This window comes from Nocardia xishanensis NBRC 101358, from assembly GCF_001613365.1.
GTDB lineage: Bacteria > Actinomycetota > Actinomycetes > Mycobacteriales > Mycobacteriaceae > Nocardia > Nocardia xishanensis.
Genome location: NZ_BDCF01000009.1, coordinates 173014 through 230684, shown reverse-complemented (window position 1 = coordinate 230684; position 57671 = coordinate 173014). Strand labels below are relative to the sequence as shown.

Annotated in this window: 51 protein-coding genes (2 of these 51 only partly in view); 18 read left to right on the top strand and 33 right to left on the bottom strand. The window is 67.6% G+C overall.

The annotated features are described in order from the left end of the window. Positions 1–142, bottom strand: partial view of a glutamine--fructose-6-phosphate transaminase (isomerizing) gene (glmS, locus tag NX1_RS10430; protein ID WP_068057071.1) — the start only. 1739 nt of this gene lie to the left of the window's left edge; 142 of the gene's 1881 nt are visible here — the first part of the coding sequence; the start codon lies at positions 140–142; the stop codon falls past the left edge of the window. A gap of 36 nt (positions 143–178) precedes the next feature. Between glmS and NX1_RS10425 the strand changes: the two genes are divergently transcribed. Continuing rightward, entirely contained in the window at positions 179–1036 is an 858-nt protein-coding gene (locus NX1_RS10425) for a dienelactone hydrolase family protein (protein ID WP_068057069.1), read from the top strand. Between the two features lie 60 nt (positions 1037–1096). Here the strand turns inward: NX1_RS10425 and NX1_RS10420 are convergent, their stop codons facing one another. The 5 genes from NX1_RS10420 to NX1_RS10400 all read right to left on the bottom strand — a co-directional run bounded on the left by NX1_RS10420 (position 1097) and on the right by NX1_RS10400 (position 4558). After that, positions 1097–1483, bottom strand: coding sequence for a hypothetical protein (locus NX1_RS10420; RefSeq protein ID WP_068057067.1), 387 nt, complete (start codon positions 1481–1483; stop codon positions 1097–1099). A gap of 44 nt (positions 1484–1527) precedes the next feature. Next, entirely contained in the window at positions 1528–3138 is a 1611-nt protein-coding gene (locus tag NX1_RS10415) for a hypothetical protein (protein ID WP_157119656.1), read from the bottom strand. Between the two features lie 16 nt (positions 3139–3154). Next, positions 3155–3466, bottom strand: coding sequence for a hypothetical protein (locus NX1_RS10410; protein ID WP_068057063.1), 312 nt, complete (start codon positions 3464–3466; stop codon positions 3155–3157). Between the two features lie 477 nt (positions 3467–3943). Then, positions 3944–4252, bottom strand: coding sequence for a DUF6802 family protein (locus NX1_RS10405; protein ID WP_068057061.1), 309 nt, complete (start codon positions 4250–4252; stop codon positions 3944–3946). Positions 4253–4366: 114 nt separating this feature from the next. Continuing rightward, positions 4367–4558, bottom strand: a complete 192-nt coding sequence (locus NX1_RS10400; protein WP_068057059.1) for a PspC domain-containing protein — start codon at positions 4556–4558, stop codon at positions 4367–4369. A 223-nt stretch (positions 4559–4781) separates the two neighbouring features. On the opposite strand from NX1_RS10400, the gene NX1_RS10395 reads away from it, so the two are divergent. After that, positions 4782–6434 carry an ABC-F family ATP-binding cassette domain-containing protein gene (locus tag NX1_RS10395; protein ID WP_068057057.1) on the top strand — a complete coding sequence of 551 codons (1653 nt, stop codon included), beginning with the start codon at positions 4782–4784 and terminating at the stop codon, positions 6432–6434. A gap of 48 nt (positions 6435–6482) precedes the next feature. Here NX1_RS10395 and NX1_RS10390 read toward each other — a convergent pair whose 3' ends face one another. The 6 genes from NX1_RS10390 to NX1_RS10365 form a co-directional block, all read right to left on the bottom strand. Next, positions 6483–7358, bottom strand: coding sequence for a type IV toxin-antitoxin system AbiEi family antitoxin (locus NX1_RS10390; RefSeq protein ID WP_068057055.1), 876 nt, complete (start codon positions 7356–7358; stop codon positions 6483–6485). 129 nt (positions 7359–7487) lie between these two features. After that, positions 7488–8864, bottom strand: a complete 1377-nt coding sequence (gene glmM, locus NX1_RS10385; protein ID WP_068057053.1) for a phosphoglucosamine mutase — start codon at positions 8862–8864, stop codon at positions 7488–7490. 212 nt (positions 8865–9076) lie between these two features. Further along, a complete protein-coding gene (gene rpsI, locus NX1_RS10380) occupies positions 9077–9577 on the bottom strand; it encodes a 30S ribosomal protein S9 (RefSeq protein WP_068057052.1) in 501 nt (166 codons plus the stop codon). Beyond that, positions 9574–10017, bottom strand: coding sequence for a 50S ribosomal protein L13 (gene rplM / locus NX1_RS10375; RefSeq protein WP_067833240.1), 444 nt, complete (start codon positions 10015–10017; stop codon positions 9574–9576). Before rplM ends, rpsI begins: the two co-directional genes overlap by 4 nt. A gap of 176 nt (positions 10018–10193) precedes the next feature. Further along, complete coding sequence (locus tag NX1_RS10370; RefSeq protein ID WP_068057050.1) at positions 10194–11912, bottom strand: hypothetical protein; 1719 nt, start codon at positions 11910–11912, stop codon at positions 10194–10196. Positions 11913–11985: 73 nt separating this feature from the next. Then, on the bottom strand, positions 11986–14544 hold the full coding sequence (locus NX1_RS10365; RefSeq protein ID WP_068057048.1) for an FHA domain-containing protein: 2559 nt from the start codon (positions 14542–14544) through the stop codon (positions 11986–11988). 155 nt (positions 14545–14699) lie between these two features. Between NX1_RS10365 and NX1_RS10360 the strand changes: the two genes are divergently transcribed. Next, positions 14700–16091, top strand: coding sequence for a neutral zinc metallopeptidase (locus NX1_RS10360; protein WP_068057167.1), 1392 nt, complete (start codon positions 14700–14702; stop codon positions 16089–16091). A 36-nt stretch (positions 16092–16127) separates the two neighbouring features. Here NX1_RS10360 and NX1_RS10355 read toward each other — a convergent pair whose 3' ends face one another. Beyond that, on the bottom strand, positions 16128–17444 hold the full coding sequence (locus tag NX1_RS10355; protein WP_068057046.1) for an FHA domain-containing protein: 1317 nt from the start codon (positions 17442–17444) through the stop codon (positions 16128–16130). A gap of 142 nt (positions 17445–17586) precedes the next feature. Between NX1_RS10355 and NX1_RS10350 the strand changes: the two genes are divergently transcribed. From NX1_RS10350 to NX1_RS10320, 7 genes are all read left to right on the top strand, one after another. Continuing rightward, positions 17587–18792 (top strand): DUF7373 family lipoprotein, encoded by a 1206-nt coding sequence (locus tag NX1_RS10350; protein WP_068057044.1) that lies wholly within the window; start codon positions 17587–17589, stop codon positions 18790–18792. Between the two features lie 193 nt (positions 18793–18985). After that, on the top strand, positions 18986–20170 hold the full coding sequence (locus NX1_RS10345; protein WP_245668425.1) for a DUF7373 family lipoprotein: 1185 nt from the start codon (positions 18986–18988) through the stop codon (positions 20168–20170). A 10-nt stretch (positions 20171–20180) separates the two neighbouring features. After that, positions 20181–21395 carry a DUF7373 family lipoprotein gene (locus NX1_RS10340; protein ID WP_068057042.1) on the top strand — a complete coding sequence of 405 codons (1215 nt, stop codon included), beginning with the start codon at positions 20181–20183 and terminating at the stop codon, positions 21393–21395. Next, complete coding sequence (locus NX1_RS10335) at positions 21388–22626, top strand: DUF7373 family lipoprotein (RefSeq protein WP_157119655.1); 1239 nt, start codon at positions 21388–21390, stop codon at positions 22624–22626. The genes NX1_RS10340 and NX1_RS10335 overlap by 8 nt, the downstream gene beginning before the upstream one ends. A gap of 120 nt (positions 22627–22746) precedes the next feature. Continuing rightward, positions 22747–24327, top strand: a complete 1581-nt coding sequence (locus NX1_RS10330) for a serine/threonine-protein kinase (RefSeq protein WP_068057038.1) — start codon at positions 22747–22749, stop codon at positions 24325–24327. 388 nt (positions 24328–24715) lie between these two features. Next, positions 24716–25048: a WXG100 family type VII secretion target gene (locus NX1_RS10325; RefSeq protein WP_068057036.1), complete on the top strand. Its 333-nt coding sequence runs from the start codon at positions 24716–24718 to the stop codon at positions 25046–25048. 35 nt (positions 25049–25083) lie between these two features. Then, positions 25084–25380, top strand: a complete 297-nt coding sequence (locus tag NX1_RS10320) for a WXG100 family type VII secretion target (RefSeq protein WP_068057034.1) — start codon at positions 25084–25086, stop codon at positions 25378–25380. An 84-nt stretch (positions 25381–25464) separates the two neighbouring features. On the opposite strand, the gene NX1_RS10315 is transcribed toward NX1_RS10320, so the two are convergent. Together NX1_RS10315 and eccCa are read right to left on the bottom strand one after the other, a co-directional pair. Then, complete coding sequence (locus NX1_RS10315) at positions 25465–26925, bottom strand: type VII secretion-associated protein (RefSeq protein WP_068057032.1); 1461 nt, start codon at positions 26923–26925, stop codon at positions 25465–25467. Further along, a complete protein-coding gene (eccCa, locus tag NX1_RS10310; RefSeq protein WP_084501307.1) occupies positions 26904–30947 on the bottom strand; it encodes a type VII secretion protein EccCa in 4044 nt (1347 codons plus the stop codon). The genes NX1_RS10315 and eccCa overlap by 22 nt, the downstream gene beginning before the upstream one ends. Positions 30948–31117: 170 nt before the next feature. On the opposite strand from eccCa, the gene eccD reads away from it, so the two are divergent. From eccD to NX1_RS10295, 3 genes are all read left to right on the top strand, one after another. Next, positions 31118–32584 (top strand): type VII secretion integral membrane protein EccD, encoded by a 1467-nt coding sequence (eccD, locus tag NX1_RS10305; protein ID WP_068057028.1) that lies wholly within the window; start codon positions 31118–31120, stop codon positions 32582–32584. Next, a complete protein-coding gene (gene mycP, locus NX1_RS10300; RefSeq protein ID WP_245668424.1) occupies positions 32581–33990 on the top strand; it encodes a type VII secretion-associated serine protease mycosin in 1410 nt (469 codons plus the stop codon). Before eccD ends, mycP begins: the two co-directional genes overlap by 4 nt. Positions 33991–34087: 97 nt before the next feature. Beyond that, on the top strand, positions 34088–34834 hold the full coding sequence (locus NX1_RS10295; protein ID WP_068057027.1) for a potassium channel family protein: 747 nt from the start codon (positions 34088–34090) through the stop codon (positions 34832–34834). Between the two features lie 12 nt (positions 34835–34846). Here NX1_RS10295 and eccB read toward each other — a convergent pair whose 3' ends face one another. Further along, positions 34847–36337, bottom strand: coding sequence for a type VII secretion protein EccB (gene eccB / locus NX1_RS10290; protein WP_068057025.1), 1491 nt, complete (start codon positions 36335–36337; stop codon positions 34847–34849). A gap of 113 nt (positions 36338–36450) precedes the next feature. Here eccB and eccE point away from each other — a divergent pair, with 113 nt between their 5' ends. Further along, positions 36451–38100, top strand: a complete 1650-nt coding sequence (gene eccE / locus NX1_RS10285; RefSeq protein WP_068057023.1) for a type VII secretion protein EccE — start codon at positions 36451–36453, stop codon at positions 38098–38100. A 9-nt stretch (positions 38101–38109) separates the two neighbouring features. Here eccE and NX1_RS10280 read toward each other — a convergent pair whose 3' ends face one another. From NX1_RS10280 to NX1_RS10270, 3 genes are all read right to left on the bottom strand, one after another. Further along, positions 38110–38670, bottom strand: a complete 561-nt coding sequence (locus tag NX1_RS10280; protein ID WP_068057021.1) for an NADPH-dependent FMN reductase — start codon at positions 38668–38670, stop codon at positions 38110–38112. 245 nt (positions 38671–38915) lie between these two features. Beyond that, on the bottom strand, positions 38916–39947 hold the full coding sequence (locus tag NX1_RS10275) for an NAD-dependent epimerase/dehydratase family protein (RefSeq protein ID WP_068057019.1): 1032 nt from the start codon (positions 39945–39947) through the stop codon (positions 38916–38918). A 72-nt stretch (positions 39948–40019) separates the two neighbouring features. After that, entirely contained in the window at positions 40020–40829 is an 810-nt protein-coding gene (locus NX1_RS10270) for an S-methyl-5'-thioadenosine phosphorylase (RefSeq protein ID WP_068057018.1), read from the bottom strand. A 124-nt stretch (positions 40830–40953) separates the two neighbouring features. Here NX1_RS10270 and NX1_RS10265 point away from each other — a divergent pair, with 124 nt between their 5' ends. Both NX1_RS10265 and NX1_RS10260 read left to right on the top strand, forming a co-directional pair. After that, a complete protein-coding gene (locus NX1_RS10265; RefSeq protein ID WP_169812214.1) occupies positions 40954–41901 on the top strand; it encodes an EamA family transporter in 948 nt (315 codons plus the stop codon). A 79-nt stretch (positions 41902–41980) separates the two neighbouring features. Continuing rightward, positions 41981–42316 carry a metal-sensitive transcriptional regulator gene (locus NX1_RS10260; protein ID WP_068057015.1) on the top strand — a complete coding sequence of 112 codons (336 nt, stop codon included), beginning with the start codon at positions 41981–41983 and terminating at the stop codon, positions 42314–42316. 7 nt (positions 42317–42323) lie between these two features. On the opposite strand, the gene NX1_RS10255 is transcribed toward NX1_RS10260, so the two are convergent. The 5 genes from NX1_RS10255 to NX1_RS10235 all read right to left on the bottom strand — a co-directional run bounded on the left by NX1_RS10255 (position 42324) and on the right by NX1_RS10235 (position 47747). Next, on the bottom strand, positions 42324–43259 hold the full coding sequence (locus NX1_RS10255) for a TAXI family TRAP transporter solute-binding subunit (RefSeq protein WP_068057013.1): 936 nt from the start codon (positions 43257–43259) through the stop codon (positions 42324–42326). Then, complete coding sequence (locus tag NX1_RS10250; protein ID WP_068057011.1) at positions 43256–44689, bottom strand: sensor histidine kinase; 1434 nt, start codon at positions 44687–44689, stop codon at positions 43256–43258. The genes NX1_RS10255 and NX1_RS10250 overlap by 4 nt, the downstream gene beginning before the upstream one ends. A gap of 19 nt (positions 44690–44708) precedes the next feature. Beyond that, positions 44709–45368: a response regulator transcription factor gene (locus tag NX1_RS10245; RefSeq protein ID WP_068057160.1), complete on the bottom strand. Its 660-nt coding sequence runs from the start codon at positions 45366–45368 to the stop codon at positions 44709–44711. A gap of 46 nt (positions 45369–45414) precedes the next feature. Further along, positions 45415–46788, bottom strand: coding sequence for an MFS transporter (locus NX1_RS10240; RefSeq protein ID WP_068057010.1), 1374 nt, complete (start codon positions 46786–46788; stop codon positions 45415–45417). Between the two features lie 131 nt (positions 46789–46919). Continuing rightward, positions 46920–47747 (bottom strand): LLM class F420-dependent oxidoreductase, encoded by an 828-nt coding sequence (locus NX1_RS10235; protein ID WP_068057008.1) that lies wholly within the window; start codon positions 47745–47747, stop codon positions 46920–46922. Positions 47748–47919: 172 nt separating this feature from the next. Here NX1_RS10235 and NX1_RS10230 point away from each other — a divergent pair, with 172 nt between their 5' ends. After that, on the top strand, positions 47920–48363 hold the full coding sequence (locus tag NX1_RS10230) for an Hsp20/alpha crystallin family protein (protein WP_068057158.1): 444 nt from the start codon (positions 47920–47922) through the stop codon (positions 48361–48363). A gap of 51 nt (positions 48364–48414) precedes the next feature. On the opposite strand, the gene truA is transcribed toward NX1_RS10230, so the two are convergent. From truA to infA, 8 genes are all read right to left on the bottom strand, one after another. Further along, on the bottom strand, positions 48415–49293 hold the full coding sequence (truA, locus tag NX1_RS10225; protein ID WP_068057157.1) for a tRNA pseudouridine(38-40) synthase TruA: 879 nt from the start codon (positions 49291–49293) through the stop codon (positions 48415–48417). 150 nt (positions 49294–49443) lie between these two features. Next, positions 49444–49971 (bottom strand): 50S ribosomal protein L17, encoded by a 528-nt coding sequence (rplQ, locus tag NX1_RS10220; protein ID WP_068057006.1) that lies wholly within the window; start codon positions 49969–49971, stop codon positions 49444–49446. Positions 49972–50020: 49 nt separating this feature from the next. Continuing rightward, positions 50021–51079, bottom strand: coding sequence for a DNA-directed RNA polymerase subunit alpha (locus NX1_RS10215; protein ID WP_067785162.1), 1059 nt, complete (start codon positions 51077–51079; stop codon positions 50021–50023). Positions 51080–51186: 107 nt separating this feature from the next. Beyond that, entirely contained in the window at positions 51187–51792 is a 606-nt protein-coding gene (rpsD, locus tag NX1_RS10210; RefSeq protein WP_068057005.1) for a 30S ribosomal protein S4, read from the bottom strand. A 22-nt stretch (positions 51793–51814) separates the two neighbouring features. Beyond that, entirely contained in the window at positions 51815–52228 is a 414-nt protein-coding gene (gene rpsK / locus NX1_RS10205; RefSeq protein ID WP_011207365.1) for a 30S ribosomal protein S11, read from the bottom strand. A gap of 9 nt (positions 52229–52237) precedes the next feature. Continuing rightward, positions 52238–52609: a 30S ribosomal protein S13 gene (rpsM, locus tag NX1_RS10200; RefSeq protein ID WP_068057004.1), complete on the bottom strand. Its 372-nt coding sequence runs from the start codon at positions 52607–52609 to the stop codon at positions 52238–52240. Positions 52610–52814: 205 nt separating this feature from the next. After that, on the bottom strand, positions 52815–52928 hold the full coding sequence (rpmJ, locus tag NX1_RS10195) for a 50S ribosomal protein L36 (protein WP_011207363.1): 114 nt from the start codon (positions 52926–52928) through the stop codon (positions 52815–52817). Positions 52929–53077: 149 nt separating this feature from the next. After that, a complete protein-coding gene (gene infA, locus NX1_RS10190) occupies positions 53078–53299 on the bottom strand; it encodes a translation initiation factor IF-1 (protein WP_003418601.1) in 222 nt (73 codons plus the stop codon). A gap of 2729 nt (positions 53300–56028) precedes the next feature. Here infA and NX1_RS38810 point away from each other — a divergent pair. Further along, positions 56029–57360, top strand: coding sequence for a MinD/ParA family ATP-binding protein (locus tag NX1_RS38810; RefSeq protein WP_444980706.1), 1332 nt, complete (start codon positions 56029–56031; stop codon positions 57358–57360). An 89-nt stretch (positions 57361–57449) separates the two neighbouring features. On the opposite strand, the gene NX1_RS37860 is transcribed toward NX1_RS38810, so the two are convergent. Beyond that, positions 57450–57671 carry the 3' portion of a DUF4254 domain-containing protein gene (locus tag NX1_RS37860; protein ID WP_245668422.1) on the bottom strand. Its footprint extends 90 nt past the window's final position, so 222 of the gene's 312 nt are visible here — the last part of the coding sequence; its start codon lies beyond the right edge, outside the window; its stop codon occupies positions 57450–57452.

Genomic DNA, 57671 nt, shown 5'->3' with positions numbered 1-57671 from the left:
TGCGTTCGACCGCGAGAGCGCCCTGTCCGTCCAGGATCGCGACGCCCGCGGAGTCGTACCCGCGATATTCCATGCGGCGCAAGGCGTCAACGACGACGCCGAGCGCGTCCCGGTACCCGACGTAGCCAACGATTCCGCACATGGCTCCCCAGAGTACTTATCGGTTAACGTTCACGTCGTGTCGGCGTCTGTGAAATCGCTACTGAGCACCCTGACCAGCCGCGGCCCGCACCGGGTGCTGCGGGGGAATCTGGCTATCGCGGGCCAGCCCGGGGTCGTCTATACGCCCGAGAACGGACGTGGATTGCCCGCCGTCGCGTTCGGGCACGGCTGGCTCACCGGCGTCGGCAACTATCGCGACCTGCTGCAACACCTGGCGTCCTGGGGTTTCGTCGTCGCCGCGCCCGACACCGAGCGCGGTCCGATTCCGTCACACCTCGGCCTCGCGACCGACTTGCTCACCAGCCTCGACATCTGCACCGGTGTTCGCCTCGGCGACGGCGAGATCAGCGTGCACCCCGACAAGCTCGCCCTGGTCGGGCACGGCATGGGCGCGGGCGCCGCTGTGATCGCCGCGGCGCAGCGCAAGGTCGCCGCGTACGCCGCCCTTTTCCCCGCGCCGACCGCCCCCGCCGCGGAAACGCTCGCCCCCGACCTCGAGATCCCCGCGCTCATCGTGGCGGGCGCGACGGACGTCTCCTCCGTCAGCTCCAACGCGTTGCCACTCACCGCCGCGTGGGGCGGCGAAGCGCTGCTGCGCACTATCGACGGAGCCTCGCACAACGGCATCATCGAGGGCCGCCGCGCACTGGCCGCGCTCGGCGCGGGCAAGCACGAAGCAAAAACCGCCCGCACCACCCGCGCGCTCCTCGTCGGCTACCTCAACTACACCCTGCTCGGCGACAAGACCTACAAGCCGTTCGCCGACCCGGAAGCCGTCATCCCGCACACCCAGCTCGTCGACCCGAACGCGCCGCAGGAAGAGGAAAAGCCGAAGCTCTCCATCGGCACCCTCGCCCACTTGCTGCGCAAGTAAGGCGACACGCCGCCCACTCGAACGCGAGCGGCGCTCCCCGCTTTCAGATGCCCCCAGCCGTCAGATCAACCAACTCTTCCGTCGGTAGTACTCCGACTCGGGATCGTCGTCCTCGTCGATCGGCGTGACGACACCCTTCGACTTGCGCGCCGCGATCGACCTGGCGATCGCCTCGCGCTGCTCCCGCGCCTCGGCCGCGAGCCGTTCCTGCTCGGCCCTGGCCTCGACCTCTTGCCGTTCCCTTTCCTCGGCCTCGGCCTGGGCCTTCGCGATCTCCTCGCCGTGTTCTTCCCAGAACTCGCGCATCGCGGCCGCGGACTGCTCGGCGAGCTCGCGGCTCTTGTCGGCCGTCCTCCGGTTTATCTCGATCAAATCTTCTGAGATCGCTGCGGATATCCGGCGGCACTCGTCAGCGATCCGGTCCATCTCCTCGGCGTAATTCACCATGCCTGCACTCCTAGCCGATCCCAATCATGCTGCGCGAGCCGGAATCACAGCGGTCCCGCCTCCGCCAGCTGCGCACCGCTGTCGAAAGGTTCTTCCGGTTCTTTGGTGTCCTCTTCGATGACCGGCGCCGGAATCGGCTCCGGCTTGTACTCGCCATCCTCTTCCCGCTTGGTACCCGGCGGAACCGGCGTGGACCCACCGGGATTGCCGGTACCGCCCTCCGGATTCTCGGCGGGCTTGCCGTCTCCGGGAGGAGCCTCACCCTCGGCGGGCTTCTGCCCGGTGTCGCTGATGACCGGATTGCCGTTCTCGTCGAACTTCATGTTGTATTCGTGCGAGGTGCCATCGGCATCGGTCGCGACCAGTTTCAGCTGACCATCCGGTCCCATTTCGAATTTCAGATGCTTGCCCGCGAGATCGAACTCGGCCTTCGCCTTGTCGTCCTTGTTCTCCTCGTCGGTCTTCGCGTCGTCTTCCGCCTGCTTGGTGACCTCTTCCAGCTGTTCCAACGCCGTGTCGACGCCGTCTTGAATGACACCGCTCAACGCGCTCAGACCCGAAGTCAAGCCCGTGGCAATGGTGCTCGCCGCCGAAGAGAGCGACGAGGCCAAGCTCGCGAGACCCGCCAACGACGTCGATTGCGTCGAGTCGTCATCGTCGTCGGTCGTCGTGTCATCCGGTGTGGTGCTCGGACCAGGATTGTTGCTGGGTCCGGGGCTCGGACCGGGGCTAGGACCTGGGCTGGGACCCGGGCCGGGATCTCCCGGCGAGGGGTTGGTGGCTTTGGGTGTCCCGGCAGGTCGGGGATACGACTCCTCGGGGATCTTCTTCACCGCGTTGATGATCAGATCGTATGCTTCGGTGACTTTGATATCCGTCTGGTTACAGGCTTCGAGGAATTTCGTTGTTTTCGATGCGTAGTCCGGCTTGAAGACGTTGTCCAGCCAGTGTTGGCACCGCTCCTTGATCATTTCCGCATAAGGAGTACCTCCTATGGTCAAACCGCGGAAGATCAGGTCGTTCGCAGCTGAGTTGATCCCATCTACGAATCCCTCACGCATATCCGGGAAGATCCGTTCGATCCTTCTGACCGCAGTCTCTCCAGACAAGTTGTTGGACAAGCCGATCCCTTGGGCCCCAGAAATGATCGCGTCTATATCCTCCGGCGACTTGCCGCCGATCCTTATCTCTTCGCCATTCTCCAGAATATGGAGCACCTGGTCCGACTTAATCTTGACGGCTGAACGAAGACTCTGCGGTGCCTTTTCGAAGGCCCCGAGGATTTCCTGAGCGATCTTGGCATCTGCGTCTGCCAACCTGAGCTGAGTGGACATCATGCTCAGCGCCGCAGTCGCCGCATCACCCTGCCAAACCTGCGAAATGCTCTGCGATGTCCTCGATTGCGCACCGTATTGTTCTTGCATCGCCTTGACAACCTCTTTCAAGGCGTCGACCGTGTGCGTGAGTTTGTCCTCGTTCAGCCCGTTCTGCTCATAGAACCGCTCGTGCAGCTCTTTATAGCTCTTCAGGTCGCCGGACAATCTGCCGAAGGCACGCGTATAGCGAGGCTCGAAGTGTTCGAAGTACCGCAGCATCTTCGATCCGTGTTCCAGCAGCTGAGCGACAGTGCTGGATACAGGAGCATCGGAAGTCATTCTTCGGTCCCCCAGGTCACTTGTTGTTCAGTTCGCTGGCACGCTGTTCGTCCACGGTGGAGTAGCTGACCACCGCCGCGCCGATCACGTCCGCGGTGGCGCCGCTCGCGTTCGACCAGTCATCGATGCGCTGGCGCAGCTCCTCCAGCCCGGCCTGAATGTCCTTGCCCTTACTCGTGTACTTCGATCCGGCGTCGCCCGGCCCGAACAGGTTGTCGCTGATCTTCTTGATCTGATTCTTGACGACGTCGGTCGACGCCTGAAGCTCATTGCTCAACCTGCCGAGCTCACCGGTCTTGACACCAAGCGTGCTGCTCGTGTTGGTCATCAGTACGGGGCCCCTCCGTAGTCGCTTCGTCCGATCCCCAGATCGGAACCCTAGGTGGCCTAGGCACGCCGAGTATCGCCATACCTTCTTCGACGTGTTTGGCCTGCACTCGGTTCCATCGGATCCACGCGATTCGCCGCAGTCGTACCCAGAAACCTACTGGGCGAGGCGGCGCGGCTCAATCGGGGCCGTTGTGCGTGGACGCAGGTTCCGATGATCCGCACATGATATGCGGATCATCGCAGCCTGCGGCCTGGTTCACCCCTCGATGGGGTCGGCGTTCGGGGACCGTATGGAGGTGAGTGTAGTCGGCGCGCCGGAGTCGCGTGGCGGCGCGCGTTTTCGGGCCTGGTGATGGGATTCGTTCGGCCGAGCCGGGAGGCTCCCGTCGGCACGGAGTCCTGTGAGCCACACGGTGACTCTCGGAAGAGTCTGTGGCAGGCACCTTTTGGTGGTACGCCCGCTGGCGAACGTCGACTACTTCCCGAGCTTGCCCTGATCGGTGCGTACCCATTCGGAGGATCCGTCCGGGTGGCGGTGGAATTCCCAGGCGGCGTAGTCGCCGTCTTTCTCCACGACGGTGACGTGGTCGGCAAAGCCGTCGTGGTCGTAGTCCGTCCAGACCTGCATCGCGTCGTCGCCCTGGGTGGTGATGGAGTCCAGGACGCCGTCGGCGTTGATGTCCTGGGTGGGCTGGTTCAGTTCGACCTCACCGAGGCCACCGAGCGGCGTGGACGCGTCGATGTCGGGTAAATCCAGACCCGGGAACTCGCCGGACGTGATCATGGCTCCTCCTCGGACGGGACTCGTGCGTTGGGACGGAACTCCCGCGAAACGCGGGGAATCACTCCATCCTGTCATCCACGAGTCCCTGGCGCAGCCCCGACCCGGTCGCGGCGGTCACTTTTTCGGAATCACCAGCCAGAGAACGAGGTACAGGATGAACTGCGGGCCGGGCAGCAGGCAGGACAGCACGAACAACAGCCGGACGATGCCCGCGTTCCAGCCGAAGTACTCTGCGATGCCACCGCAGACTCCGGCGATCCACTTGTCGTGGGAGCTGCGGGTGAGGCGGCGGGCGGGTGCGGTCATCGGATTTCCCTCTCTGGTGTCGAACGCTGTGCCATCCACTTTCCGCGTGAACGCGCTCGCGCACATCGGTCCGTTGACCCATCGGCACCCTGAATTCTCGGAGCCCCGGCTCAGGGTGAAACCCCGAGTACGAGCGTGAACGCGGTTCGTCCTGCGGCCGGTGGGGATCTTTCGACGGCGACCCCGTGCGGTGCGCCGACGCGAGCACGGCAGACTTCTTCGAGTGAGCACCACTTTGCATGCGCGCGGCCTCTCCGCAGGACACGGCGAACGCACCCTGTTCGACGAACTGGACCTGACGCTCGCTCCCGGTGACGTGATCGGCTTGGTCGGCGTCAACGGCGCGGGCAAGTCGACGTTGCTGCGCATGCTCGCCGACCGGAAGACGCCCACCGGCGCGATCACCCTCAGCCCGCCGGACGCGACGGTCGGCTACCTGGCGCAGGAGCCGGAGCGGATTCCCGGCGAAACCGTACTCGAGTTCCTCGGCCGCCGGACCGGGGTCACGGCGGCGCAGCACGCCATGGACTCCGCCGCGGAGCGCCTCGCCGAGGGTGGCGCGGACGACTACACACCCGCGTTGGAGCATTGGCTCGCGCTCGGTGGAGCCGACCTCGATCAGCGGGCCGAGGAGGTCGCCGCGGAGCTCGGACTCACCGCAGGCCTCGCGAGCGGGCTGGAAACGCCGATGACCGGTCTCTCCGGCGGTCAAGCGGCGCGGGCCGGTCTGGCATCGGTCTTGTTGTCCCGCTTCGACATTCTGCTGCTCGACGAGCCTACGAACGACCTGGACCTGGACGGACTCGCTCGCCTCGAACAGTTCGTCACCGGTGTACGCGTGCCGCTGATGGTGATCAGTCACGATCGAGAGTTCTTGGCGCGCACCGTCAACCGGATCGTCGAACTGGATCTCGCGCAGCAGCAGGTCGGTATCTACGACGGCGGCTACGAGTCGTACCTCGCCGAACGGGCGATCGCCCGCCAGCACGCCAGGGACGCCTACGAGGAGTACGCCGACACCAAAGCGGGCCTGGAGGCGCGTGCGCAGATGCAGCGCAACTGGCTCGAGCACGGTGTGCGCAACGCCCGCCGCAAGGCGCGCGACCCGAAGAAGCTGGACTCTGACAAGGCGGGCCGCAAGATGCGCGCGGAGTCGACCGAGAAGCAGGCGGCCAAAGCACGTCAGACGCAACGTCGTATCGAGCGGCTGGAGGTGGTCGAGGAGCCGCGTAAGGAGTGGGAGCTGCGGATGTCCATCGCCGCGGCACCGCGCAGCGGGTCGGTGGTCGCCACGGTCTCCGACGCGACGGTCACCCACGGCGACTTCACCCTCGGCCCGGTCACGACCCAGGTCGACTGGGCGGACCGGATCGTGCTGACCGGAGCGAATGGTTCCGGCAAGTCGACGCTGCTCGCGCTGCTGCTCGGCAAGATCCGGCCCGACTCGGGGACCGCGACGCTTGGCTCGGGTGTCGAGATCGGCGAGGTCGATCAGGCGCGCGGACTCTTCCGCGGAACCAACTCGCTCGCGGACACTTTCGGCGCCGAGATGCCGGACTGGCCGGACGCGGAGGCGCGGACGCTGCTGGCCAAGTTCGGGCTGCGCGGGACGCACGTGATGCGCGCCTGCGACACCCTCTCGCCCGGCGAGCGCACCCGCGCCGCGCTTGCGCTGTTGCAAGCGCGCGGAGTGAATCTGCTCGTGCTGGACGAGCCGACGAACCACCTCGACCTGCCCGCGATCGAGCAGCTCGAGCAGGCCGTCGAATCCTTCACCGGCACCATGCTGCTGGTCACGCACGACCGGCGGATGCTGGATTCGGTCCGCGCGAACCGCCGCTGGCATATGGACAACGGACGGCTCACCGAGGACTGATCCGCGACGCGCCTCGAGCGTTCGAAACCGTTGGCAGGCAACCATTCGCTATCGCCCCGCCATCGCGCAGCGAATCGGCTCTACGAAGTTCTCTGGTCGCAGGTACACGTCGGAGGCGGTGGCGTAGTAGACGGTCCAACCGTCCGCCGACAGTTCGGGACGCAGCTCGTCGCGCGCTGTCGGCGCATCGCCCGAATGCCACACCGCATTGTCGTATTCCAGACCGATGCGCCATTCGGGCCAGCCCAGATCGAGCCGACGTGGCCCGTTACCGGTGAGCACGTCCACCTGAGACTCAGGGCGCGGCAATCCGGCGTCGATACAGCGCAGCCGCGTCCGCGACTCCATCGGCGACTCCGCGCGACCGTCCGCCAGCTCGATCAGCTCCGCCGCCTGCACGTAGCCACGACGTCCTCGGTGCCGTTCGCTCTCGGTCAGCAACGCGGTGCGTGAGATCCCCAGGTGCAGCGCCGAATCCAGGGTCGCCAGCGCGTCGAGCCGATCGGTGGTGCGCGCGACGTCGACCGCGGTGCGGACGGCGGTCGTCGTCACGGTGCCTTTGATCAGGTCGAGATCTCCGGGCTCGATCCGGTCACTGTGCACGACCAGGCGCGAGGTCCTCGATCGCTGGGCACCGAGCACATGCGTCACCCGGCTCTCGCCCACCGCGAATCCATGTAGTTCCGCCCCGGTCTCGTAGGCGGCTGTCAGCGACTGAGCGCCGATCGACAGCCGAGCCGCCTCCACCCGCAGTTGCGGCGTCGGCGGTGTCGCGGCTTCGCGATAGACGCCGTGGAACACGCGCACCCAATCGCCACGATCCACGCGGGTGCGCATCTCGGCGCGGCTGTACTCGCACAGGGCCTGCCATGCGGTGAAGGCGCCGAATTGCTTGTCTCGAACTTCCGTCAGTCCCGGTCGCATGAGACCACCATCGGCTACCTCGCCGATGACGCGGTTTCGGTGACCTGCGGAAACCGTCGAGCGGTGGATAACTCGGGTGCTGTGGACAACCGTCGCGGAATCGGGCTCCTACCGCCCGATCAGCGAAACCTAAACCGACGCGACTCGCTTCGCCAGATCGTCCGCGAGCTGCTTGGCCTGCACCAGATCGGTCGCCTCGACCATCACCCGCACCAGCTGCTCGGTGCCGCTGGGACGCAACAGAACCCGTCCCGTATCTCCCAGCACGCGCTCCGCTTCCAGCACCGCCTCCCGCACCTCCGGCGCGGCGGCGACCGCCGCCTTGTCGCCGACCGGCACGTTGACCAGCACCTGGGGCACGGTCCGCAGCACGCTCGCCAGGTCGGCGAGGGTGCGGTGGGTCTGGGCCATCCTGGCCATCAGGCGCAGGCCCGTGAGGATGCCGTCGCCGGTGGTGCCGTACTTCGGCAGCACCACGTGACCGGACTGTTCGCCGCCGAGGCTGTAGCCGCCGCGGCGCAGTTCCTCCAGCACGTAGCGGTCGCCGACGGCGGTGGTACGCAGCGTGATTCCGGCGTCGCGCATCGCGATGTGCAGGCCGAGGTTGCTCATGACGGTGGCGACGAGCGTGTCGCCCACCAGGTCGCCCGCGTCCTTCATGGCGATGGCGAGGATCGCGAGGATCGCGTCGCCGTCGACGATATTGCCTTCGGCGTCGACGGCGAGGCAGCGGTCGGCGTCGCCGTCGTGTGCCAGGCCCAGGTCGGCGCCGTGCTCGCGCACCGCGCGCTGTACCTGCTCCAAGTGGGTCGAGCCGCAGCCCTCGTTGATGTTGAGGCCGTCGGGTTCGGCGTTGATGGCGATCACCGTCGCGCCCGCTTCGCGGTACGCGGCGGGACCGACCTCGGCGGCCGCGCCGTGCGCGCAGTCGACCACCACGGTGAGCCCGCTCAGGTCTTGCGCGGTGGCCTCGACCAGGTGCTCGACATACCGCTCGTGAGTGCCTTCGAGGCTGTACTGGTCCGGGATGACGATCCCGTGATCGCGCGCGCCGGAGGCGTTCAGCACCCGCCCGATGTCGGCGCCGGTCGGGCGCGCCATGGCGTCCTCGGCCACCAGCGCCTCGATCCGGTCCTCGACGGCATCGTCGAGCTTGTGACCGCCTGCGGCGAAGATCTTGATGCCGTTGTCCGGCATCGGGTTGTGCGAGGCGGAGATCATCACGCCGAGACACGCGTCGTAGAGACCGGTCAGGTAGGCGACCGCCGGAGTCGGCAGCACCCCCACCGAGAGCACGTCGACACCCGCCGCGGTCAGCCCGGCGGTCACGGCGGCCTCCAGCATTTCGCCGGATGCCCGCGGGTCGCGGCCGACCACCGCGAGCGCGCGCTTCTTGCCGCGGCCGAGCACCTGCGCCGCCGCTCCCGAAACCCGCAGTGCCAGCTCCGGACTCAGCGATCCATTGGCAAGCCCGCGGACACCGTCCGTGCCGAACAAACGTCCCATACCTCGCCCCTCATCGGTGGTTTCGCGACATGCGAATGGGCCTGCAGGCGTTGGCCTGCGCAACCGTGCGTGGCGCGCGAACGCCGCGACTCAATACAGCGAGAGCAGGCGACCAGCGGTGCTGGAAGCCTGCTCTCGTACAGCTGCAGCGCCGACCATACCGCCCCCGGCCCCCACAGGGTGCCGGATGGCGGGGATCGACGAAGCCAAAATCAGCGCTTCGAGTACTGAGGCGCCTTACGCGCCTTCTTGAGACCGTACTTCTTGCGCTCGGTGGCACGCGGGTCACGGGTCAGGAAGCCCGCCCGCTTCAGGGCGGGACGGTCCTCGGGGGTGACCTCGATCAGCGCGCGGGCGATGGCCAGACGCAGGGCGCCTGCCTGGCCCGACGGGCCGCCGCCGACCAGGCGAGCGTGCACGTCGAAGGACTCGGTGCGCTCGACGGTCACCAGCGGCGACTTGACCAGCTGCTGGTGCACCTTGTTCGGGAAGTAGTCCTCGATGGTGCGGCCGTTGAGCACGAAGTTGCCGGAGCCGGGCAGCAGCCGGACGCGGACGACGGCCTCCTTGCGGCGGCCGACGGTCTGCACCGGACGGTCGATGACGACCGGGGCGTAGGCGGCGGGCTCGGCCTCGTAGCCGTAGTCCTCCTCCACGACCTCGACGGCGGCCTCTTCGGAGAAGTCCTCGTTGTATTCCTCGGGAGCGGTCACTGGGCCACCTGCTTGATCTCGAACGGAACGGGCTGCTGAGCGGCGTGCGGATGGGTCGGGCCCGCGTAGACCTTGAGCTTGCCCGCGATCGCGTTGCCCAGCTTGTTCTTCGGGATCATGCCCTTGACGGCCTTCTCCACGAGACGCTCCGGACGGGTCTCCAACACCTGACCGACAGTGCGCGACTTGAGGCCGCCCGGGTGCCCGGAGTGGTGGTGGATGAGCTTGTCGGTGCGCTTGTTGCCGGAGATGGCAATCTTGTCCGCGTTGATGATGATGACGAAGTCGCCACCATCGAAGTTCGGCGCGTAGGTCGGCTTGTTCTTGCCACGCAGCAGATTCGCTGCCTGGACGGCAAGACGGCCGAGCACTACGTCAGTGGCGTCGATGACGTACCACTTACGGGTCACGTCACCCGCCTTGGGGCTGTACGTAGGCACAGTGCTTCCCTGTCTGTCGTCGGTGTTGCCGGCCAAGCGTGCGGTCGAGGTGAACCCCGGCGGCCGGTTGAGACCCGGGCCTCGGTGTGCGACCTGGTGATCCACGGGGAATCTCCCGGCCGTCCACACGCCAACGCAGAACGATACCAGGAAGGTATCGAGGGACCCGAATCCAGTCAGATCTCGACCGGAGCCCCCGGGTCGATAGCGCCCGGCGGTCCCGGCACTACATATCGGAGCGTGTCCATGTTCGGCGGGGCGCATTCCGACTCCGCCGACGAGGGCACCCGCACCGTGGCGATCCCCTGCCTGCGATCCTCTGGCGCGATGTGCGGCGTCAGCCCGCACGACGCGGGCGCCGGCTCGCCGAGCACCGAGCGGACCGGCTGGGCGGCGCCAGTGAGCTCCACCCTGTCGCCCTCGGAAGGCATCGCCACCACGGCGAGCGCCACCGCGCCTACCACGGCCTGCGCACCGAACAGATTGCCCTTCATCTTGTTCCAGAGCTTGCCCTTGTGCTCTTTGCCGTCCTCGGCGTCCTCGGCGGACGGCTCCTGCCAGGAACCCTTGTGGCCGGCCTGCGGGTACGGCGACGCGGAACCGGGCGGCTGCGAGGCGGGCGCCTGACGACCCAGCACGGTGGTCCGCTGATCGTCGGGCTGCTGACCCGGCGGCCTGGTGAACCGGCTGCCCAGTTCGGCCAGGTTCGGCGGCAGACTGCGCGCCAGATCCTCGCGGGTGACGCGGGTGGTCGGCTCCTCGCTGGGCTGCGGTTCGGCGCTCGGCGGGGCGGTCGGGTAGCCGGGGCCGTAGGTGACCACGGGCGATCCCGGTGAGGACGGCGGACCGAGGTCGGGCCGCTGCGCTGTTTCCGGTGGACGCTGAGCAGGCTCGACGGGACGCTGCGCCGGTTCGACCGGCCGCTGCCCCGCGTCCGCCTGCCACTGCGGCGCCTGCATCTGCTGCTGAGGATGCGCTTGCTGCGGCGGGGCGTAGTCGTTTCGCTGCCCGCCCTCGGCGTGCCTGCCCCCTTGCTCCGGCTCACCCGACTCACTGTCGGTCACCAAGAGGTGCGTGGCCCCGAGCACCAGCGCGTGCATCGGATGATCGGCGACATGCAACCGGTGGCCCAGGTGGTTCTGGAAAGCGAAGCGCAACGCCTCGTTGAAACAGACATTGCCGCTCAGCAGCACCGTCGAGGTGTCAGCTCCGATGGAGCGGGCCGCGGCCATGACCTCGATCACCACGTTGTCGGCCGAGCGCGCGTCGCGCATCGCGTCGCCGGTAACCGGCACGTCGACCGATTCGGTGGGCTGCTCGTCGTCCCCGTGCACCGCGACGACGAGCATCGTGCGGCCGTCGGAGTACACGCCGGTGGCGCCGACACCGCGCGGATTGCGTCCGTCGGGCGCGCGCACCAAACCGAGAGCCCGCACGTAACCCGAGAGCGCGACGCTCTCCGGCAGCGGCTCCACCACCACGTCGAGCGTCTCGACGAGCTCGGCGTACACCTCGACCTTCTCGTCCGGCCAGCCGTCCGGGAAGGGCAGCGCCACCACGTCCGGTTTGCCGCGTAGGTACTTGCCGATGGCGGCGAGCGGGTTGTACATCCTTGCGCGGAAGACCATCTCCGCGGGCCAGGTCGCCCCGGCCACCACGATCTGCGGGTGACCGAGGATGTCGCGGACGTCGGCGATGGCCATCCCGAGATCGGGACGCTGCCGGTCGACGCCCGCGGTGTGCAGCCGTCCCGACGAATCGGCCAGCAAATACGCCGGTGGCGTGTACGTACCTTCCACCTGCACCGGCCGGATCGGAGTACGTCCACCGCCCGCTGCCACGGACACCACATCCCAGCCGAGATGCACTGCCCCTACTCGCACCGTCACAGTCATAAGTGTGCCTGCTGCGTGAGCGACACGCTCGCGATCCCACCCGACCATGGGTCGTGGCGGCTCGAGTAGGTGGTCACGCCGCCGACTTCTTCAGCCGTAGCCGCTGCCAGGTCACGAACGCGAGCAGCGCGGTGATCACCAGCAACAGCGTCACGTCGAGGATCCAGATGCCCGCGGTGTGGTCCCAGAGCTTGTCTTGCTGGGCGTTCGCGAAGATGGTCTTGATGTCGACCGTCGACGCGCCCGCCGCGTAACCCCAGCGCGCGGGGAACAACCAGGACAGCTGTTCCAAGACGACACGGTCGGTGACCGGGATGAGCCCGCCCGCCATCACCAGCTGCACCATGATCATGACGACGAGCATCGGCATGACCTGCTCGTTCGACTTCGCCAGGCTCGAGATCAGCAGACCGAACACCACACAGCACACCGCGGTCAGCGCGATGTCGATGTACAGCTCGAAACTGCCGGACGACAACACCGCACCCGCGCCGGGCGGGTTCTTGCCCGCCAGCGTGATCCCGACGAGCACCGCGGCCTGGAGGAACGCGGTGACGCTGAACACCGCGATCTTGGCCATCAGGTACGCCGAGGGCAGCAGGCCGACCGCGCGCTCGCGATAGAAGATCGTGCGCTCGCCGACCAGGTCGCGCACGGTAAGCGTGGCGCCCATGAAGCAGGCGCCGAGAATGAGCACGACGAGCAATTGCTGAGTCTCGCCGCCGCCGACGCGCACGATCTCGCCGGTGGGCAAGGTCGTCAGTCCGCCGGGCGCGAAACCGTTCTTGCCGGGCACAACCAGCGACAGCACACCCAGAATGAACGGCAGCAGCAAGAGGAAGACCAGATAGCCGCGGTCGGCGAAGATCAGCCGGATCTGTCTGCGCACCAGCGTGGAGAACTGTTTGAACCCGCTCGACTGCGGCGGGCTGCCCGCGGGTCCGTAGCGCGGCGGTGGGGGCGGCGGTGGCGCGAACGCCTGTCTGGATCGGTAGGCCGCGAACGCCTGATCCGGATTGGCCGCCACGTTCGCGAAGATCTCGGCCCAGTCGCTGGTGCCAAGAGCCCCGCCGACACCGGCCGGATGCCCGCAGAAGGCGGTCTTGCCGCCCGGCGCCAGCAGCAGCACCTGATCGCACATGTCGAGGCAGGCCACCGAGTGGGTCACCACGATGACCACGCGACCCGCGTCGGCCAGCTCGCGCAGCATCACCATGACCTGCCGGTCCAGCGCCGGGTCGAGACCCGAGGTCGGCTCGTCCAGGATCAGCAGCGAGGGACCGGTGAGCAGTTCGAGCGCCACCGACGCGCGCTTGCGCTGACCGCCGGAGAGCCGGTCCACCCTGGTATCGGCGTGTTCGGTGAGCGAAAGCTCTTTCAGCACACCGTCGATCACCTGCTGGCGGTCGGCCTTGGTGGTGTCCGGCGGCAGCCGCAGCTCGGCGGCGTAGCCGAGCGCCTGGCGCACCGTGAGCTGCCGGTGCAGCACGTCGTCCTGCGGGACCATGCCGATACGGGAACGCAGCGCCTCGTACTCGGCGTGCAGGTTACGGCCCTCGAAGGTCACCACGCCGCCGGACGGCTGAGTGGTGCCGGCGATCAGCTTCGAGAGCGTCGACTTGCCCGCGCCCGATGGGCCGATGAGCGCGGTGAGCGTGCCGCGGCCCGCCTGCATGTTCACGTCGACGAGCAGTTGCTTGTTGCCCTCGACGGTGAATCCGACGCCGTGCACGTGCAGACCTTGTTCGGCGACCGGCTTCTGCCGATGCACCAGGGTGCCCTGCTGGACGACGAAGTCGACGTTGCCGATGGTGACGATGTCGCGCTCGCGCAGCACCGTTCGCTGCTGGCGGGTGCCGTTGACGAAGGTGCCGTTCGCCGAGCCGAGGTCCTCGATGGTGAGGCCGCCGTCGTCCGCGACGAGGCGGGCGTGCTTGCGGGAGGCCAGCGGATCGTTGACGACGATCTGGTTGTCGGTGGTGCGGCCGATGGTCAGGCCGCTGGACGGGATCCGGTCCGCCCTGGCGATCGGCGAGGTCGACGCCCTCGCGCGCAGCGGCGGCAGCGCGGAAGTGTCGGCCTTGGTGGTCATGTTGAAGTTGGGTTGCTGCGGCGTCGGCTGCGAGGGCGGCTGGTGCGCCCCGACCGGTTGATGCGAGGGCAGCGGCTGATGCGGCGCCGGCGGGTGGTGCGACGGGGCGGGCTGATGCGCGGGCTGCCCGACCGGCGGACGGTTCGGATGCTGGTAATTCGGCCGTTGCCGAACCGCCTGCTGCGGCTGCGACGACGGTTGCGGCGTGTGCGCGGGCCGGACCGGCGCCGCGGCGGGCAGCAGGTGCAGCAGCGGACCGCTGATCGCGTCGCCGAGCCTGACCTGCGTCGGTCGGTCGATGGACACCGGCTGACTCAGCCTGCGCGCGTCCACGAAAACGCCATTGGTACTGCCGTTGTCGGTGAGAACCCAGCCACTCCCCTGCCAGGCCAGTGTCGCGTGCACCCGCGACACCAGCGGGCTGTCGACGAACAGCGTCACCTCGGGCGCACGGCCCATGGTGACTTTCTGATTCGAATCGAAGACCCGTTCAGTTCCATCATGGCGCACGGTGATGGTCTGCGCCCCCGGTAAAGACATGCAGCGGATACTATGCCATCAACCGGACATCGGCGGTGCCCCCGACGCGCCTCTCGCCCCGATCCGGCGACCGACGAGAACGTGCTACCGGCCGACTAGGGGGAGCTTTGCCGAAACTCCAAGCGACCGCTGTCATTACGGTTGTGCTGTGCGCGATGGCCCTGCTCGCGGGGTGTACGCGCACGGTGGACGGCCGTGCGGTCTCGGTCTACGACGATCCGTTCAAGGTGGCCGGACTGCCCACGACGAGCGGCCCGAGCGGACCGCGGGCCGGGGTGCCCGACTCCGACCTCACCGCGGCCAACGGCGACGGCGGCGCGATCGACACCCTGGCGCTCAACGCCATCGACGACATCCAGACCTACTGGCGCGCCGAGTACGGCAAGGAGTTCGACGGCGAATTCCGACCGGTCGAACGGCGCATCTCCTGGAGCGCGAAGGCGCCGCGCAACGAGGCACCCGAGTTCTGCAAGGAGACGACCTACCGGCTGGTGAACGCGGCCTTCTGCCGCTTGGACAACTCCATCGGCTGGGACCGCTCGGTGCTGCTGCCCACCATGGAGGACACCTTCGGCAAGATGGCCGTGGTCATGGTGCTCGCCCACGAATACGGGCACGCCGTGCAGGCGCAGGCCAAGATCGTCGATTCGAAGGACCCGGTGATCGTCAAGGAGCAGCAGGCCGACTGCTTCGCGGGCGCGTTCATTCGTCACGTGGCGGAGGGCAAGTCGAAGCACTTCACCATCAACACCTCCGACGGCCTCAACACGGTGCTCGCCGCCACCGTCGCGATCCGCGACTCCGACCCCGACGATCCGGAGAGCGTGCACGGCTCCGCGTTCGAGCGGGTCACCGCGGTGCAGATCGGATTCACCGACGGCCCCAAGGCGTGCAAGGGCATCGACATCGACGAGATCAACCAGCGGCGCGGCGGTCTGCCGCAGACGCTCGGCGGCAGCACCGGTGAGTATCCGATCGATAAGGAGAGCCTGGTCGAGCTCACCAAGGCGCTCGCGGCGATCCTGCCCGTGAAAGACAGCCCGACCTACAACTACAGCGGCGCGAAGATCGACTGCCGCGACGGAACCACCACCTCGCCTGTCTCCTACTGTCCCGCCGAGAATCTCATCGCCACCGACATCCCCGAGCTCGCCAAACGCGGCACCGCCGACTTCGACGAGGACAACCCGCTGCCGCTCAAAGTGACCGGCGACTACAACGGTTACGTCGTCTTCATCGCCCGCTACACCCTCGCGGTGCAGCAGAGCCACGGCCAGTCGCTGGTCGGCGCCAAGACCGGGCTGCGCGCCGCCTGCCTGGCAGGCGTGGTCACCGGCAAGCTCGCCGACCCGAATCGCCAACGCACCCAAGGCGACATCTCCCTTGCCGCGGGCGATCTCGACGAGGCGGTGTCGGGTCTGCTCACCGACGGCCTCGCGGCCAGCGACGCGCAGGGCAAGACGGTGCCGAGCGGGTTCGCCAGGGTGGACGCCTTCCGCGCGGGCGTACTCAACGGCGAGAACACCTGCATGTCCCGGTACTCCTAGGTCCGGCAAGTGCTCCGGTCGGGGCGCGGCGGCCCGTCAGCCTCCGAACGGCGGCGGCGCGGCGGGCTCGAAGCGCAGCACCCGGTTTCCGAGCATCACCTCGGTGCCGGGTACCAGGATCATCGGCTGGTTGGGATTGAGGCGGATCCAGTCGCGGAACCCGGGCGGCCGCGTGCGGGTGCCGTTGGTCGAGCCGCGGTCCACCACGGCCACATCCCAGTTGATGAGCCGAATCTCCGCGTGCGCGCGCGACATTCCGCCGGAGTTGTCCTCGACCTTCAGCGGAATCAACCCGCGCTGCGCCGCCTCGGAATGCTCGGGATCGCGGCCGAGCACCGCGTCGGCGGCCAGCATGTAGGTCATGCCGTCGTCGAGGATCAGCATGCCGAGCGGCGGGCGTACCACCTCGATCAGCGCCTGGGTCTGATCGACCGGCATGCCGCAGACGGTGCAGAACGCCGCGCGTGGATCGCTGGGATGGGCTCGCGCGCACTTGAATCCCATCACCTTCACGGTGAGCGCGGTCGCCTTGGCGGTGGCCTCCAGGCGGCGCTGCAGATCCGGATCGGGTTGCGGCGCCGGGTTGGTGCCGCCGATCTGGGTGTCGGCCTCGTGCGGGTCGGGCTGGTCGGCCACCGAGTCCAGCATCGAGGTCGACGCCTGCGTCGCCGCGGGTTGCGGTTCGGGGCGCGGCCGCTGACGCGGTTCCGGATCGATACGGGCCGTCGGCAGCGGCGCGACAGGCGTGCGATGGTGCTGCGGCGCACGCTGTTCGGCGGTGTCCGGCCGGGCGGCCTGCGCCGAACGTGAACGAGCGCCGTCCGACCACACGATCGCGCCTCCGGCCTGCGCGATACCTTCGACCAGCCAGCCGATTCCGCGCCGCTCGGGAATTTCCGGAACCCGGCCCTTGTCGTCGTCGATGAACAGCGCGACGCCGAGCGCGGGAACGGACGCGACCCGGTCGACGGTGAACGCCGCGTCGCTGCCCCGATACCGCTCGACCCTGCCGTCTCCGGCGAGCACCGCGGTCACCGCACCGTGCAAGAAGATCGCCACCCCGCCGTTCTCCGCCGTGGAGAGAATGCCGAAATCTATCGGCACACCGGGACTGATCTGCTCCGCGTGTTTCATGAGCCAGCGCGTCGCCTCGCGGGCGACCAGCGCGCCGGGACCGTTCGGCTGTTGCTCGACGGCCGCTCTGACCAGTTCCGCCAGCGATTCCAGCGCGATGACGGCGGGCGCGTCCTCGGTCGGCTTGTCCCGGCCCCGATGCGCGACCACCAGCACCGCGCCCGCGACCCGGGCGACGGCGTGATTCCCCGCGACGACCTCGACCTGCCGATCCTTCACCGGAATCGGCCTCCACCGGTGGTCTGGTTCAAGGTCGTCGCCATGTCCCCCAGCGTATTGCAATCGGTGTCCGATCGGTCGCTCTGCCCGGCGTTCGTCGGGTAACTTCAAGGGCAGGTACGGGAGGAACGAGGGGCCTGTCATGGTTCGGACTTCGCGCATCGCGATCTTGGCGGCGTGTGTGGTGGCGGCCGGTGCGTTGACCGGGTGCAGTGGCGTGGCGGGCACCGCGCTACCTGGCGAACTCGACGTCCGCAAACTGGAAGTGGGCACCTATCCGGTGAACAAGCATGCCTACGACCAGGATTCGGGCGGCGACGGCGCGCTGCTGGAAGGCATGCGCATGTCCGAGGCCGTGGTACCCACCGTGCGCATCGATCCGTCGCTGAACTTCGGGCGCGGCAGCACCGTGCTCACCGACACCGAAGCCGCACTCGACTTCGTCGCCAACGTCTCCAAACCGGTCCTGGACAACCGCAAAATGGTGACCGGTTTCGCCGCGAGCGGTTCCGACAAGGCCGATCCCGCCGGGCAGACCCGCCCCGCCGCCGACGCCACCGCGGTCACCAACGTCGTGTTCCGCTTCCCCGACGAGGCCACCGCCAAGCTCGCCGCCCGCGAACTGGAGGACGCCGACATCGGCGTCTCCGACCAGAACCGCAGGCTCGGGTCCACCAAGTACCCCGACGCCTATCTACATTGGCGCCCAGGCGTTCCCAACGTCGGCGCCTTCCTCGCCCACCGCGAGTTCGTCATCTCGCTGTTCGTGCAGCGTCCCCGCGCCGACAGCACCGACCTGGTGAACTGGGTGGACAAGACGTTCGCCGCCCAGGTGCCCGCGCTGGACAAATTCCAGCCGACCCCGGTCGCCAAACTCGACACCTTGAAGGTCGACCCGGACGGCCTGCTGGCCCGCGTCGCCGTCGCCGACCGCGGCGGACACTCCCCCGACCCGGTCACCTTCGCCATCTACAGCGGCAACCACGGCATCCACTCCGCCGACGACGAAGCCGCCACCCAGCGCCTCATCGAAGAGACGGGCGTCGACAAGATCGCCATCGTGGACGCCAGCTCGGTGACCCGCACCCGCGACAGCGACGCCGCCCAGAAACTCGTCACCGGCCTCATCGACACCGTCGGCGACCAGTTCGATCCCATCGACGCCCCCAGAGACGTCCCGGGCGCGAAGTGCCTGCAGCTCAACAGCAAAGGCGACCCGGAGCGCGAGTACAAGTACCGCTGCTACGTGCCCTACAAGCGCTACGTCGGCGTGGTGACCAGCGACAAGGAGCCCGACGTCCGCCAGAAGGTGGCGGCGCAATACGCGTTGCTGGCCAATAGCTTGTGAGCCACGACCTCGAACCGGCCTTCCCGACCGCAACTCCCACCAGGCTTCAGACCGATCCGGCCGCCTCATAGACCGCGGCTGCTGTGTCGGCCCAACGCTGACGTAGGGCGGGCTGCACAGTAATATCCTGCGAGGTTCGTGAAATGAGGGGGGTATACCTGTGCAGCCCATACCAATTCGTGCTGCCATCACAGTGGCCATCACGGCAGCCTTGGCGTTCACCGCGAGCGCATGCGGCGCTGAAGTGAGCGGACGAGCGGTCCGAGTAGAAGCTGATACATCCGGACTCGACGTCGGCAACTATCGGACAGAGCCGCGCGAAATAGGCAACGCGAAGAGCAGTGAGCAGGCTCGCGCGCGTGAAGCCCAGCGGCTCGCCGACTACGTTGCTCTCCCCTACGAAGCGGACCAATCGTATGTCGAGGACTCCTGGCATCTCCGACCGCACATAGTGCTCAACCGCAAGACCCTCGGCAACCTGGTCATCAATGACACGTTCGACGAGGTCGCGAAGGATCTTGTCACAGGATGGGTCAATGCCTGGTCCACCGGCGGGGCTTCAGAAGACAAGCGGCGAACGATGAACCTGGCGGTGCTGATGTTTCCCGACGCCCAGACCGCGCAGGGGGTCGGCCCGGCGCTGGAGCGTGATGACTTCACCTACAACCGCGACAATCAGCCGGTTTCGATCACCAAGCACCCCAACACTTCCGCCCACTGGCGGCCGACAGTCTCCTCTATTGGTTCCTGGACAGTCCACGACCGCTATGTAATCTTCATCAAAGTCGTGGACGACACCTCATTACCCGACCTCCCTGCTTTGACTTCGCAGGTCGAGCGCATGCTCGACGTTCAGATACCGCTGCTCCAGAAGTTTGCGCCGACGCCGGCGGATCAGCTTGCGCGAATCCCCTTGGATCCGTATGGCATCCTCGGACGCACACTGCCGAGCGATCCGGAATCGCCAAGTCGGCCCGAACCCGATGGCTTCTACACCGGCCGCGGCTCACTTCCATTGTTGGCGAATCCAGACCAGACCACGCTGGGGGAACTGGAGAAGGCGGGTATTGAGCTGATTTCTTTCGGCGATGCGGTCATCTTTCGCAGCAAGTCCAGCAAAGGTGCGGAATCATTGTGGAAATCATGGCGACCATCGACACATTTAGAATCTGATGAAAAGCTTTTGGACGCGCCCGCCGGACTCGGGTCGAATGCCGAATGCGAGGGAAAGTATTACAATTCCCTCGGCATCGAAAGAATGGCCTACAGCTCATGCGTATTCCAGGTCGATAGATATATCATTCTGACCAGGGCGGAACAAGTGCAGGATCTGCACCAGAAGACATCAGCACAGTACGTGCTACTCACCCGAAAATGAGGATTCTCACGTGAAAACCAGATTCGGGCTGATCGCCACATTAGCAGTCGCGTTGATCGTCGGTACAAGTTGCGCGAGCTCCATCGAGGGACATCCACAACCTGGACTCACGCCGGTCGACCTGGATTCACTCACCACCGGAGGCCACGAGAAGGAACCCACCGCGTTCGAGCTCCGCACACTCGACAGCACGAGGAACGTACAATTCATCGAAGCTCGGCGGATATTGAATGTCCTTGTACACCCATTCGATGTGGACAGCGATCTTACTCATCTCGGTTACGTCCGGTTGATGGCCGATTCTTTCAGCATGACAGTCGATGGCGCATTCCCAAAAGAGTATGGCCCAGTCGCAGATAAACTCGGCCTGATTGCGGGTGCTTACTCGAGCCGAACAAACGGCAGCTTGCGCAGTTCCAAGAAGTTGATCATCTCCGTGCTGCGGTTCCCCACCGATACCGCAGCAAAGAATGCGGCCGACGAATTCGACCGAATCACGAGGGAACAGCGCGAACGCCATACCATTCCGATCGACGGATACCCCGATGCACACGCAACCTCGGCGGATGGGCTCACAGCGATATCATTCCAGCCGCACGGTCCCTATGTGGTGATAACGAACGCAGGGTTGCCGGAACCCGGCGAAGCCAGACTGGCCGACATCTTGAAGAAGGCGATCGGCATGCAGATCACCCAGCTCGACAAGCAACAACCGATACCGCTCGATGATCTCCTGGACCTGCCGATTGATCCTGGTGGCATCATGCGACGCGCCGCTCCGAAGGCCAAAGACTACAGCGACCCTTTCATGAGTCTCTTCGAGGAAGATTTCGGAGTCTTCGAACCCTCAGGGTTTCTCCACTTCCTACGAAACCCCATCGAGGTCCGCCAGCAGTTCGAACGAAGCGGTGTCGATCTCGTCGGAAACCGCGCAGGGACGGTGTATAGGTCACGTGACCTCGCTGCCGCAATTCAACTACAGACCGCATTGACGCGACCGGGGAAAGACGACCAAATAATGGATCCCCCTCCTGGCCTGATCGATGCACGGTGCTTGAAACTCGACCTGCCAGACCCGAATCGAAGCTACACGAGTTTATGTGCCGTTGTGTACAACCGCTACGTCGCGGTTGTAATTTCATCAACCCCCCAACTATCGAGGGTCGATCGACCGCTCCAAGAGCGCGCAGCCGCACAATACTCGATTCTAGTGAAGAGTGAGTGACCGAGCCATGCGACCACACCTTCGTGCGTTTGCCGCACTGATCGCTCTGACGCTCACGACGAGCGCTTGCGGAGGTAATGACGGAAACAATTCTGCCGCGGAACCAGACAAGATCGATGTAGCAAAGCTGGACTCCGGGAACTATCCCGTTACACCATCAGATGTCGAGAAAACGAGAACTTCCGATACGGGCGCGATTTTGGAAGCGATCAGAATCGGTAGCGCCATGCCACTCCTCATGGAGATCGACGGTAGATTCATCCATGAACGCAGCAGATCATTCGGCCAAGCGATCATCACTCCAAACGATCCACCGGATGTGTACGCCGCGACCAGAATAGGCCTCGATGAATTCAATTCAGTGGCGCCAGGCGTGGTTGCCGGTTGGCACACCCGCGGTCAACGACGGGAAGAATACGGACTCGGCAGTTCAGCCGGACTGTACGTGATCCGATTCGCCACCCCGGAGCAGGCCAACTCAGCTTTCCAAGCTCTCGCCGATCGGACCAGCGGCGAATCTTTCGGCATCCCGGGCTACCCACAGGCTCGCACCAAAGTTGTCGAGAGGTTCGAATACCACCCCGCCGCGATGAACTCCTGGATCGCTCTTGGGGACATTGTCGTTCATCTGCGCATCGAGGATCCGATCAGCAGCCCATTCGAGCCGGCCCGGGCGGCCGATCTGGTCAAGCGGGCCTTCGATAAGCAGATCGAGATGCTGAAGAGCTACTCGCCAACACCGGTCGACAAGATCGGTTCGCTTCCCATCGATGTGGACGGCTTGCTCAGTCGAACGATGCCACCAACCAAAGAGGAGCTCCCCGCCAAGGGCTCAGACCCGACCGGGGTCTACCCCAAACGCGCCGCGCTTCATCCCGAGTCCCATCCAGATCTGGCCAGGGCGGCCTACGACGACGCCGGTCTCGACTACCTCACGGTCAGCGGAAGGACCTTCGTCTACCGCACTCGAGATCACGACAGCACAACACGGCTGATTGCCGCACTCCGTCCGCTCGTAGCAGTGGATGAGAATTACGTGAAGGTGGACAGTCCTCCCAACATGCCGATTGCCCAGTGCTTCGGCGCCAAACCTGGGAGTTCATCCGCATGGGAACATCCGCCTGTGTGTTGGTTTGCGGTAGATCGCCACGTGGCACAGGTATATGGGCGAAACGTTCAGGACTTACACCAACGCACAGCAGCACAGTACAAGCTCTTGGTCAGCGCCTGACCCGAGGCAAGGCAGACGATGTCTGCCCGAGTGGCGGTCGGCCGCACGAGATCCCACCGCTTGCTAGATTCTTCCAAGGCTCGAAGTTCCGGGCTCTCAACATCCGTCGAGGAGGACCGAATGGCGTTGCGCCCCGGCACAATCGTGGGCGGCTATCGCGTGCTACAACTTCTTGGCAGCGGTGGCATGGGGACGGTGTATCTTGCCCAGAACCCGATACTGCCGCGACGCGACGCTCTGAAGGTCCTCAGTGCCGACCTCTCGACGGATCCAGAGTTCCGAGCACGGTTCGAGAGAGAAGCCAATCTTGCTGCGGGTCTGGACCATCCGAACATCGTCGCGGTCTACAACCGCGGCGAAGAGAGCGGCCAACTGTGGATCGCCATGCAGTACGTCGACGGGACGGACGCCGCCGCGGAAGTACAGAAAGGCCCCTCGGCCATGCCACCCGAGCGGGCATTACGCATCGTTTCCGAAGTCGGCAAAGGCTTGGACTACGCGCATCGGCGCGGGCTTCTACACCGCGACGTGAAGCCGGCGAACTTCCTGCTCTCCGCTGCCGACGAAGGAGAAGAAGAGCGCGTCCTGCTGACCGACTTCGGCGTCGCCAAGTCCGCGGAGGATGGCCAGGACCTCACGGCTACCGGCAATTTCATGGCGACGGTTGCCTATGCACCGCCCGAGCAACTCGTCGGTGACCGGCTCGACCATCGCGCCGATATCTACAGCCTCGCCTGCGCGTTCTACAAGCTGTTGACTGGTCAGAACCCATATCCTTCGACGATGCCCGCAGTGGTCATGATGGGCCATCTGCACGAGCCGCCACCGAAGGTGAGCGCGGCCCGTCCAGGACTACCCGCCGCGCTCGATGCGGTCATCGAGAAGGCCATGGCAAAGGACCCCGCCGATCGATACAACACATGTCGCGCGTTCACCCATGATGCCGAGGCCGCGCTCTACGGCACGCCTTCTCCTCAAGCGCCGGTGTCTACACACCTGCTAGATCGCGGCGCATCGTTCGCTGGGCGCGCGAACAATCCTCGGATTCCGTTGGCCCCGAATCCAACCGAACCCAATTTTCCGATCGCACACGCTCCGGGGAGCACCGATCCGAGCCTCAAAACAACCGTCCGCAGCGACCGCACCCGTCGCCGCTCACGCGTTCGCAAGATCCTCGTTCCGACGATCCTGACCCTGGTGATCGCGACAGCAGTCGCAGCAGGGACGTTCTACTTCACCCGACAGTCCGCCTCCCCCAACGCCGGAGGAGTAGACCTGCTGGCGGAAACCCGCACCAAATATCCTCAGTTCAGCGGAAATACGATCACTGCCCTGAATCTCGGAGACTCCACTCTGACCGTGGCATTGACTCCCAGTGATCAGGCGGACTTCTTGCAGGACATCGGCTTCCAATACAATACAGAGTACAAGAAGGTCGGCGACGAGAAGTCTCCGCGCCAGCTGTCTATCAGCAGCTTTCTCACCATCCACTCCGACGTCGTGTTGGTCTTGAGGACCGACCGCGAGGCCGGTAATGGGGGTTTTCGCGGCATACCGGCCGGCATCATGAACAGCTCTGCCAAGATCGTGGTTATTGATGATCTTGCCGCCGTTCAAGCCTTTCAGGTATGGACAAACCAATCACCTAATGTGTTGGTCGACAAGGTTGTTCCCGCAATCGCGAAAGTCGTCACGAAGTAGGCCCGTACCGCCACGTCCATCACGCCAATGTCTCCGACCGCCGTTTCAGCTGTCACGATCGTGCTAGCGCATCGGGATGCCATTCGGTATCGTGATCCAAGCTAGCCCGCTCGCCGGTTCCGACGTACCGAGCAGGGGGGAAGGAGGGGATCCAGGGGGCTGGCGGTGATCGATGCGTCGATACCTCGATCGAGACGTCCGGGGCATTCAGCTATCCGTGGTTCAGGCAGCTCCTAGCCCGCCCAGAGGTGGCGGACTTCACAGATACTTGGACTTGGGATTGTTGGACTGGTTGGAACCGATTGAGCCCCGGGCGCGTCCAACTATCTGAAGGGTCGACAGCGGCTCGGCCCCTATCGACCATAACTCGAAACGAAGGGATTCCCCGATGTCAGGGACCGCACAAAGCACAGACGTTGATGCCGAGGCGCTCAAGGCTTTCGCTCAACAGTGCGAAGACCGGCACGCTCGACTGGTAGCCGAGATCAATCGCGTCAAAGCGCATGAGGACGCGACAACCGCGACTTGGAACGGTGACGCCCGTCGCGCTTTCGACTCCTTCATGGAGCGCTACTACTACCAGGCGGACAAGGTCAACGACAAGCTCCTCCAGACCGTCGAGAACATGGTGAAAGCCAGTAACAAGTTCACCGACAGCGACCAGGTCTTCCAACAGAGTGTTCAGCAGCACGCATCCAGCCTGGATCTGCCTCCGCTCTGATTCCCTAACATTCACGCCAAATTCTAGGAGCCCACATGTCAAGCCAGAACATTTCCGCCAATTTCGGTGCAGTCGAAGCTGGTGCAATGGACATCAAGCGACAGGCCGACGGAATCAATAACATGCTCGAAGAATTCCATAATGCGGTTGTCGGCTTCGTCAACAACAGCTGGAAGGCAGGTGCTGCCACCGAGGCCTTCCAGGAAATGCAGAAGAGCTGGGGCCAGCATGCCTCGCAGCTGCAGACTACTCTGCAAGGTGCCGCGGATCTGGTCAGCAAGGGCAACGCCGAGCTGCAAGGCACCGACTCCGCGCTCGCGAACCTCTTCTGAGTTCGGACTGGATCGACTCGAGCGATTCGGGCCCCCAGCGTTTCGCTGGGGGCCCGAATCAGCTTGTGCCGAACGGTTCCCCGCTCAAGGAACCACATGCACCGACGACGTGAAGTTCTCACACGTCGGCTCGAATCCGTTCCACGTGTTGCCCACGTACTGGCAGCCGATGCTGACCTGGATTCCATGTTCCACGAGCACGTGCCACTGGACCGTGGAACCTTCCGGCCGTTCCAAATAGGCAAGTCCAGAGCGGCCGCCGAAGACCACGTCGCGGCGGAGGTCGCTCATCGACGGCTTCTGTTTCATCTGGGCTTCGAGATTGGCGGCGATCTGTTCGTAGCCTGCGTCCGGGGCGACCGGGGTTTGGACGAGGGTCATTCGATAGCGGGCGCCGTCTTGGGGGGACAGGTCGACGCGGCCGCCGTTCTGGCCGGAGGGCGGCGTGAGGCGCCAGCCGTCCGGCACCTTGAAACGGATGCGGCCCACGGTTTCCTGCGGTCCCGGCGAGTCTGTCGGGGGCAGCGAGGGAATGGGTGGGACCGACAGTGTGATCGGTGCGGTGCTGGATGGCGCCGCGGCCGGGGCTTCGTCCGAGCCGCCGGATACGACGACGCCACCTACGACGACCGCTGCCACTACGGCGACAACGGCGACGCCCGCGAGGACGTACTTGGCGATCGGGCGGTCCGGGGCCTGGGCGGCGGCGCGTTCGCGCAGCGGCTGGAGCCATTCGTTGGCGGGCAACGCCGGGGCCGCTTCGGGGCGGTATTCCGGTTCCTGCTGCGTCCCGCGGACCAGTTCGGCCCCGGAGATCGGCCGCAGCTCGGCGTCGGGACCGCAAGTCTGCTGCGCGGCGGCGCCGATGAGGTCGAGCTTGGCCGGATCCGAGACGCCAACGGCCTGAACGACATCCGCCGGGCGGCCGTCGAGCAGACGGGTGATCAGGGCGGTCAACATGTCGAAGGCGCGCTGCTCGATACCGAGGTCGGCCACGGCGAGATTCGGTTCGTACTCGCAGGCTTCGACGTGCACGCCGAGGTGGCTACGCGTCACCGCGGTGGCGGTGGTGGTGATGGCGCCGAATTCCAATACGACGGTGCGGCGGCTCCGCGCGGTGCCTTCGTCGGTCGCCACCGCGCGCGCGGCCATGTCCTCGAACGCCACGTCGTGCGCGAACCGGCGGGCGGCGGCGTCCAGCACGGCGCGCCGGGGGCCGCCCCACTGGGTCGGGCAGACGAGGGTGATGCGTTCACACGGCACGGCGACGCCGAGGTTCTCCAGCGCCGTGCCGAAGACCGCGGTCAACGCCTCGGACACCGCGGGGACGCGCGGCAGCAGCGCAATCCGCTCCGCGGGCACGAATTGGACGGCGGAGCTGACCTGGGTCGGCGGGTTCAACGACTCGCCGACGACCAGATTTCCGTTGCTGCCCAACACGACCGAGGGCGGCGCGTCCCAGTGCGTGGCCGGGCCACGCGCCCAGACGCGAGTGTCCGTCAGGACCAGGTCGACGGTCGACATCACTCGGCCGCCGGCATCCATGCCAGCTGGATCAGCTCCTGAGCGTTACGGGTGATGAACGTACCGCGGCCGGGCGGCAGCGGGCTCGGCCGCACCGTGCCCATCAGCACGCCCTCGTCCTTCGGGCAGCTCATGATCAGACCGGCCGAGCCGAGATCCTTCATTCGCGCCATGGTGGCCTCGTACATTGCCCGGCTCGCACCGCCCGCGCGGCGGGCGACGATCAGGTGGAAGCCGAGATCGCGGGCGTGCGGCAGGTGCTCGACGAGGGCCGAGACCGGGTTGCCCATGGAGGTGGCCACCAGGTCGTAGTCGTCGACGATGACGAACAATTCCGGTCCGCTCCACCACGACCTTTCGCGCAGCTGCTGCGGCGTGACATCCGGGCCTGGCGTGCGCTGGGCGACGTAGGCGGCCAGGTCGTTCATGTTCTGCGTGAATTGCGGTGCGGTGGAGCCGTATCCGGCGAGGTAGCCGTCGGGCACGAGGCCGAGCATGGTGCGCCGGTAGTCGCCGAGGATGAAGCGGGCCTCGTTCGGCGAGTTGGCGGCGGCGATGCCCTCGATGATCGAGCGCAGCAGCGTCGTCTTGCCCGACTCGGTGTCACCGATGATGACGAAGTGCGGGCTCTCGTTGAAGTCGATGTAGACCGGTGCGAGCTCGGATTCGTTGATGCCGAGCGGGATTCGCACGTTCTTGACGCCCGCGTTGAGCTGCGATGGCCAATTCCCGGCCAGTTGCAGCAGCTGCTCCCGTGGCAGTACCTCGGGCAGCATGCGCGCGGCGGGCGCGTGCCTGCCCGGGGTCAGGCGCGCGATGGTCGCGACGGCGTCGGCGACGGCCTGGCCGAGCGTGGTCGGGTCGGCGCTCCCGTCGATGCGCGGCAGACCGGTCAGCATGTGCAGGCAGTCCGGCGTCATACCGCGGCCGGGGCGGCCCATCGGGACCAGCGCCGCGAACTTGCGGCCGAGGTCGGAGTCCATCGGGTCACCGAGCCGCAGCTCGATGCGGGTGCCGATCTGATCCTTGAGTGCGGGACGGGCCTCGGCCCAGCGGGCCAGCGCGATGACGACGTGCACGCCATACGAAAGACCCTGCACCGCGAGGTTCATGATCGGCTGCTCGAGCGGGTCGAAGTCCTGGCGAATCGAGCCGAAGCCGTCGATCACCAGGAAGACGTCGCCGAACGGGTCCTCGTGCGCGCCGGCCGCGGCCGGACTGCTGGAGGGATCCATCGAACGCAGGCGACGGAACTCCGCCATCGACTCGATGCCGAGCTGGCGGAAGCGCGCCTCGCGCTGGCGGACGATGGTGGTCATCTCGGCGATGGTGCGCCGGACCTTGTCCTCGTCCAGACGGCTGGCCACCGAGCCGACGTGCGGCAGGCCCTCGAGGCTGGCCAACGTACCGCCACCGAAATCGAGGCAGTAGAACTGCACCTGCTCGGCGGTGTGCGTCATCGACATCGCCATGATCATGGTGCGCAGCGCGGTCGACTTGCCGGACTGCGGACCGCCGACCACCGCGACATTGCCTCGGGAACCGGAGAGGTCGACGACCAAGGGATCGCGACGCTGGTCGTACGGGCGGTCGACGATGCCGATCGGCGCGCGCAGCGTCGCGACGGCCGAGTACTCGCCGGTGAGGATCGAGCGCGGGATGAGCTGATCCAGGGTCGGCGCCTCCTCGAGCGGCGGCAGCCAGATCTCGTGCGCCGGACGGCCGTGGCCGCGGATGCGCGAGACAAGCATGTTGAGGTTCGAGATCTGCTCGCCCTCTTCGGTGCGGTGCTCCTCCGGCTCGTGGTTGGCCTGCGAGGGCAGCGGAACCCGGTCGATGGCGCGGAAGTCCACGTGATGGGCGGTAAAAGGCCTTGCCTTCACGTCGATCTCGCCGCCGGCGACGCCCGCCTGGGTGACCTCGCGCTGCGAGCCGCCGCCGACGTACGCGCCAGAGACGTAGGAGGCCTGGAACCGCTGGATCTCGCCGGAGTCGGACTTGAGGTAGCCGCCACCGGGGCTGTTGGGCAGGTTGTAAGCGTCGGGGACGCCGAGCACCTGACGGGATTCGTTGGCGGAGAACGTCTTCAGACCGATCCGGTAGGACAGGTGGCTCTCGAGCCCCTTGAGTTTGCCCTCCTCCAGCCGCTGCGAGGCGAGCAGCAGGTGCACGTGCAGCGAGCGGCCGAGGCGGCCGATCATCACGAACAGTTCGGCGAAATCCGGGTGCTGGGTGAGCAGTTCGGAGAACTCGTCGAGCACCACGAACAGCGCGGGCAGCGGATCGAGATCGGCGCCCGCCGCGCGGGCTTTCTCGTATTCGGAGACGTTGGCGAAGTTGCCCGCTTGGCGCAGCACTTCCTGGCGGCGGTTCATCTCACCGGCCAGCGCGTCCTTCATACGGTCGACGAGGTCGGCCTCTTCCTCGAGGTTGGTGATGACGGCCGCGACGTGCGGCACGCCTTCCAGACCGAGGAACGTCGCACCACCCTTGAAGTCGACGAGCACCAGGTTGAGCTGATCGGGCGAATGGGTGGCGAGCAGGCTCAGTACCAGGGTGCGCAGGAACTCGGACTTACCGGAACCGGTGGCGCCGATGCACAGACCGTGCGGGCCCATGCCGTTCTCGGCGGCTTCCTTGATATCGAGCTCGATGGGCAGACCGGCGGCGTCGACACCGAACGCGACGCGCAGCCGCTCCCTGCCGTAGCGCGGACGCCAGGCGCTCTCCGGGTTGAACGAGCCGATGTCGCCGAGGCTCATCAGCTGCGCCCACGTCGAGATGACCTCGGCGTCCTCGGTTTCCACGTCGCTGCTGCGCTGGGTGGCTGCGCGGTACGGCGCGAGCCTGCGCGCGGCCTGCTGCGCTTGGTGCGCGCTGACCCGGTCGATGAGCGCGAACCGCTCCTGGTTGCCGGTGGCGCCGCGGCCGACGCACTCGCCGTTCTCGACGATCATCTTGATGCCGCGCGAAACCGCCAGCCGCGGCGCGTATCCGCACAGATCGATGATGGTGACGCCCTCGTACCCGGATTCGCGCAGATGGTCGTCCTCCGCCTCGAGCAGACCGCCGTCGACCACGATGATGACCTGCACGAGACCGGCGTTCGCGGGCTGGTTACGCGAATAGCGGACGCGATTGGCCAGCAGCGGATGCAGACTGGCGGTGGCCTCCCGGATCGAGCCGTAGAACATGCGCTGGGTGCCGATGCCGTCCTGGGCGTCGGGATGCTGGGTGTGCGGCAGCCACTTGGTCCACTCCCACTCGCGCGCGGTGTCAGGGCCGCAGACGACCGCGACGAGCACCTGGTCGGGACCCTGGAACATGCACAGCTGCAACAACATCGCGCGCACCATGTCGCGCGCCTCGGCCCGGTCGCCGTCCAGCGCGATGGTCGCGAAACCCTTCACCGCGATCGCGGTCGGCAGGTCGGGCACCGTCGAGTGGGCGCGCACGAAACGGCGCAGCGACACCGCGGCGATCGGTTCCAATTCCTCGACCGGGCCGGTCTCCGGCGCGACGAGCCGGGTGGCGAGGCGCTGCCCGCCGATGCCGATGCGGGCGTGGCAGAAGTCCTTGTCCCCCGCGCGGCGCTCCCACATGCGGCTCGTACCCGCGAGCATCCAGATCAGCCCGGGTTCGGGGTGGCTCCATTCCACCGATGCGCGTTGCTGTTTGGCGGTCTCGTCGACGTCCTTGCGCACCTGGTCCAGGTACCGCAGGTAGTCCTTGCGATCCTCGTTCGCCTCGGCGGCCTTCTGGCCCTTGCCGCCGCCTTGGCCCGCGAACATGCCGACCATGGAGAACAGCATCATGACCGGGAACATCATGCTCATCGGGTTCGACGCGATACCGCCGCCCTGCGTGAACATCAGCGCCATCATGCCGACCATGCCGATGACCATCACGACGGGCATCAGCTTCATCAGCAGATTGCCCGGTGTGACCCTTGGGATTTCGGGCGGCGGCTGGAGGGTGACCTCGCCACCCGGCGTACGCGGCATCTCCCGACGAGCACGGCGCTGGAACCGGACGGTGCTCAAGAATTCCCCCCTTTTCACATGCTGCGACTTCGGGCTCAGTGTAGAGGCCACCGCCGACATGTCGTACAGTTCGACCTGCATTCTGCTGCCCCGACGTCAGGGTCGCAAGCTCGCCCCCCAGCGCGACGGGTCAGCGGAAAATCGAGGTAGAACACCAGGTTGGGGGAAGTTTGACGCACGCGCGACTTGACCATATCGACGAAGACTCCTCGCGCGGTATCGTCCGTGCGCCGGATCTGGCGCGGGTGACGATCCTGGCGAAGCACACCCAGGTGGACATGGCGATTCCGGTTGACGTGCCGGTCGCGCTGGTCATCCCGAGCGTCGTCGACATGGTCGCTCAGCACAGCCGTACCAACGACTTCGACAACGACGGCGAGCGCTTCGAGCCCGCCGAGTGGGTGCTGGCCAGAATCGGCCACCCGCCGTTCTCCAACTCGCTCAGCCTCGGTGAGCACGGCGTGCGCGACGGCGAACTCCTGATGCTGGAGAGCGCTTCGCACACCGCGCCGACACCGCTGTTCGACGACATCATGTACAACGTCGCGATCGCGGACACCGACCACTACCGCAGCTGGACCCCGAAGGTCGCGCGGATCACCGGCTCCGTGCTGGCCGCGCTGACGATGATCGTCGGCTGCCTCGGCCTGTTGCTCGCGCCGGAGGAGCTACCGGAGTGGGTCAGCGGTTCGATCGCACTGGCGGTGGCCATTCTGCTCGTCGTCGCGGGCATGGTGCTGAGCCGGATGTACGGCGACACGCGGACCGCGCTCGTTCTCGGCGGCTGCGCGCTTCCCGCCGCCTTCACGGCCGGAATGCTCTATGTACCAGATCATTACGGCTGGGCGCACATTCTGCTCGGAGCGGTGCTCGTGGGGGCGACCGCTATCCTGGCGTGGCGCGTCACCGGCGTCGGTCTCGCGCTGTTCATCGGCGCGGCCACGCTCGCGGTGTACGCGGTGCCCGCAGCGCTGGTCGGGCTGCTCACCGATCAGCCGCTGAAGGCCATCGGCGCGGTGGCCGCGGCGCTCGGACTCGCGGGTCTTTCGCTGTCGCCACGGGTTTCGATGCTGTTGGCGAAACTGCCGTTGCCGCCGGTGCCTTCGCCCGGCACCCCGATCGACCCCACCGAGGACGATCCAGACGACCACCGCGCGCTGCCCACCATGGAGGTGCTGCGGGTGAAGTCGGAACGGGCCAGGATGTACCTCGCCGGCCTGGTCTCCGCGACCACGCTGGTCACCGTCGCGGGCGCGCTGGCCGCCACCGATCCCGAGTCGGGCGACCCGTACTGGCAGGGCATCGCGCTGGCGCTGGTCTGCGCCGCGGTGCTGATGTTCCGCAGCCGTACCTACGCGGGCGCCGAGCAGGCTGTCGTGCTGATCGCGGGCGGCGCGTCGATCGTGCTGATCATGTTGATCGGCGCGAGTTTCGAAATGGACATGCCGCTGGCCATCTTCGGCGCGGCGATGCTGATCCTGGTGGCCGCGCTGATCCTGGGCATCATCATCCCGAACCAGACGGCGACGCCGCCGATGCGCCGCGGCGTCGAGCTGCTCGAGTACGCGTTCGTCGCGGCGGTGCTGCCGCTGGTGTTCTGGGTGGCCTCGCTCTACTCCCTCGTCCGCGGGCTGTGAACGCGCACTGGCGCGTCGCCGCGGTCGCGGTGACGCTCGGCCTTTCCGCATCCTTCGGCGTCGGCTCCGGATACGGTGTGGCGCATGCCGATCGGCCACCAGCGGTGAATCCCGGGCTGCGGCCTGCAGGCGAGCCCGCCGCGCCGCCGGAGAAGACCGAACGCCCGCCGAACTCGAACTGCGCCGACATCGTGACCGGTGGCGACGGACCGACCATTCCCGCGGCACAGCGTGCGCTCGATCTCGAGCACGCCTGGAAGTTCTCCAAGGGCGAGGGCCAGGTGGTCGCGGTCATCGACACCGGCGTGGCGCGGCACCCCCGGCTGCCCGGCATGGAGGCGGGCGGCGATTTCGTGGCCGCGGGCGGGGACGGCACCGAAGACTGCGACGGCCACGGCACATTCGTCGCCGGGCTGATCGCGGCCTCGCAGGTCGACGGCCAAGGCTTCGCCGGTGTGGCGCCGGAGGCGCGCATCATCAGCATCCGCCAGACCAGCAAGATGTATCAGCGCGAAGGCGCTTCCAGGAACAAGGCTCCCGACGCCATGCCCGACGGCTACGGCACCCTCGCGACCATGGCGTCGGCGATCGTGCGCGCGGTGGACAAGGGCGCGACCGTCATCAACATCTCCGAGGTGTGGTGCGGCTCGTCGAACGAGGTCGACGGATCGATCGGCGCCGCGCTGCAGTACGCGCTCGACAGCAATGTCGTGGTGGTCGCCGCCGCGGGCAACAACGACAGCGAGCCGTGCAAGCCGGTGAACAAGGTGATCGACCCGCTCGATCCCACGTCGGATCCGTGGAGCAACGTGCAGGTCAACGTCAGCCCGGCGCGCTGGGACGACTATGTGCTCGCGGTCGGCTCGATCGACCAGAACGGCTCGCCGTCCAAGTTCACCGTGCCGGGCCCATGGCTGAGCGTGGCCGCGACCGGCGAGAACATGATCTCGCTGAACCCGCGCGGCGACGGCACCGCCATCGGCGCGGTCGATCAGCGCGGACAGCAGAACCCGATCAGCGGTACCAGCTTCGCCACTCCGCTGGTCTCCGGTGTCGTCGCGCTGGTGCGGGCTCGCTTCCCGGAAATGAGCGCGCGCGAGGTCATCCGGCGCATCCAAGCCACCGCGCACGCGCCCGCCGAAGGCTGGAACCAGTACATCGGCTATGGCGCGGTCGACCCGATCGCGGCGTTGACCAACGCGGTGCCGGACAAGCTGCCGCCGAAGCGGCCGACACCGCCGAGGAGCGAACAGCTCGCGGTGCCCGCGCCGCCACCGCCGCCGGACAACACCGCGCGCAATGTCGCGCTGATCGGCACCGGTGTCATCGCGACCGCGTTGATCCTCGGCTATCTCGCGTCGTTCCCGATCCGCCGCCGCTTCGGCGTCACCTCGGACGATATGTAACCGCCCGCCCGCGGGGGCGGATCGGTCTCGCGTAGTGTCTGCGAAAGTTCGCGCCCGAGGGCGCGGCGGACCTTCCACCAGGCACGTAGGCAGTTCCATGACCGACTCTCGACAACCGACCCGCAGGCAGGCGTGGGAACGCGCCACCAACGTCCCGATGATGGCGTTGGCGGTGACGTTCCTCGGCGTCTACGCGTGGCACGTGCTCGACACCGGCGCCTCGCCGCGGCTCGACTCCTGGCTGACCGGTGTCGACGTCCTGATCTGGGCGCTGTTCGCGGTCGACTTCGGGGTGCGGCTGTGGCTGTCGACGGACCGGCTCCGGTTCGTGCGGCGTCATCCGCTGGAGTTGCTGATCGTGGCGCTGCCGCCGTTCCGCCCGCTGCGGCTGTTGCGGGCGGCGCTGCTGCTGTTGGACACGTTGAATCGCAACACCGTCACGCGCGCCCGGCTCGCGGTGTTCGTCGGCGCCAGCTCGACACTGATCCTGCTGCTGTGCAGCCTGGCGTTCTTCGATGCCGAGTACGGTGCGGCCGACAGCAAGGTCACCGATTTCGGTGACGCGCTGTGGTGGTCGGCGGTCTCGGTGACCACCGTCGGCTACGGCGACATCTACCCGGTGACCACCGAGGGCCGCTTGATCTCCTTGATCCTGATGACCTTCGGTATCGGCCTGATCAGCTTCGCGATCGGCACCACGACGAGCTGGGTGATCGACCAGCTGAAGTCCGTCGAGGCCAGCACCGAGCGCACCGATCGGGAGATCGCCGTGCTGCTGGACGAAGTCCGCGCGCTCCGCGGCGAAGTCGCCACCCTGCGCGAAGCCGACGCCGACCGGCGCTGACCCGGCGGACCACTACTTCTGCTGATTGCCGACAGGCTTGGCAGCCGGTGACGGGTCTGGCGCGACACCGTCGTGCGCCACCATCGCTTCCTCACGCCCGAGGGTGGGCCCGTTGGCGAGCAGACCGATGATCGGCCAAGGCGCGGGCTCGGGTTTCACCCCGGCTTCGGCGTCCATGCCGAGTGCCTTCTGCGCGTCGGCGTTCTTGATGCCGTAGCGGACACCGGTGTCGGCGACGTAGAAGAGGGAATCCTTGCGCCTGCTGTCGGGTTCGATGCCGGTGGTCTGGACGAACACGCCGGTGCCTGGCGGCACGTACACCGAGTCCGCGTTCGGCCCCGATCCGTCCGCTTGGGCCAGCGGCACCGCCTTCGCCTTGTCCGGCATCGGTAGCGCGACGCCCGCGATCACCGAGAGATCGGCGCGCTTGCCGCCGTCCTTGTTGTCGGCGGCGGCCGGGTTCGGCTTCCACGAAAGGCAGCTGATCGGACGGTCCTTGACCTCGACGATGCTCGGCCGCGACCGCGGATAGGTGTCCACCGCAAGCGATCTGGCGGGCGGTGCGCTCACCTTGTCGGTCTGGGCGATGACGGTGTTGCTCGACGACGGGCGGTGGGTGTTGCCGATGATGTCGGCGGTCAGCTTGGACACCTGCTGCAGACCGTCCTGGAGCACCACGTAATCCACGTCCGGCTCGCTGGACACCTGCACCACGTCGCCAACGCGATGCCCGCCGATCGGGTAGCTCACGCTCGCGCCGGGATCGTTGATCTTCGGCGGAATGATCTGCGGCACTTCGGGAATCGCGTTGATCAGTCCCTCGCTGACCGGACGAGGGGTGGCGCCGGTGATGCCGAGCGCGTCGGTCACCCTGCGGTCGGTCATGTCGACGCGGGCGCGGGTCTCGTTGTAGACCAGGTACGCCTGCTCCTTCACCTTCACCAGCAGCGCCTGGTCCGCGGGCAGCGCCGAGGCCTTCTCACCGAGCTCCAGATCGCCCGCGAGGACAGTGGTGGTGAGGTCCTTGGAACCGTCGACCTTCATCACGTCGCAGACGGTCCATGCCCGGCCCTTGCCGTCCTTGTCGTAGCGCAAAGCCGCTGGCGCGCCTGGGATTCCGATCAGCTGGCCGCGCGGCTTCTTGCCGAGTTCGGACTCCTTGACGATCACCGCCTTGCCCGACTCACCGGAGGCGAGGCGGGCCGAGGCCAGGTTCAGCGCCGGGTGCACCACACCGTCGATCACCACGTAGACGCCGCCGGATTCCTTGCCGATCAGCAGCACATTGTTGTTGATCTTGTCCTGCGGGCGGAGCAGCGCGAGGATGCCGCAACCCGCGAGCACGACGCAGGCCAGCACGAGACCCGCCGCGTAGGCGCGGGACTGCGAGCGCATCGGATCGTGCAGCATGCGGACGTCCCGGCGCACCAGTGCGTGCTCCATCCGCCGAACCAGGAAGCGATAACCACTCACCTGCCAGCGAGTGGTGGGTTTTGAAGGCATGGTTCCTCCCCCGAACAGTGCTCACGTTCGCGGAACACAGTACAGTTCCCTGGGACTCTTGTTCAGCTCGGCCGGTGGAAGACGGTCGATACCGGGTACTTTGGGGGACGCTGATGGCCGAAGCCACAGGGGTGGGACCGCGCCCGCTGCTTGGTCGCATCTCGCTGTCGAATCTGTTGATCGCACAGGTGATCGGCTTGATCGCGGCGGTGATCGCACTGGTGGCCGGGCTCGGCGGGTGGATCGCACTCGGCGTCGCCCTTGTCGTCGGCCTGCTGCCGCTGATCCCGATCGCGAAACGCACCGTGCTGGACTGGATCGCGACCTGGTGGCGCTATGTCACCCACCGCGACTACGAGATCGGCGACACCGTCGACTTCCGCGGTCCGGACGATCGCTCGCTCGGCCTGTACTGGGACGGCACCCGCGTGGTGACCGTGGTCGAGGTGCTGCCGCCCAAGGGCGGGCTGACCCGCATCTCCAGCAGCACCGTGCACGCCTCGCACCTGCTACCGCTGCCGGAACTCGCCGCCTGCCTCAACCAGCACGACATCCTGCTCAGCGGCATCGACATCATCAGCCACGGTCACCGCAGCCGCGCGGGCACCCCGGCGGGCAAGATCTACGAATCGCTGCTCGGCCCGCTGCCCGCCACCGCGCACCGCGCCGTCTGGCTGGCGATCGGCTTCGACGCGATCGCATGCCCGGAGGCCGCGGCGCGCCGCGGCGGCGGCAGCGAAGGCGCCTCGCGCGCGGTAACCATTGCGACGCAACGCATCATGCGCGCGCTCGAGGACGCCGATTGCAGCGCGCGCATCCTCACCGCACCCGAGATCCGCAAGGCGGTCCTGCAGATCACCGCGGGCTTCGACCCGCGCACCCTGACCCACCGCTGGCGCTACGCCGAGATCGGCAACGCCGTCAACATCGGCAGCGCGGTCGATCCCAAGCAACTCGGCTCGGATCTGCTGGCGCAGTTGTGGGTCGCGCCCTCGCGCGGCACCACCGTCACCGTGCGGCTGCGGCCGGGCAGCTCCGCCGAATCGGTGAGCATCGGCGCGGCCTGGCGGCTGACCGCTCGCGAACTGCCGGAGAACGGCAAGCTCAAAGGCATGGTGTCGATGAACGGACGCCACCGCGACAGCCTGCTCGCGCACTTGCCTTTGGCCGTCCCCGGACTCGACGACACCGTGCCGATGACCGAGTACCCGATCGACGTCATCGGCGCGCTGCACCTGCCATCCTCCGGATGCGGTCAGCTCATCGGCTCCGACGAGAACAACCAGGGTGTGGCCGTCCGAATCATCGGCACCGGCATCTCGACGGTGTACGTGGCCGGTGAGCTCTACCTGGCGCAGCAGTTGGTGTTCCGCGCGCTGGCCGTCGGCGAGCGCATCCTGATCCGCACCGACCGCGCGCACGCGTGGGAGAACCTGGTGCAGACCATCGGCAATCCGGAACGCCTCGCCATCGCCGTCGAAACGCACCAGTCCGACGCGGGTTTCACCGCGACCGTGGTGGACGGTGTGCTCGCGCCCGCGCCGCACGCCGGTGTCACGACGATCTACGTGACCGGCGACCCGATGGGCTGGCCCGCGACGCGGCCCGACCTGTCCATCCACCAGCCGGGCGCGATCGGTAACCGCGTGGTGCTGCGTACCGGGACCGCGCAGGTGGACCTCACCCTCGTCTCGATTCCGCGCGAGGCCACCTACATCGGGCATCCGCGCGGGCGTCGGCCCGTCGCGAACGCTGCGCACTGACCAGGGACGTCAGCCCGGGTAGCGATCGGCCGCCCGTGCCGTCCGCAAATGCCGTGCCCACCAGTGCAATTGGCGGAGCAGGCGTTCGCTCGCGTCGATCGCCGCGCCGTCGGTCGGCGTGCCGGTGGCATCGAACTGCCGCTTGGCCTGGTGAATGCTGACGGTCTCCCGTATCGAGACCATGTGGATCTCGGCGACCACCTGGCGGAGCTGTTCCACCGCGCGCAGACCACCGGAAAGTCCGCCGTAGGAGACGAAGCCGATGGGCTTGGCGCGCCACTCGTGCTTGGCGGTGTCGAAGGCGGTTTTGAGGGAAGCAGGGTAGCCGTGGTTGTACTCGGAGGTGATCGCGACGAACGCGTCCGCGGCGGCCAGCCTTTCCCGATAGGCCCGTGCCTCGGGCGTGTCAGTGAGGTCCGTCGGCAGCGGCGTATCGATGAGATCGATGACGCCGGTGTCGAATTCGGGCCGCGCCCGGACGACGCGCAGGAACCAGTCGGCGACCACCGGAGCGAACCGCTCCGGGCGCACGCTTGCCACGATGACCTCGAGCCGCAGCGGGGTGTCCATCCGGCGAGCATAGAAGACGCTGCGGGAAGCAGTCCCCGAACGGCCGCGTGACAAGCGGAGTTACGCCCAGCGCGAGATTCCGGCGCCCCCGCGTGGCACGCTGGACGAATCCGAGATCCACCCGACGGTGCGCGAGGTGACCGGTCGGCCTCCGCGCACCTTCCGGCAATGGGCGCAAGCGCATGCCGACGCCTTCCGGACGGCATCTTCCTGACAGCCGGCACGCGCCGCCGCGATCGCGCATGTCAGCCTGCGGCGGCGACTTCCGTTGCGCTCCGGGCGAATTCGGCGAGTCCGTCGACCGGAACTACCTGTGCGCTGAAATCCAGTGCGTGCCTGGCCCGTTCGGGATCGGCGACGAAGTGGCGCACGTCGCCGATCCGGTATTGACCGGTCACGATCGGCGACGGCCCGCCGCGGGCCTTGGCCATGATGGACGCCACCTCCCACAGCGTGATCGGGTGGCCGGAGGCGATGTTGAGCGGCACGAAGCCCGGCAGCTGTCGTTCGATCGCGGCACAGGTGGCGTCGGCGGCATCGCGGACGTGCAGGAAATCCCGAACCTGCCCGCCGTCCTCGAACACCCGCGGCGCCTGACCCGCGAGCAGTTCCTCACGGAACCGGGTGGCAAGACCCGAGCGCGCGCCCTCGCCGTACACGTTGTGATAGCGCAACACGGTCACCGCCGCCCCGGTGCTCAGGCCCCAGGCCAGCGCGTACTGCTCTTGGGCCGCCTTGCTCGCGGCGTAGAAGCCGCGCGGTCGCAGCGGCGCGTCCTCGCCGACCGCTTCCCAGGTGAGCACCTCGCCGGTACGCGGCGCGCGGTGGTCGAACATGCCGCGATCCAAGTCGGCGCGCGAGCGCAGGCCGGGAAAGAACGGCCCGCCGCGCACGCTGCGGTAGCGGCCTTCGCCGTACACGGCGACGGAAGACGCCAGCACCAGCCGCCGGACGCCCACCTGGCTCATGGCGGCGAGCAGCACCGCTGTGCCGTGGTCGTTGTGCGCGGCGAACGCGGCGATGCCGGAGTCCGATTCCGCGCTCGGCGCGGTGACGGCCGCGAGGTGGCAGACCACTTCCGCGCCGCGCAGTAGCGGCGCGAGCCCGTCGGCGTCTCTGACGTCCACCCTGGCGACGCCTTCTGGCGGTTGCGCGTCGAGCCCGTGCACATCGCCGAGCATCAGGTCGAGCGCGATCACCTCGTGCCCGGCGGCCGTCAGCGCACCGCGCACGTGTGATCCGAGGAATCCGGCGGCTCCGGTGAGCAGTACTTTCATCGCAGCCACACCCCGCCGCCCACGGCCGACTCCGAGCCGATGGCGGCACGAACGTCGCACCGTCCCATGCGGTTACGGTAGTGCGAAAGGCAGCGACACGCCGGTATGGACACGGCACCGATCGCAGGTGTCCGTTTCGTCGATCGCCGCCACCGAGGCCCGGATGAGCTCCTTGAACGGGGCCAGGTTGCGCTTGAACTCGGCGAAGACGTCGATGGCGTGCACCCCGTCGCCCTCCTCCAGACCCGCGTCCAGGTCGGTCACCAGAGCGACCGCGGCATAGCACATCTCCAGCTCACGGGCGAGTACGGCCTCCGGGTGACCGGTCATGTTCACCAGGTCCCAGCCCTGACCGGCGAACCAGCGGCTCTCGGCACGGGTGGAGAAGCGCGGCCCCTGCACCACGACCATGGTGCCGCCCGCCTTCAGCGACAGCGCCTCCACCTCGGACTTCGCCACCGCGGTGCGCAGTTCCTCGCAGTACGGATCGGCGAAGGAGACGTGCACGCCGCCGCCGTCGAAGTAGGTCTGCGGACGGCCCGAGGTGCGGTCGACCAGCTGGTCCGGCACCGCGACGGTGCCCGGTCCCCAGTCGGCGCGCAGGCTGCCCACCGCGCACGGCGCGAGGATCCGGCGCACACCGAGCGACCGCAGCGCCCACATGTTGGCCTGGTACGGCAGCGTGTGCGGGGCGTATTCGTGCTGCTTGCCGTGCCGCGGCACGAACGCCACCGGCCGCCCCTCGACCTCGCCCACCGCGATCGGGGCGCTCGGCTTGCCGTACGGGGTGTCGACGTCGACCTGGGTGGCGTCGTTGTCGAAGAAATCGTAAAAACCACTGCCGCCGATGACGGCGAGGGCGGGCCGGGGAAGCGAACTCATGCGCTCGATTCTTCCGTCCGTCCGCCCCTCCCGCGCAACCGGTACCGGCCCGGGAACCGATCCGTGAGCGAGACCACTCGGTCGTATGGGCAATGATGGGACGATTCATCGGTTCCAACTGGAGGTGGCAGTGTCGCGCGCGGGCGTTTGGCTCACCGTGGCAAGCGGTCTGGCGTTCGCCAGTTCAGGACCGCTCGCGAAATCCGTGCTCGTCGCGGAGTGGTCGCCCGGCGCGGTGCTGGCCGTGCGGCTGACCGGGGCGGCGGCGGTCATGCTCGTGCTCGCCGCGTCAGTCGAACCCGATGGCCTGCGTGGCAGCGTGCGGCATCTGCGCACCATCGGCGCGTTCGGCGTGATCGCGGTGGCGGGCGTGCAGGCGACGTTCCTCCTGTCGCTGGAGTATCTCCAGGTCGGGGTGTCGCTGATGATCCAGTTCCTCGCGCCGATCGCCGTGATCGGCTGGGATTGGGCAGTGCGTGGACGCAGGCCGTCCACCGCCACCCTGCTCGGCGCGATCGTGGCGCTCGCCGGGGCCGCGCTGGTGATCGACGTCCTCGGCGCGGGCGGGCTGAGTCTCCCCGGCTTGGGTTGGGCGGCGCTGTCGATGCTGTGCAACGCCGCGTTCTTCCTGCTCTCCGCGCGCACCTCGGACAGCTTGCGCCCGGTGGTGCTACTGGGCGCCGGCTTGACCGTGGCCGCGGTGACCAGCTGGGTACTCGGCGCACTCACCGTGCTGCCGTTCCACATCGGCAGCGCCACCGCCGCCATGGGCGAGCGTCGCCTCCCGGCCTGGGCGGCCCTGGCGTTGCTGATCTTGCTCAGCACCGTCGTGGCTTACCTCTGCGGCGTGGCGGGCGCGGCGCGCATCGGGGCCACGCTCATGTCGCTGATCCTGTTGAGCGAGGTGCTGTTCGCGGTCGCGCTCTCCTGGCTGCTGCTCGGCGAGGCGGTCACGCCGGTCCAAATGTCCGGCGCGGTGCTCGTAATAGGCGGAATCGCGCTGGCCAGGTACGGTGCCGATCAGCGCGTGACACGGCGGACGCAGCCCGAGCCCGGCCGCGCGCTGACCTGACAACACGCCGGAACAACTGTACCCTAGGGGGGTATTAATCGATGATCGAATCTTCCGGCAGGCAGCAAGGAGACAGTCGGTGACCACCCCGGACACGAAGACCACCCAGGACCAGCCGGGCCACGACCACTCGGCACACGGCTACATCACCGCCAAGGACGACTACCTCAAGCGCCTGCGCCGCATCGAGGGGCAGGCCCGCGGGTTGCAGCGGATGGTCGAAGAAGAGAAGTACTGCATCGATATCCTCACCCAGGTCTCCGCGATGACGAAGGCGTTGCAGGCGGTGGCGATGGGCCTGCTGGAGGACCACATCAGTCACTGCGTGGTGGACGCCGCCGTCGCGGGCGGTCCCGAGGCCGAGGCCAAGATCAAGGAAGCCACCGACGCGATCGCCCGCCTGGTGCGCTCCTGATCGACACTCATCCGTGGCGTCGCCGATAGGCCGCGGCCGCGCCGGGGTGCAGCGGGATCGGACCGGTGCCGATCAACGAACGCGCGTCCAGGAATTGGGTGCCCGCGGCCTCCGCCGGGACCAGCGCGTCCGGATGACCGGCGAGCAGATCGACGATCGCGGCGGCGGCCTCGTCCGCCAACGCGGGAGCCGCGAGCAGCAGGTTCGCCACACCGATGGTCTGGATCGAGGAGGCTCCCGGATAGGCGTTGCCCGGGATCTCGACGCGGTCGTAGATGTGCCCGTAGCGCTGACGCAGCGGGACGGCCAGCTCGCCGAGATCCACCAAGCGCATCCGCAGCGGCACCTCGAGCGCGGCGGTCGGCACGCCGCCGGCCCACAGCAGCGCGTCGACCGCACCGGAGCGCACGGCTGCCGCGGCGTCGCGCAGCGGGCGATGTTCCACGATGACATCGGTCGCCGGGTCCAGCCCCGCGGCGAGCAGGATCCGCTCCCCCGTCAGCGCCGCGCCGGAACCCTGAGCGCCCAGATTCACCCGCTTTCCCCGCAATTCGGCCGCCCGGCGGACCCCGCTGTCCGCCCGCACGGCGAGCTGGAGATAGTTCTCGTAGACCCGGCCGAGCGCGACGACGCCGCCCGGCGCATCCCTGCTCGAATCCGCCAGCGCCAGACCGACTTCCGCCTCGCCCCTGGCCAGCATGGCGAGATTGTCCTGCGATCCGGAAGTGGTGATCGGCTCTATCCGCACCGTTCCGGCGTCGGCGGCCGCGGCGGCGAGCAGGCGCGCGAACGCGTGATAGAAGCCGCCGACCTCACCCGAGGCCAACCGGACCACCGGATCGTTGCCGCTTCCGCAACCGGCGACGCCCGCCGCGCCCGCGATGCCAGCGGCGCCGATGGCCGCGAGCGCCAAGAACTTTCGCCGGTCCAGCCGACCCGTCACGACACCACCACCGCGGGAAGACGGACGGTGATCGCGAGCCCGCGCGGAGCCACCGCGGACACCGAGAGCGCGCCGCCGCGCGCCTGGGCCAGCGCGGCGGCGATCGGCAGGCCGAGGCCGGAACCGCCTGCCTGCGCGGAAGAACCGCGGAAGAACCGCGTGGTGAGCTTGTGGATCTCGTCGGCGGGCACGCCGCGGCCGTCGTCGCGCACCGTCACCGTGACCCACTCCGGCTCGATCCCGACGGACACCACGGTGTGCGCGCCGGATCCGGCGTAACGGTTGGAATTGCTCAGCGGGACATCGAGAATCTGGGCGAGCACATCCGCGGTTACCGCGACCTCGGCCGGTCGCCCCGGTTGTTCGGCGCGCAGCGACTGCCCTGCGGCGGCGAACGCGGAATGCCAGGCGTCGATGCGATCCGCGACGACTTGGCCCGCGTCGCAATGATGTTCCGCCGTGGCCGCCGTTGTCGCGAACGCATCCGGCGTCTCCGCGACCGCGAGGGTGAGCAGACCGTCGAGCAATGTGGTCAGCCGCTCCACCTCCGCGCTCGCGCCGCGGAAGGTGTCGGCGGCGGTCTGCGGAATCGCGTACTCCAGCGAATCCAACCGGATGGTGAGGGCGGCCAGCGGATTGCGCATCGCGTGTGCGGTGTCGGCGACCAGCTGGCGCTGTGCCTCCGTCGAGTCCGCCACCGCCAGCGCCATGGCGTCGAAAGATTCCGCGACAGCGCGCATTTCGGGAGGTCCGCCATAGTGGCGCGCGATCGATGCCGGCGGTGCGTCGTCGGCGGCCTGCGGCGCGGACCGCGCCTTCGGCAGCGTCGCGGTCAACTCGGCGACGGCCCGCGAGAGTGCCGCGAGCGGGCGCAGTACCCAGCGGCTCAGCGTCAGCGCGAGCAGCGTGAAGAGCACCATGGCCCCCACGCCGCCGACGCCGATGATCAGCCACGCGCGGGTGATGTCGTGCCGCGCCTGCCAGGTGGACGCCTCGATGACGACGGCGCCGTTGACCTGCACCCCGGTCCCGACCGGTCGCGCGACGAGCATCGTCGGACCGCTCCACGGCATGAGCCGGTCGATCGGATGCGGTCGCTGATTGCGCCGCGCGTCGGCGACGGCCGCGACGACGGCGGGCTCGATGATGTCGACGCCCGCGTTGACCGCGGTCGCCCCGCGTGCGTCGACCACGAGCACGTTCTCGCCGTACAGCTCGTGGTAGCGCGCGACCTCCTCGGCCAGCGCGGCGTCGTTGCCCTCGAGCGCCACCGCGTCGGCAAGCGTGGCGAACCGATCCGCGTCACCGGACCGGCCGAGCACCAACTCTTGGGTCCGGCTGGTGGCGTAGGTCAGCGAGAGCGGCACCGCGAACGCGAGAACGGCGATCGCCGCGAACACCGTCAGCGCGGCAAGCAGTCTGCGCCGCATGACGTTTCGACCTCCACGTTCACTGACCCCACCGATATCCATAGCCGCGGATCGTGGTAATCAGTCCGGGTCGGTTCAGCTTGGCTCGCAGACCGGTCATGTGCACGTCCAGCGAACGCGACACCGCGACGAACGCGTCGCCCCAGATCCGGTCCATCAGCTGCTGGCGGCTCACCGCCGCGCCCGGCCGTTCCACGAGCGCCTCGACCAGCTCGAATTCCTTCTGCGTCAGCGCGATCGGCACGCCGCCGACCTCGACGACCCTGGCCGCCAGATCGACCCGCACGTCGCCGGTGATCACCTCGGTGCGCTCGGAATGAGCGACCGCGGCCGCCCGGCGCATCACGGTCTCCAGCCGCGCCATCAATTCCGCGATCCGCGGCGGCTTCACCAGGTAATCGTCGGCGCCGCCGCGCAATCCGCGCACGATGGAGCGTTCGTCGCTACGCGCTGTCAGGATCAGCACGGGCACCGAACTGATCTCGCGCAGCTGCCGCAGCACCTGCAAGCCGTCGCCGTCGGGCAGACCGAGATCGAGGATGACGGCGTCGTAGCCGCGGTGGTCGAGCAGCAATTCGCTGCCGCGGCGCTTGCGCTCGGCGGAGTAACCGCGGGCATTGAGCGCTTCGACGAGCGCGTCGCCCACGCCGTCGTCATCTTCGACCACCGCAAGCCGCACGCGCCGATCCTGCCACATGGGCGGGATCGGCGCGGACACGAGCCGCTCAGCCACGCACGGCGGCCATGGGGCGGTCGTCACCGGTTCCGGCGCTCACCGTGGCGGCGCGCTCCTCGTCGTCGGCGTCGATGGTGGACTCCGCCGAGGTCTCCCGCATGAAGTAGTAGGTGACCAGCGAGAGCGCGATGCAGCCCGCCACGTAGTAGAAGTACACCGACTCCATGCCCGCCTTCTTCAGTGCGAGCGCGATCATCTCCGCGGTGCCGCCGAAGATCGCGACGGTCAGCGCGTAAGGCAGGCCGACGCCGAGCGCCCGGATCTTGGTCGGGAAGAGTTCCGCCTTCACGATCGCGTTGATCGAGGTGTAGCCGGTGATGATCAGCAGGGCGACCATCATCAGACCCCATGCCGCGATCGGGTTCGAGGTGTGCGCGAGCACGGTCATGATCGGCACGGTGAGCACGGTGCCGCTCACGCCGAAGAAGATCAGCAGCTTGCGTCGGCCGATCTTGTCGGAGAGGCCGCCCGCCAGCGGCTGCAATACGACGAACACCAGCAGCGCGGCGAAGTTGATCCAGGCCACCGTGCCCTTGGAGATGCCGGAGGTGTTGATCATGAACTTCTGCATGTAGGTGGTGTAGGTGTAGAACGCCACCGTGCCGCCCAAGGTCAGGCCGACGACGAGCAGGCACTCCCTCGGGTACTTCAGCAGCACCCGCAGCGAACCGCGCGAGGACCCGCTTGGCTCCTTCGCCCCGGAGGTCTCCGCCTCGAACGACGCGGACTCGTCCATCCCGCGCCGCAGCAGCATGACGACGATCGCGCCGGTAGCGCCGATCAGGAACGGGATTCGCCAACCCCAGGAATGCATCTGCGCGGAGGTGAGCACCTGCTGCAGCACGATCTGCACGCCGAGCGCGGTGAGCTGACCGGCGACCAGGGTCACGTACTGGAAGCTCGAATAGAACCCACGACGGCCCGCCGAAGCGACCTCGGACAGGTACGTCGCACTGGTGGCGTACTCGCCGCCGACCGAGAGACCTTGCAACAGTCGCGCCAGCAGCAACAGCACCGGCGCGGCGATACCGATGGTGTGGTAGCTCGGCGTGATCGCGATGAGCAGCGAACCGGCCGCCATCACCGTCACCGACAGCGTCAGGGCGGCGCGCCTGCCGAACCGGTCCGCGTAACGACCCAGCGCCCAGCCGCCGAGCGGGCGCATCAGGAACCCGACCGCGAACACGGCCGCGGTGGACAGCAGCTGGGCGGTCGAATCCCCTTCGGGGAAGAACGCTTTCGCGAAGTACACGCTGAACGCCGCGTACACGTACCAGTCGTACCACTCGACCAGGTTGCCGATCGATCCGCGCAGCACGTTCGCGACGACGCGGCGTTCACCACCGGACTGTGTCGTAGTCACCGAATCTCCTCCTTCGACGCTTCTTCGCGTCAGCCGAAAGAGAGTGTGTCGGCAGTCACAAGGGATTCGGAAGCGTGCGGCAGGTTTCCTAACTGTCTCTTAGTACGATCGCCGCCGCACGCTTGCGCAGGTCAGGAGCGCAGCAAGGGCGCCAGAGCGCGCAGCGTTCCGAGGTAGTCAGACCCGAGCGCTTGCAGGGCGACGTGGTCGGCGCCCGCGTCGAGATGGGCGCGCAGCTGTTCGGCCACCCGTTCCGCGCTGCCGTGCACGGCGAGCTGGTCGACCAGCCGGTCGCTGCCGGGGGCGGTGACGTCGACGTCGTCGAAACCGAGCCTGCGCAGGTTCGCGACGTAGTTGCCCAGTCCGAGGTACATGGGCACGATGGTGCGGCCGACTTCGCGAGCCCGCTCCGGATCTTCGTCGATGACGAGCTTCTGCTCGGTGGCCAGCAGTGCGTCGGCGCCGAGCACCGCACGAGCGCGGCGGGTGTGCTCGGGGGTCACCAGGTACGGCAGCGCGCCCGCGGTCCGATCGCGCGCCAGCTCCAGCACCCGCGGGCCGAGCGCGGCGAGGGCCCGGCGCTGCTTCGGCACCCCGGCCTCGTCCAGTTCGTCGAGGTATTCGACCAGCGCGTCGTAGGGCTTGCGGTAAGGGCCGTTGAATTCCGGGTGGCCGGCGCCGATACCGAGCAGGAAGCGACCGGGGAAGCGCTCCTCGACGCGATGGAACGAATCGGCCACGATCTTCGCCGAGGCGGACCAGATGTTCACGATGCTGGTCGCCACCGTGAGCGAATCCGTCGCGGCGAGAAGCGATTCCACGACGGGCAGCTCCGCGGGCGGGGAGCTGCCGAGCCACACCGTTCCGTAGCCGAGCTGCTCCAGCTCACGCGCCTCCTCCGGCGTCACCCCCTGGTAGCCGCGCCATACACCGAATCGTCCGAGCCCATCGCTTGTCATGTCGGAAACGAACCTCGGCTGTCCCCGTTCCTATTCCACGCCGCGAAACCGTGGCCCCACTCCCCCCGAAGTATTAGCACTCAGGGCACGAGAGTGCTAACTTAGATGGTGCACAGCTTCCGGCTTCCGCCGCCGTGGCGGTCGCCGACGGACTGAGATGGAGGTGATTGCTGTGCTGCGATTCGATCCATTCCATGACATCGACACCGTCGCCCGGCAGCTGCTCGGCGAAAACGTCGGGTCGGCACGCGCACCGCGCTTCATGCCGATGGATCTGTTCAAGGCGGGCGACCACTACGTGCTCAATGCCGATCTGCCCGGCGTGGATCCCGGCTCGGTCGACGTGAGCGTCGACAACGGCACACTGACGCTGCGCGCCCAGCGCAGCTTGCCCAGCGACGAAGGCGTCCAGTGGATCGCCTCGGAACGCTTCGCGGGAACCTACATGCGCCAGCTGTCCCTCGGCGACAACGTCGACACCGAAAAGATCAGCGCCACCTACAACAACGGCGTCCTCTCGGTGACCATCCCCGTCGCCGAAAGGGCCAAGCCGCGCCGCATCGAGATCTCCGGCCACTCGGGGCCGAAGACCATCGAAGCGAGCACCGGCGACTGAACCACTCCGGTACCGCGGTTCGCTGAGACCGGCCGCGGTACCGGTCCCCTATCAGTCTCCGCCGCAGCACCCTCGGTCCGGCACGACCCGCATCTCCCTGGTCTCGGCATTGCGTGCCGCTAGGTCCGCGTCGGCCGGATAGTCGACCGCGACGAGGCTCAGTCCGTGGGCCGGGGCGACGGTTACCGCACTCGAACGCTCGGTCTCCGCCAGCAGACCTGCGATCCACTCCGCGGTGCGCCTGCCCTCGCCCACGGCGAGCACCGCGCCGACCAGGCTGCGCACCATCGACCAGCAGAACGCGTCGGCGCTGACGGACGCGATGAGCGAATCCCCCTCGCGCTCCCAGTCGAAGCGCTGCAACTCGCGGACCGTGGTCGCGCCCTCCCTGCGGCGGCAGAACGCCGCGAAATCGTGCAACCCCAACAGGCTTCGGGACGCCGTCCGCATCGCCTCCAGATCGACGCCGGGGCGGCACGGCACGACGCTGCGGGCGCTCAGCGGCTCCGCACCGTACGGCGCGGTGGTGAGCCGGTAGACGTAGTGGCGGCGAATCGCCGAGAAGCGCGCGTCGAACTCCGGCGGCGCGACCCGAGCCGCCTTGATACGCACGTCTTTCGGGAGGAACCGAGCCATTCGGTGAACGAGCTTGTCACCGTCGAACTCGGCGGTGGTGTCGAAGTGCGCGACCTGCCCCTCGGCGTGCACCCCGGCATCGGTGCGGCCGGCGACGGTCAACTGGATCGGCTCACGGAACACCTTGCTCAGCGACTCCTCCAAGATGCCCTGCACGGTCCGCAACCCCGGCTGGCGCGCCCAGCCGATGAAATCCGTTCCGTCGTAGGAGATGTCGAGGCGCACCCGCACGGCGGGCGGCGCCGCGACCGTCTGCGTCGGCGCGGGCTCGGGCTGCGAACTCGCCGTCTCCATCGAATCCTCCACTGTCACAACGACTCCTCGTCGAACGCGAACAAGCCCGCGGAGTCAGCACGGTCGGCCGTTCGGTTCGGGCCGATCACAACGCGAATGAGCCCGCCACCCACAGGGGCGGCGGGCTCATTCGAGAAAACCCGACCCAGGTCAGGCGTCCTTCTTGTCCTCGGCGGACTCGTCGGCCTTCTCCTCGGCAGCCGGAGTTTCGGCCTCGGCGACAGCCTCGTCGGCCTGCTCCTCGACGACCTCGGGAGCCTGCTCCTCGGCCTTCTTGGAGGCGGCGACGCGACGGGCGCGATCGGCCTCGTTGGTCACGGTCTTCTCCCGGACCAGCTCGATGATCGCCATCGGCGCGTTGTCACCCTTACGCGGCAGCGTCTTGGTGATGCGGGTGTAGCCACCCTCGCGGCCATCGAACGACGGTCCGATCTCCGCGAAGAGCGAGTGGACGACGTCCTTGTTGCGGATCACCTTCAGCACCTCGCGACGGTCGGCAAGGGTGCCGCCCTTCGCCTTGGTGATGAGCTTCTCCGCGTAGGGACGCACGGCCTTGGCCTTGGCCTCGGTGGTGGTGATCCGGCCGTGCTCGAAGAGCGCCGTGGCCAGATTGGCGAAAATCGCCTTCTGGTGCGACGCCGACCCGCCGAAGCGGGCACCCTTCTTGGGCTTAGGCATTGTTGATTCTCCTTGTATGCGGCCGGGCCGGGGCGCCTACCCCAGCGGCCTAGAGCTGTTCGGTCTCGGCGTAGTCCTGCTCGCCGCCATCGGTGTCACTGAACGTGCCGCTGTCGCTCCACGTGCCGGTGCTCGCGTCGTAACCCACCACGGAGGACGGGTCGAACGACGCCGGGCTGTCCTTCAGCGAGAGGCCCAGCGCGTGCAGCTTGACCTTCACCTCGTCGATGGACTTCTGGCCGAAGTTGCGGATGTCCAGCAGATCCGACTCGGTGCGGGCGACCAGCTCGCCCACCGTGTGCACACCCTCGCGCTTGAGGCAGTTGTAGGACCGGACGGTGAGGTCCAGGTCCTCGATCGGCAGACCGAACGAGGCGATGTGATCCGCCTCGGCCGGCGACGGGCCGATCTCGATGCCTTCGGCTTCGACGTTCAGCTCGCGAGCCAGGCCGAACAGCTCGACCAGGGTCTTGCCCGCCGAAGCGAGCGCGTCCCGCGCGCTGATGGAGTTCTTGGTCTCCACGTCCAGGATGAGCCGGTCGAAGTCGGTGCGCTGCTCGACACGGGTGGCCTCGACCTTGTAGGTCACCTTGAGCACCGGGGAGTAGATCGAATCCACCGGGATCCGGCCGATTTCCGCACCGGACGCCTTGTTCTGCACCGCCGGGACGTAACCGCGACCGCGCTCGACGACGAGCTCGATCTCGAGCTTGCCCTTGTCGTTCAGGGTGGCGATGTGCATGTCCGGGTTGTGCACGACGACGCCGGCGGGCGGCACGATGTCACCGGCGGTGACGGTGCCGGGGCCCTGCTTGCGCACGTACATCGTCACCGGCTCGTCCTCCTCCGAGGACACGACCAGACCCTTGAGGTTCAGGATGATGTCGGTGACATCTTCCTTCACGCCGGGAACGGTGGTGAACTCGTGCAGAACGCCGTCGATGCGGATGCTCGTGACCGCGGCCCCCGGGATCGAGGACAGCAGGGTACGCCGCAGCGAGTTGCCGAGGGTGTAGCCGAAGCCCGGCTCGAGGGGTTCGATGGTGAACTTCGAGCGGTTCTCGGCGACGACCTCTTCGGTCAGGGTCGGACGCTGGGAAATCAGCATGAGGATCATCCTCCTTTTAGGGCGCCCGCTATTTGACGCCTCGTTTTAAGGGGTTGTGCTCGACCGCCGGGCGAACCGGACGATCGAGCACCAGCGGCATTCGCTGATTACTTCGAGTAGTACTCGACGATCAGCTGTTCCTGCAGCGGCACATCGATCTGGGCGCGCTCCGGCTCCTGGTGGACCAGGATCCGCAGACGGCCCGGGATCACCTGCAGCCAGCCAGGAACCGGGCGGTCGCCGACGGTCTCGCGCGCGACCTGGAAAGGCAGGGTCGGCAGCGACTTGTCCTTGACGTCGATGATGTCGTACTGGCTCACCTTGTAGCTGGGCACGTCCACCTTGACGCCGTTGACCAGGAAGTGGCCGTGGCTGACCAGCTGACGGGCCTGGCGGCGGGTGCGCGCCAGACCGGCGCGGTACACGACGTTGTCCAGACGCAGCTCCAGGAGACGGAGCAGGTTGTCACCGGTCTTGCCCTTGAGGCGGTTGGCCTCTTCGTAGTACCGGCGGAACTGCTTCTCCATGACGCCGTAGGAGAAGCGAGCCTTCTGCTTCTCCTGCAGCTGGAGCAGGTATTCGCTCTCCTTGATCCGCGCGCGGCCGTGCTGGCCGGGCGGGTAGGGGCGACGCTCGAACGCCTGGTCGCCGCCGACGAGGTCGACGCGCAGACGACGCGACTTGCGGGTGATGGGTCCGGTGTAACGGGCCATTTCGCTCTACCTTCCTTTCCCGCTAGACGCGACGCCGCTTGGGCGGACGGCAGCCGTTGTGCGGCTGCGGGGTGACATCGGAGATCGTGCCCACCTCGAGGCCCGCGGCCTGCAGCGAGCGGATCGCGGTCTCGCGGCCCGAACCCGGGCCCTTGACGAACACGTCGACCTTCTTGACGCCGTGCTCCTGCGCCTTGCGGGCCGCGTTCTCGGCGGCCAGCTGAGCGGCGAACGGGGTCGACTTACGCGAACCCTTGAAGCCGACGTGACCCGACGACGCCCAGGAGATGACGTTGCCGTTCGGGTCGGTGATGGACACGATCGTGTTGTTGAACGTGCTCTTGATGTGCGCGTTGCCGTGCGGAACGTTCTTCTTGTCCCTGCGGCGCGACTTCTGGGTCTTCTTGGGGCCGGAGGCCCTGCTCTTAGGAGGCATCCGTGTCCCTTACTTCTTCTTGCCTGCGACGGTGCGCTTCGGGCCCTTGCGGGTGCGCGCGTTGGTCTTGGTCCGCTGGCCACGCACGGGCAGGCCACGACGGTGGCGCAGGCCCTGGTAGCAGCCGATCTCGATCTTGCGGCGGATGTCGGCCTGCACCTCGCGGCGCAGGTCACCCTCGACCTTGAACTCCGAGGCCTCGATGTAGTCGCGGAGCTTGGTCAGGTCGTCGTCGCTGAGGTCCTTCGAACGCAGGTCGGCGCTGACGCCGGTGGCCTCGAGGATCTCCTTGGAGCGGGTACGGCCGATGCCGAAAATGTAGGTCAGCGCGATCTCCATGCGCTTTTCGCGCGGGAGGTCGACGCCCATGAGACGTGCCATGTGGCAGTTTCCTTAATCGTTGCGGAGGTCTGCTCCCTGTCCGTTCCCCCGTCTTGGGTGGGGCACCGGCCTCCGTGCCGGTGGTTGGCCTGCACGCCCCGGTCCTTCTCTCGAAAGCCCGGATTTCCACAGCGTGCGGCTGGAGCTGGGAGTTCTTCTTTGTGCCAATCCGAACCGCGTTCGGTGCTTGGCGGTGAGCCCTTGATCAGCCCTGGCGCTGCTTGTGGCGCAGGTTGTCGCAGATCACCATGACCCGGCCGTGGCGGCGGATCACCTTGCACTTCTCGCAGATCTTCTTGACGCTCGGCTGAACCTTCACGTCCGTCCAATCTCGTTGTGGTTCACAGAGGTGTGAACACAGTTTTTCCCCAGTCGGCGACTGGGGAAGTCTTTGTTGTGCCGTCCTCGCGGACGGTGGCCACATGAGTCGACTCGGGCGAGCGCGTTACGCAAGCTCGCCGACTCGATTCACTTATAGCGGTATACGATGCGGCCGCGGGACAGGTCGTAGGGTGAAAGCTCGACGACGACCCGGTCCTCGGGAAGGATGCGAATGTAGTGCTGCCGCATCTTTCCGCTGATGTGCGCGAGAACCTTGTGCCCGTTCTCGAGCTCGATACGGAACATCGCATTGGGCAGCGGCTCGACAACTCGACCCTCGACCTCGATGGCCCCGTCTTTCTTCGCCATGTCCTCCGCGATCCCGGTTCACCGAGCGTTGCCGCTCGAACCTGGTGTGATTGCCTGGTGTCTGCTTGTATGTACCGGGCGGCGTCATCCGGACCGGCGGCATGCAAACAGGCGGCGCATAGGTGCACCGCCGCTCCAGCTTACCGGGAGGCATCCGATCCGGCAAAAACGCCCTGCCGCGAAGTCGCAGCGCGGCGGCTCCCTGCGCCACGCCGGGTGGGGCGCGTCACGTAAACTGACCGGGTCCAGGAAACGGTCGAGCAGACTTAGGGGGATGCCGTGAGCCAGCGTACCGGGCCAGCTGTCGGCACCGCGCCCCTCGGCCACGACAGGGCCGAGCACGAGCGTCGCGGGCGGGTCATCTCGGGCACGAGCGACGCCGAGCGTACGACGGAAGCCGCGGGACAGCGAGGCGATGCGTGAGTCGTAACAACGACCTCCCGATGCTGCCGCCGTGGCTGTCCGACAGCGAGGTGACCGGGGGTTACGAGGCACCGGTAGAGAATCTTCCGCACGACGAGCTCATCGACGACGCACCCGACCGCAAAAAACGCCGCAAGTCCCAGGCGCCCGACGGTCGCGGCGACGCGAATCAGGCTTCCGGCCGCAAGGACAAGAAGCGCAGGTGGCTCGGCCGCGACAAGGACGAGCCGGTCGAGGAACCGCAGACCGCGCCACCGGCCGCGGAGCAGCGTCGCCAAGAGCCGCCCGCCGACTCCTGGGGACAGCCGCAGTCCGGTTGGTCGTCCGGTCCCGACGCGAATGCCGGTCGGCCCGGCGATCCCCGGCAGCCGCAGAACGAAGGTCCGGTTCCGCAGCAGCCGATGAGCGGGCCGGAGCACGCGGCCCCGCCGCGGTTCGACGCCCACGAGCAAGCGCCGCAGCCGACCGGAGGACGGGGCCCTACGCCGCCGCAGCAGTTCGGCGGACCAGGGCAGCCGACCCTCGGTCCTGAGCAGGCACCTCCCGACCACATCGGCGGACCGAGCCAGCAACAGACCGGCGGGCCGGGCCAGCCGATCGGCGGCCCCGGTCAGGCACCTCCCGACCACATCGGCGGACCGAGCCAGCAACAGACCGGCGGACCAGGCCAGCCGATCGGCGGCCCCGGTCAGGCACGTCCCGACCAGATAGGCGGACCGAGCCAGCAGCAGTGGAGCAGCGCGTCTGGGCAGCCGCCGATCGGTGACGGCGGACCGCAGTGGGGTGCCGCGCCGGAGCCGTTCGGCGGGCCGGGTCGAATGCCGCAACAGCACGGCATCCCTGCCATCCAGCAGACCGGCGCGCCCGGGTACCAGCCGATGGGCGGGCCGGGACCCCAGCCTCAGCAGCCGATTGGCACCGGTCAGCCGCCGATCGACGGATCGAGCCAAGCCGGGCAGCGGCCGGGCGAGGCGTGGGGCGGGCAACCGCACCCCGACGACCCGAGATCGTCCGCACCGCAAGGGCGGGGTGGGCATCCGGGCTTGCCCACCAGGCAGCCGAGCGAGCCTTCCGAGGCCTTCCAACCGCTCGGACAGCGCGCGCCCGCGCCGACTCCCGAGCCGCCCGAGCCGACTGCACCGGCCCCCGAGCCGCCTCCGTCGAACGAGGCGACCACGCGCTACCAGCGTCAGCTTCCCGACCTGCCGCCACCGCCGCCGAGCGACGTCCGCCCGTCCCCGGCTGCCGAGGAGAGCGCCGCCCGGACGACCGTCGACCACGCCGCCGATCCGCAGGCCGGACACGGCGTCACCGACCGGCCGATGGAGAACAACGCCGCCGATCCGCGAGCCGAGCACAGCGTCACGAACCGGGCGACGGAGAACCACGTCGCCGATTCACCTGCCGCGCAACGCATTCCGGCCGGAGAATCGGTCACGCCTCCGCCGGCGGTGGATCACGTTCCCGCTCGGACGAACACGGGTTCCGCTTCGACGGGCCAGGACCGCACACCCGCCGCGTCCACCGAGGGCAACGCCTCGGCCGACGCGGACCGTGCGGCGACCGAATTCGACGCCGCCCCACCGTGGCTCGCGGGCCCGAGCGCGGCCGCGTCGTCGGGACCTGCCGCGGCCGCACCGCCCGAGCAAGGACCCCCGCTACGCACACACGCTGGGTCGACGCCGTCGAGCGACGACGCTCCACCCTCCTGGCTGGGCGGCCCCGAACAGCGCCGGCCGGAAACCCGCCCTGAACTCCCTCCGCCACCCGCGGAACCCGTCGAACAGTCGGGGCCGCAGGTACCTTCGCCGACTGCGCCGCAGACACCGCCGTCCGCGAGCGACATCGCTCGACCGGGCGCGTTCTCGCCCGCCGCGCGCGCGGGTGGCACGTCCGCTGCCGCCGATCCAGCGAAGATCGCCGAGCGTCCGAACTCCGTGTCGCGGCCGGTCGGCGACGAGGCGGCTCCGGTCTCCTCCACTCGGCCGGACGAGCGGCGTGAAGGCGGAATTCCCCCGCGCCCTGACGAATCCGTGTACGGACCAGCTGCGGTCGGTCGAGGCCAAGGCGACGAGTTCACCCGCAACCCTGCCGGCACGACGGGTACGGCCGAGGACGCCGAGTCCGCACGTGGCGGCAGGCATCGACTGCCAGGCGAGCCCGAACCGAGCGAGCGTCAATGGGGCGCACCGGGTCCGGCTCGAGGCGGACACCGTGCCCCGGTCAGCGATCAGCCCGCTCCCGGCCAGGTGCGCCGGGACCCCGGCGTGTTCGCACAGCAGGGAAGCCAAGCTCCCGGCGGCGAAATGCCATGGGCGCAGGCGGGATACGGCGCTCAGCCACCGCTTCAGGAGAACGCCCCGCAGCCCGGTTACGGCTATGCCGACCAGCGCCAGGGTGGTTACGCTCCGGCGCCCGGCCCCGACGCCTACCACATCCCCGGCGATAGGCGGCCCGGCGAACCGGGTTATCCGACACAGTCCGGGCCGGAACCGGTGCAGCCCGCCAACAACAACGCACCCGGCTTCGTCGCGCCTCCGGCTGCCGATCAGCAGCCGCCCGCACCGCCCGCGTGGAACCAAGGCACGCAACCTCCCGCGCCCCCGCAGGGGCCGACGGGCGAGAGCTGGGGTCGGCCGCAGCACGGACCGACCGGTGAAAGTTGGGGCCAGCAGCCGCAATACGGCGGTCCGCGCCCGTCCCAGCCGGGTCAGCCCTCCCTGGACGATGTTCCCTTGCGCCGCGCCAAGAAAGCGCCTGGCAGTGGTTGGCGCAAGGCCGTGCACCACATGTCCGGCGGCGCGATCAATCCCGGTATGTCGGCCGAGGAGCTACGGCTCCAGGAACTCGTGGCCAGGATCAGGCAGCCGGTCCGCGGCGACTACCGCATCGCGGTGCTCTCGCTGAAGGGCGGCGTCGGGAAGACGACCACCACCATGGGTCTCGGCTCGATCTTCGCGTCCATTCGCGGCGACCGGGTGATCGCGGTCGACGCGAACCCTGACTTCGGCACGCTCTCCCAGCGCGTGCCGCTGCAGACCCGGTCGACGGTGCGCGACCTGCTGCTCGATCCGTCGATCGGGCGCTACTCGGATGTGCGCAGGCACACCTCGCAGGCCACCAGTCGACTCGAAGTGCTTGCCAGCGAACGAGATCCGGCGGCGTCGGAGGCGTTCAACGACGAGGAATACCGGGCAGTCGCTCGCATCCTGCAGCGCTACTACAACATCATCCTCACCGACTGCGGCACCGGTCTTATGCACTCGGCGATGGCAGGCGTCCTGGACCTGGCGCATTCGCTGGTGCTGATTTCCTCGGCCGCGATCGACGGCGCCCGCAGTGCCGCGGCGACGCTGGACTGGTTGTCCTTGCACGGTCACGATCACCTGGTGCGCAACGCGGTCGTGGTGATCAACCTGCCGCGCGAAGGTTCACCGAATGTCGGCGTGCAGCAGCTGCGCGAGTACTTCCTGTCCCGCTGCCGCGCGGTGCACATCATCCCGTACGACTCGCACCTCTCCGAGGGCGCCGAGATCGATCTGCACCGGCTCAGCAAGCAAGCCAAGCGGGCCTACGTGGAACTCGCCGCGACCGTCGCGGACGAATTCGCCGTCGACCATCGCCGCTTCCACGCCTGAACGCCTGGTTCGATAGATACTGCGCGCCGAAGAGGTTCGCCGGTCGGGTGCCGAGGAGGGGGTGACGACACCCGACCGAACGAACCACCTCACCACTCGGGCAGCCGCCTCCGCCCCGCGAGCACGTCGCGGACCAGGTCGTCGTAGGCGTCCGCCAATTCGGCGAGGTGGTGCCAGGCGCAGTGCAGTAGCTCGTCGTGCGCGTCGAGCGTCATCAGTGCGTGGTGCGCACGCACCGAGGACTCCGCGAGCCGATCGATCACCGCGCCGACAGTCTCGGTGTGCAAAGTAGCGCCGAGCCGATGCTGGGG

Coding starts and splice junctions, on each gene's coding strand:
- NX1_RS10405 (WP_068057061.1), bottom strand. CDS start 4,252: ATGATCACGTCCGGCGAGTTCCCGGGTCTGGATTTACCCGACATCGAC.
- NX1_RS10275 (WP_068057019.1), bottom strand. CDS start 39,947: ATGAAAGTACTGCTCACCGGAGCCGCCGGATTCCTCGGATCACACGTG.
- glmM (WP_068057053.1), bottom strand. CDS start 8,864: ATGGGACGTTTGTTCGGCACGGACGGTGTCCGCGGGCTTGCCAATGGA.
- truA (WP_068057157.1), bottom strand. CDS start 49,293: ATGGAGACGGCGAGTTCGCAGCCCGAGCCCGCGCCGACGCAGACGGTC.
- NX1_RS10270 (WP_068057018.1), bottom strand. CDS start 40,829: ATGAGTTCGCTTCCCCGGCCCGCCCTCGCCGTCATCGGCGGCAGTGGT.
- NX1_RS10235 (WP_068057008.1), bottom strand. CDS start 47,747: ATGACAAGCGATGGGCTCGGACGATTCGGTGTATGGCGCGGCTACCAG.
- NX1_RS10370 (WP_068057050.1), bottom strand. CDS start 11,912: ATGACTGTGACGGTGCGAGTAGGGGCAGTGCATCTCGGCTGGGATGTG.
- NX1_RS10365 (WP_068057048.1), bottom strand. CDS start 14,544: ATGTCTTTACCGGGGGCGCAGACCATCACCGTGCGCCATGATGGAACT.
- NX1_RS10360 (WP_068057167.1), top strand. CDS start 14,700: ATGGCCCTGCTCGCGGGGTGTACGCGCACGGTGGACGGCCGTGCGGTC.
- NX1_RS10250 (WP_068057011.1), bottom strand. CDS start 44,689: ATGCGGCGCAGACTGCTTGCCGCGCTGACGGTGTTCGCGGCGATCGCC.
- NX1_RS10325 (WP_068057036.1), top strand. CDS start 24,716: ATGTCAGGGACCGCACAAAGCACAGACGTTGATGCCGAGGCGCTCAAG.
- NX1_RS10410 (WP_068057063.1), bottom strand. CDS start 3,466: ATGACCAACACGAGCAGCACGCTTGGTGTCAAGACCGGTGAGCTCGGC.
- rpsM (WP_068057004.1), bottom strand. CDS start 52,609: ATGGCACGTCTCATGGGCGTCGACCTCCCGCGCGAAAAGCGCATGGAG.
- rpsD (WP_068057005.1), bottom strand. CDS start 51,792: ATGGCCCGTTACACCGGACCCATCACCCGCAAGTCGCGTCGTCTGCGC.
- NX1_RS10400 (WP_068057059.1), bottom strand. CDS start 4,558: ATGACCGCACCCGCCCGCCGCCTCACCCGCAGCTCCCACGACAAGTGG.
- infA (WP_003418601.1), bottom strand. CDS start 53,299: ATGGCGAAGAAAGACGGGGCCATCGAGGTCGAGGGTCGAGTTGTCGAG.
- NX1_RS10315 (WP_068057032.1), bottom strand. CDS start 26,925: ATGGATGCCGGCGGCCGAGTGATGTCGACCGTCGACCTGGTCCTGACG.
- NX1_RS10280 (WP_068057021.1), bottom strand. CDS start 38,670: ATGGACACCCCGCTGCGGCTCGAGGTCATCGTGGCAAGCGTGCGCCCG.
- NX1_RS10390 (WP_068057055.1), bottom strand. CDS start 7,358: ATGCGACCGGGACTGACGGAAGTTCGAGACAAGCAATTCGGCGCCTTC.
- rpsK (WP_011207365.1), bottom strand. CDS start 52,228: ATGCCTCCTAAGAGCAGGGCCTCCGGCCCCAAGAAGACCCAGAAGTCG.
- NX1_RS38810 (WP_444980706.1), top strand. CDS start 56,029: ATGCCATGGGCGCAGGCGGGATACGGCGCTCAGCCACCGCTTCAGGAG.
- rplQ (WP_068057006.1), bottom strand. CDS start 49,971: ATGCCTAAGCCCAAGAAGGGTGCCCGCTTCGGCGGGTCGGCGTCGCAC.
- eccB (WP_068057025.1), bottom strand. CDS start 36,337: ATGCCTTCAAAACCCACCACTCGCTGGCAGGTGAGTGGTTATCGCTTC.
- eccE (WP_068057023.1), top strand. CDS start 36,451: ATGGCCGAAGCCACAGGGGTGGGACCGCGCCCGCTGCTTGGTCGCATC.
- NX1_RS10415 (WP_157119656.1), bottom strand. CDS start 3,138: ATGACTTCCGATGCTCCTGTATCCAGCACTGTCGCTCAGCTGCTGGAA.
- NX1_RS10330 (WP_068057038.1), top strand. CDS start 22,747: ATGGCGTTGCGCCCCGGCACAATCGTGGGCGGCTATCGCGTGCTACAA.
- NX1_RS10320 (WP_068057034.1), top strand. CDS start 25,084: ATGTCAAGCCAGAACATTTCCGCCAATTTCGGTGCAGTCGAAGCTGGT.
- NX1_RS10420 (WP_068057067.1), bottom strand. CDS start 1,483: ATGGTGAATTACGCCGAGGAGATGGACCGGATCGCTGACGAGTGCCGC.
- NX1_RS10350 (WP_068057044.1), top strand. CDS start 17,587: ATGGTTCGGACTTCGCGCATCGCGATCTTGGCGGCGTGTGTGGTGGCG.
- NX1_RS10295 (WP_068057027.1), top strand. CDS start 34,088: ATGACCGACTCTCGACAACCGACCCGCAGGCAGGCGTGGGAACGCGCC.
- NX1_RS10215 (WP_067785162.1), bottom strand. CDS start 51,079: ATGCTGATTTCCCAGCGTCCGACCCTGACCGAAGAGGTCGTCGCCGAG.